Raw genomic sequence first — 57671 nt, 5'->3', positions numbered from 1 at the left:
CCGGTCAGGCGGCACCCCGCAGTCCGAGGTGCACTCCAACGTGATCAGCGTCGCGATGGTCGAGGCCGCCGTCCAGTCCGCCGCCCGCGGCGTACCGGTCCGGATCGCCGACGTCGTCGCGGCCGCGTTCACCGAAGCGCTCGACACGGTTCAGCAGCCGGAACTGCTGGCCGCCCTGAAAGCCTGGGAGGATGACTTGCCGTTTCCCCTTGACCCACCTGGGTGACGTGGGTAACTTTCGCGTGCGGGGGAGATGCGTGTAACTCACTTACTTCAAGGGGCCGGTCATGTCGTCGTTGCGCCGCTCAGCCATTGCCAGTCTTGCCGCCGCGACCGTGGTCGGCCTCGTCCCGGCGGCCGCCGGCGCGGCGCCGCCGCCCGAACCGCGGCAGCCGATCACCAGCCTGCAGCAGGCTGCCCAGGCGATGAAGGGCATGTCGCTGGAGGAGAAGATCGGCCAGCTGTTCGTGCTGTTCGCCTACGGGCCGGACGCGAGCACGCCCGACCCCCGCAACACCGCCCTGTACGGCGTCGCGACGCCGGCCGAAGTCGTCGCGAAGTACAAGCCGGGCGGCTGGATCTACTTCAACGCCCGCGACAACGTGCAGAACCCGACGCAGCTGGCGACGTACTCGAACCAGCTGCAGTCGGCTGCGGTCAGCACCGGCCTGCACGTGCCGCTGACGATCGCGACCGACCAGGAGCAGGGCGTCGTGGTCCGGATCGGCCCGCCCGCCACGCAGTTCGGCGGCAACATGGCCCACGGCGCCAGCCGCAGCACGGCGGACGCCCGGACCGCGGCCGGCATCACCGGTCGTGAGCTGAAGGCGATGGGCATCCGGCAGGACTACGCGCCGGACGCCGACGTGAACGTGAACGCGCTCAACCCGGTGATCGGCGTCCGCTCGTACTCCAGCGACCCGAAGCTCGTCTCCGACATGACCGTCGCCCAGGTCCAGGGCTACCAGCGCGACGCCGGGATCACCGCGACCGCGAAGCACTTCCCGGGGCACGGCGACACCGTCGACGACAGCCACACCGCGCTGCCGACGATCAACCACACCCGGACCGAGTGGAACACCATCGACGCGCCGCCGTTCAAGGCCGCGATCAAGGCCGGCATCGACTCGATCATGACCGCGCACATCTCGGTCCCGTCGCTGGACCCGTCCGGTGACCCGGCGACGCTGAGCAAGCCGATCATGACCGGCGTCCTGCGCAACGAGCTCGGTTTCAAGGGCCTGATCATCACCGACGCGCTGGAGATGGCGGCGGTCCGGGCCAAGTACGGCGACGCCGAGGTGGCGGTCCGCGCGCTCGAGGCCGGCGCCGACCAGCTGCTGCTGCCGCCCGCGCCGGACGTGCAGTTCAAGGCCGTCGTGGACGCGGTGAAGTCGGGCCGGATCAGCGAGCGCCGGATCGACGAGAGCCTGCTGCGGATCCTGCTGCTCAAGCTGAAGAACGGCGGTCTGCTGCGGCCGTTCGTCGACCCGGCCCAGGTCCCCGCCAAGGTCGGTACGCCGCAGAGCCTGGCCACCGCCCAGCAGATCGTCGACAAGTCGATCACGCTGGTCAAGAACGACGCCGGCACCCTTCCGCTGAGCAACACCCCGCGGTCGGTGCTGGTCACCGGCTGGGGCGTCAGCACCACCCAGTCGCTGGCCACCAGCCTCAGCAAGCGCGGCGCGACCACCACGGTCGCCCAGACCGGCGCCGCCCCGACCGACGCCGCGATCGCCGACGCCGTGACGAAGGCCCAGGCCAACGACGTCACCGTCGTCCTGACCCAGAAGGCGTGGGACACCAAGGTCACCGACAAGCTGGCCAAGCAGCAGAAGCTGGTCAAGGACCTGCTCGCCACCGGCAAGACCGTCATCGTCGTGGCCGTTCGCGACCCGTACGACATCGCGTACTTCGACCAGGCGCCGACCTACGTGGCGACCTACGGCTACCAGGCGGTCTCGATGGAGTCGCTGGCCAAGGTCCTGTACGGCGAGATCAAGCCGACCGGCAAGCTCCCGGTCGACATCCCGGTGGCGGGTCAGCCCACCACTCCGCTCTACCCGTTCGGCCACGGCCTGAGCTGGTGACCCGGATGGAGCTCACCCGACGCCAGACCCTCGGCCTCGCGGCGGCGGCCGTCGCCGGTACGACGCTCGGCGGGACCCTCCCCGCCGGGGCGAGCCGGAGTCGCTGGGTCCGGGAGACGCTGCAGGGGATGTCGCTGGAGCAGAAGGTCGGCCAGCTGTTCGTCTGCTACGCCTACGGCCCGACCGCCACCACCGCCGATCCCCGCAACACCGACCTGTACGGCGTCGCGACGCCGGCCGAGGTGGTTCGCAAGTACCACCTCGGCGGGGTCATCTACTTCGCCTGGACCGACTCGGTGAAGGACCCGCAGCAGATCGCCCGGCTGTCCAACGGGCTGCAGTCGGCGGCGATCGGGAGCGGCGGCGTACCGCTGCAGATCAGTACCGACCAGGAGCACGGCGTCGTGTTCCGGGTCGGCCCGCCGGCGACCCAGTTCCCGGGCGCGATGGCGCTCGGGGCGACCAGGTCCGTGCAGTTCGCCCGTCAGGCCGGTGGGATCGGCGGCCGCGAGCTGAAGGCCGTCGGCGTGACGACCGACTTCGCGCCGGTCGCCGACGTGAACGTGAATCCGCTGAACCCGGTGATCGGCGTCCGCTCCTTCTCGTCCGACACCGCACTGGTCTCGGACCTGACCGCGGCGCAGGTCCAGGGGTACCAGCGCGACGGCCGGATCGTGTCGACCGCCAAGCACTTCCCGGGCCACGGCGACACCGCGACCGACAGCCACACCGGCATCCCGGTGATCAGCCACACCCGTGAGCAGTGGAACGCGATCGACCGGCCGCCGTTCGACGCGGCGATCCGGGCCGGGATCGACTCGATCATGACCGCGCACATCGTCGTACCGGCGCTGGACCCGTCCGGTGACCCGGCGACGCTGAGCCGGCCGATCCTGACCGGGATCCTGCGCGAGCAGCTGCGCTTCGACGGCGTCGTGATCACCGATTCGCTCGGTATGCAAGGGGTTCGGGACAAGTACGGCGACGCCGAGATCCCGCTCCGCGCGCTCGAGGCGGGCGTCGACCAGCTGCTGATGCCGGTCGATCTCGACCTCGCGTACCAGTCGGTGCTGAGCGCCGTGCGCAGCGGCCGGATCAGCGAGCAGCGGATCGACCAGAGCGTCGAGCGGGTGCTGAACCTCAAGCTGAAGACCGGTGTCGTCGACCGTCCGTACGTCGACCTCGCGCAGGTCGCGAAGGTCGTCGGTACGCCGGCCAACTACGCCGTCGCGCAGAAGATCGCCGACCACACCACGACCGTGCTGCGCAACGACGCCGGACTGCTGCCACTCTCGCCGGCGCCGCGCACGATCCTGGTCGCCGGGTACACGCCGGCCGTCCTCGGCACGGCGCTGCAGGGCCGCGGCCACACGACGGTCGTCAAGGACACCGGCGCGACGCCGACCGACGCGAAGATCGCCGAAGCGGTGGCAGCGAGCGCCGCGGCCGATCTCACCGTCGTACTGACGATGAAGGCGTGGGACACGGCCGTCACCGACAAGCTGGCCAAGCAGCAGAAGTTGGTCAACGACCTGCTCGCGACCGGTCGTCCCGTGATCGTCGTCGCCGTGCGGGACCCGTACGACGTGTCGCGCTTCCCGGCCGCTTCCACCACGCTCGCGACGTACTCGTACGCCGCGGTGTCGATGGAGGCGCTGGCCAAGGTCCTGACCGGCGAGATCGCGCCGACCGGCAAGCTGCCGGTCGACGTCCCGGCCGTGGACGACCCGGCGAAGACGTTGTACCCGTTCGGTCACGGGCTCACCTGGGACGCGCGCGAGACCCGGCTGACGGTGGCGTCGTACAACATCCACGCGGGTGCCGGCGAGGACAACGTGTTCGATCTCGACCGGACCGCGCTGGCGCTGAAGGCGCTCGACGCGGACGTGATCGGGCTGCAGGAGGTCGACGTGCACTGGGACGCGCGCAGCCAGTGGCTCGACACGCTCGCCGTCCTGGCGGAGAAGCTCGGGATGCACGCGGGCTTCGCGCCGATCTACGACCTCGATCCGCCAACGGCCGGGCAACCTCGGCGCCAGTACGGCGTCGGGCTGCTGTCGCGATTTCCCTTGGTGCGCACGGAGAACCACTCGATCACCCGGCTGTCGACGCAGGACCCGAACCCGGTGCCCGCGCCGGCGCCCGGCTTCCTGGAGGCCGAGCTCGACGTCCGCGGCCGCCGCGTGCACGTGTACGTCACGCACCTGGACTACCGCGCCGATCCCGCCGTACGGCGGGCGCAGGTCGACGACACGGTGAGGATCCTGGCGCGCGACCGGGCGAAGGACCTGCAGATCCTCACCGGCGACTTCAACGCCGAGGCGAGCGCGCCGGAGCTGGCCAAGCTGTGGCGCAAGCTCGACGACAGCTGGACCGCGGCGGCCTCGACCACCGGTGGTCCGTCGACGTACCCGGCCGCGGTCCCGGTGAAGCGGATCGACTTCGTCACCGTCGGCCGCGGCTTCCGCGTCGCGCACGCCGCCGTCCCCGAACAGTCCGAGGCCAGCGACCATCGCCCTGTGGTGGCCGGCCTGTACTTCCGCCCGTAACCTCCCCTGCCTGAAGGAGAACCCGATGAAGCGCCGCAGTCTGCTGGCGGGTGCCGGAGCCCTGGCCGCCGCACCGCTGATCGACGTACCGGCCGCCACCGCGGCCGAGCAGCCCAAGCACGGCGGCAAGGGCGTGCTGACCGGCGCGCAGGCGCTGGCCAAGGACGACTGGCGCGCGCTGGCCGGTCAGAAGGTCGGCGTGATCAGCAACCCGACCGGCATCCTCAACGACCTGAACCACATCGTCGACACCATGCACGCCTCCGGCAAGGTCAACGTGGTCGCGGTCTTCGGGCCCGAGCACGGCTTCCGCGGCAGCGCGCAGGCCGGCGGTTCCGAGGGCGACCACGTCGACCCGCGGACCGGCATCATGGTCTACGACGCGTACGGCGCGAACGCGGCCAAGCTCGTGACGCTGTACCAGAAGTCGGGGGTGGAGACGGTCGTCTTCGACATCCAGGACGTCGGCGCCCGCTTCTACACCTACATCTGGACCATGTACGAGGCGATGCTCGCGGCCGTCCAGACCGGCGCGAAGTTCGTCGTCCTGGACCGGCCGAACCCGGTCGGCGGGTACGCGCGCGGGCCGATGCTGAAGCCCGGCTTCACCTCCGGCGTCGGCAAGGAGGAGATCATCCAGCAGCACGGCATGACAGTGGGCGAGCTGGCCCGGCTGTTCAACGCCGAGTACCTGCCGCTGGACGCGAACGGCGCCCGACTCAAGGAGCTGCAGGTGATCAAGGTCGAGGGCTGGAAGCGCGACCAGCTGTACGCCGACACCGGGCTGACCTGGGTGATGCCGAGCCCGAACATGCCGACGCCGGACACCGCGCTGCTCTACCCGGGCACCTGCCTGTTCGAGGCGACCAACATGTCCGAGGGCCGCGGCACCACCCGGCCGTTCGAGCTGATCGGTGCGCCGTACGTGGACTACCGCTGGGCGCAGGCGCTGCAGGCCAAGAACATCCCGGGCGTCGACTTCCGCGAGGCGTACTTCACGCCGTTCATCTCCAAGAACGCCAACGTGTTGTGCGGCGGCGTCCAGGTGCAGATCACCGACCCGCACAAGGTCGAGGCGATCGTCGCGGCCACGCACATGATCGTCGAGGCGAAGAAGCTGTACCCGGGCTTCGCCTGGCGGACCGGTGACAACCCGCCCGGCCGGTGGATCGACCTGCTGACCGGCTCGGACCGGTTCCGCACGATGCTGGACGGTGGCGCGAGCGCCGAGCAGATCGTCGCGGCCTGGAAGTCCGAGACCGACGCGTGGACCGCGCGCCGGGCCAAGTACCTGCTCTACAAGGGAGCCCACCGGTGAGAACGCGAGTACTCGGCGTAGCGGTAGTGTCGACCCTGATGCTCACCATGGCCGCCCCTGCAGTTGCTGGGGGCAACAAATCCGGACGTTTCGACGAGCCGTTCTCCGGCTACGCGCCGAAGGGAACGCTGCTGCGCGACTCGACTCCCGCCAAGGCCGGCCTCGACCCGGCGCCGATCGATGCCGCGCTCGCCCAGGTCGCGGGCTGGACGCAGCCGAACGGCACGGTCAAACCCCTGTACGCCGGCGCGGTCACGCTGCTCGGCCACGACGGCAAGATCGTCACCCGCACGGCGACCGGTCTCGCGCTGAAGTACGCCGACGGCAGCGGCACCGAGCTGCCGGCCGACCAGCAGATCCCGATGCGCACCGACACGATCTTCGACATGGCCTCGGTCTCGAAGCTGTTCACGTCGATCGTCGTCCTGCAGCTGGTGGAGAAGAACAAGGTCTCGCTGGACGAGCCGATCGCGACGTACGTGCCGGAGTTCGCCGAGAACGGCAAGGCGGCGATCACCGTCCGGCAGGCGCTCACGCACACCACCGGGCTGCCCGCGTTCCTGCCGCTGTGGAGCGCGCAGCCCGACCCGGCCTCGCGGATGAACATGGCGCTGACCGCCAAGCTGGTCAATCCGCCGGGCAGCACCTACCTCTACAGCGACCTGAACCTGATCTCGCTGGGTGAGGTGGCGCACCGGGTGACCGGCAAGACGCTGGACAAGCTGGTCGCCGAGGGCATCACCAAGCCGCTGCAGATGAAGGACACCGGCTACAACCCGGACCCGAAGAAGAAGCCGCGGATCGCCGCGACGGAGTTCCAGGTCTCGCCGAACCGCGGCATGGTGTGGGGCTCGGTGCACGACGAGAACGCCTGGTCGCTCGGCGGCGTCGCCGGTCACGCCGGCGTCTTCAGCACCGCGGACGACCTCGCCGTCCTGGCGCAGGCCTTCCTGAACGGCGGCAGCTACCGGCACGCGCGGATCCTGAAGGAAAGCTCCGTCACCGCGATGATCACCAACTTCAACCAGGGCTTCCCGGGCTACGACCACGGCCTCGGCTTCGAGCTGAACCAGCGCTGGTACATGGGCGGCCTGTCCGGTCCCCGCACGGCCGGCCACACCGGCTACACCGGGACCTCGCTGGTGATCGACTTCGACTCCCGCTCGTTCGCGATCCTGCTCACCAACCGGGTGCACCCGAGCCGCAACTGGGGCAGCAACAACCCGGCCCGGCGCGCGGTCGCCCAGGGCCTCGCGCTGTCGCTCGGCGTCGGACCGCGGCACGGCAAGGACGCCTGGTTCTCCGGGACCACGGACGCGGCGACGACCACGCTCGCGCTGCCGGTCGCCGTACCGGCGGCGGGGGCGAAGCTGGCCTTCGACCTGTTCGTCGACACCGAGGACACCGACCTGCTGTACCTGGAGAACTCGACGGACGGGACGACGTGGACCAAGGTCCCGTTCACCATCCGCGACCGGGGGACGGTGATCGACACCGACGGCTCGACCAGCGGGTCCGGTGACCGGCACTGGCACCAGGTCTCGGCGAACATCTCCGGTGGCGATCAGACCCTGCGCTGGCGCTACACGTCCGACCCGCTGTACCAGGGTCGTGGCGTCTACGTGGACGGTGTGAAGCTCACCGACGGCCGCGAGGTGCTGTTCGACGGCGAGCGCAGCCCGGAGGCGTTCACCGCGACAGGTTGGAGACTTTCGCGTCGGTGACCCCAACCGGAGACCATTCGCCGTACCGTGGCGTCATGACTTCCACGACCTCTCCAGAACCCACGGGGCCGTTGCTGGTCCGGGTCCGCGCGGTGATGCCCGCGCTGGCCCCGGCCGAGCAGCGGGTGGCGAACGCGGTCCTCGCGGACCCGGGCGGAGTGGCCGCGATGACGATCTCCGAACTGGCCGAGGTGGCCTCCACCTCGGAGACCACGGTCATCCGGTTCTGCAAGCAGATCGGCGTACCCGGCTACCCCCAGCTTCGCCTGCAGCTGGCGGCCCAGTCGGCGCGGGAGATGGTCCGGCCCGAGGTCGGCGGTGACATCGAACCGGGTGACTCGCTCGACGACGTGGTCGGCAAGGTCGCGTTCGCCGACGAGCGGGCGGTCCGCGAGACCGCCCAGCAGTTGGATGTGGACGCGCTGAGCAAGGTCGTCGCCGCGGTCGCCAAGGCGCCGCGGGTCGACCTGTACGGCGCGGCCGCGAGCGCGTTCGTCGCGCTCGACCTGCAGCAGAAGCTGCACCGCATCCGCCGGGTCGCGTTCGCCTGGTCGGACGTGCACGTGATGCTGACCAGCGCGGCCCTGCTCGGCGACGGCGACGTCGCGATCGGGATCTCGCACACCGGCACCACGGTCGAGGTGATCGAGGCGCTGGAGGAGGCCAAGCGGCACGGCGCCACCACGGTCGCGGTGACCAACTTCCCGCGCTCGCCGCTGGCGCAGACGGCCGACCTGGTGCTGACCACCGCCGCGCGCGAGACGACGTACCGGTCCGGCGCGATGTCGAGCCGGATCGCGCAGCTGATGGTGATCGACTGCCTGTTCATCGGCGTCGCCCAGTCGGTGCTGCCGGACGCCCGCAAGGCGCTCGAGGAGACCGCGACCGCGGTCCGCGGGCACCGCGTGAAGAGTTCCGTCAACGATCAACAGAATTGAAAAACCTTCAGTAGAAAACTAACATCGAGGGTGTGATGACACCCACGGAAGCGCGCAACCCCCGGACGCTCGCGATCGATGCGGTGGGGACCGTCGAGATCCTGCGGATGATGAACGCCGAGGACGCCCGCGTCGCCGACGCGGTGAGCGCCGTCCTGCCGCAGCTGGCCAGGATCGTGGACGCGGCCGTGGAGGCCGTGCGCGCCGGTGGACGGGTGCACTACTTCGGTGCCGGTACGTCGGGCCGCCTGGCGGTGCTGGACGCGGCCGAGCTGCTGCCGACGTTCCACGCCCCCGACGACCTGGTGATCGCCCATCACGCCGGCGGGATGCCCGCGCTGCTGCGCGCGGTCGAGAACGTCGAGGACTCCGAGGAGGGCGGCGCCGCCGACGCCTCCGAGGTCACCGGGCGGGACGTGGTGATCGGGCTCGCGGCGTCCGGCAGTACGCCGTACGTGGCGGGAGCGCTGCGGCACGCGCGGTCCGTGGGCGCGACGACGGCGCTGATCACGTCGAACCCGCAGGCGCCGCTCGCGCCGCTGGCCGACGTACTGATCGCTGCCGACACCGGGCCCGAGGTCATCGCCGGCTCGACGCGGCTGAAGGCCGGGACCGCGCAGAAGATGGTGCTGAACGCGTTCTCCACCACGCTGATGATCAAGCTCGGCCGGACCTGGTCGAACCTGATGGTCGACATGGTTGCCACCAACAACAAGCTGCGCGGCCGGATGCTGCGGATCCTGGCCGAGGCCACCGGTGCCGACGCCGACGCGTGCGCGGCAGCGCTGGTCGAGGCGGATGGTGAGCTCAAGCCGGCACTTGTGCACCTGCTGACCGGAAGCCCCGTCGCGGCGGCGCGCGAGGCGCTGGCCGAGGCGGACGGCCGCGTGGCCGTCGCGCTCGGCAAGCTCGGCGCGCCCGCCTAAAAGGGTTGGCTGGCCGCTCGCGCTCGTCCCTACAGTGAGTCGGTGAACACACCCGAGCAAGTGGACCCGCACGACGCAGCCGCCTTCGACGCCTGGTACGACGTCTTCAGCGTGGCTGACGACGACGGCCGGCCCTACGCGGTCGGGTGGACCCGCGAGGAGCTGCGCGTCGGTCTCACCGAGCCCGACCCGTACCGGGACCGGGAGCTGTGGGCACTGCGGGACGACTCCGGGGCGATCGCCGGGACCATGGTGCTGGACATCCCGTTGACCGACAACACGTTCCGGCTGGGCGCGGGCATCGCCGTACGGGCCGATGCCCGGCGACGCGGCTACGGACGCACGTTGGGGCGGGTGCTCGACGAGCGCGCCGCGGAGTTGGACCGATCGGTCGTGGCGACGCAGCTCGAGGTGCCCCTCGCCCCACCCGGCATTGCGGGGGTTGACCCACAGGGGGTGGAGGGGCCGACCGCGGGGCAGGCCTTCGCGACGGCGCTGGGGTTCAGCGTCGCGAACTTCGAGGTGCACCGGATCCTGGAGCTGCCGCTGGCGGACGCCGTACTGGACGAGCTGGCCGCGGAGGCCGCCGAGCGGCACCAGGGCTACGAGCTGCGCAGCTGGCGGAATCGTTGCCCCGACGACCTGGTCGACGCGTTCGCGGCCCTGCTGAGCACCTTCCTGGACGAAGCGCCGACCGGGGACCTCGAGCTCGAGGCCGAGCACTGGGACGCCGCGCGGATCCGGCAGGTCGAGCAGCAGAACGTGACCCAGGGCCGGAGCTCGTGGACGACGGTCGCGATCGCACCGGACGGGACGCTGGCCGGGCACACCGAGCTGGTGGTGGGCAGGCACGACCCCGGCAAGGTGCTCCAGTGGGGAACGCTGGTCTCGCCGGCGCACCGCGGGCACCGGCTGGGGTTGGGGCTCAAGGCCCGCAACCACCGCGAGCTGCAGCGGACGCACGACGAACCGCTGGTCGCGCACACCTGGAACGGCGAGGAGAACACCGCGATGAACGCCGTCAACGCCAAGCTCGGCTTCCGGCCGGTGGAGCGGCACGAGGAGTGGCAGAAATTTGTGGGTGCAAGGACCCTTGCAGGCCACTGAAGACCGTGCAAAACCTAACCGGTACGGCTGAATTCCATGGTTTGTTTTACGATCCAATGTTTGGTTTCTGAGGCCTTTTGCAGGGTGGTTGCTGCAGGTCGCTTTAGGTAGTAGGCCCATCACTTTCGGTCCGTAGCGCACGCTCCGTTCCGTGTCGTATCGTCACGTCATCGCCAGGCCTTGGTGGGGGTGCTGGTGCTTCGAATCCTTTGTGTTCAAGGCGAACTCGGAGCCCTGATGACCATGGACGGTGCTGTCGTGGTGCCCGGAACCACCGTGGGTGCCCAGTGGGTCGACGACGTGCTGCTGGCTGGACCGGCGGGCGACGTCTGCTTTTCGTTGCCTGCCCCGATCGACCGCGGAATGCTGCGGCGGTTGGTCCGGGACCGGCAGATGGAATTGGCCCAGTCCGGTTTACGTGCCGGCGGGGCCGCCGCATTGCGTTTACCGCCGTCAATGGCATTTGTGACGCATTTGCTGGCGGTCTGGCGCAGCGGTGGGCAGGCGATCCTGCTCGACCACCGGCTGACCGACTACGAGGTCCGGCGCGCGATCGAGCGGCTGGTGCCGCAGGTCGTGGTGTCGCCGCAGCGGCCGGTCGCCTCCGGGCTGCGGACGTTCGTCGACATCGACACCGACGTCGCGTCGTACTGCGGGCATCCGGCGGGGACCTCGCACGCCGTCGTCCAGCTGAGCTCGGGGTCGACCGGGCCGTCGAAGGTGATCGGGCGGACCGCTGAGGACCTGGTCGAGGAGGTCCTGCGGTACACGCAGATCGAGGGTGTGCCGGAGCCCGGCGAGCGGATCATCCTGCTGCCGTCGATGGTGCACGTGCTCGGGCTCGTCGGTGGACTGCTGTACGGGTTGCACGCGGGCGTCGAGCTGGTGCCGCCGGCGCGGCTGACCGGCGACGCGATCCTGCAGGCGATCGCCGGTGGATCGAAGCCGGCGACGGTGCTCGGGGTGCCGTTCCACATTGGTCTGTTGGCGTCGGTGGAGGAGCCGCCGTCGTTGCCGCAGTTCAAGCGGATGACGACGGGTGGTGAGCTGGTCCCTGCGTCGGTGTCGTCGGCGTTCGAGGAGAAGTACGGCGTACCGCTGGGCAACATGTACGGGATGACCGAGGTCGGTGTCATCGGCACCGATCTGTTCGGTGCCCACCGCCCGGAGATCCTTCCCGCCCCTGGCATCGAGGTCCGCGCCGTCGACGGCGAGCTCCAGGTCCGCCGGCCGGAGTCGCCGTACCTGGGCCTGGTCGACCCGGCCCGCTGGTCGGACGGCTGGCTGCACACGAAGGACGCCGGGGTCGTCGATCCTTCGTCAGGCTTGGTCTCGATCCGAGGCCGTCTGGACTCGCAGGTCTCCGTCGGCGGACTGAAGGTGGACCTCACCGAGGTGGAGTACACAGTGGGCACACTGCGCGGCGTCGAGGCCGCGGTCGTCGTCTTCGACAACGCGATCACGGCGTACGTCCAGCTGAACCAGCCCCGAGAAATCCCTTCCCTGGAAGCGGAACTGGCGCAACAGTTGGCGCCGTACAAGCGTCCTCGCACGCTGCGCCTGCTCAGTCAACTGCCTCGCACAACCACCGGAAAACTCGTCCGAGACCTCACCGTGCTCCGCAAGGCGGTCCCGTGATGCAGAACGACCTCAGCTACGGACGCAGGAAAAGCCAGAGCGAGTACGACATCCAAGGGCAGGTGCACGACCGCGAGCGCGGGCTCGGATGGAACTACGTGGGCGGTCAGACAAGTGCCGTCGGTCGGCTGGTGCGTGACTTCAGGTGGCATCAGGCGGGCGAGGCCGCTGCCTCTGAGGCCTCGGGTGAGGGCTTTGCCTACGGCTTCTTTCGCCGTCCAGAGGTGGAGGAAGGCCTCGGGCGAGGTCGTGGTCTCGGTGGGGGCGAACCAGCGGCGGGACAGGGACTCGACGGGGAAGGTTCGGCGGACTTCTGCGTCGATGCCGACCGGGCCCGCGTGGGTGGCGGTTACGGCTGCGACGCCGGTGGTGTGGGTGAGGGAGATGTGGAGGCCCTCGATGAGCGGCTGGCCGGTGGGGGTGTGGGTCAGGGGGCCCTCGTGGCCGAGGGACGTGGCGAGTTCGCGGAGCAGGTGGTGGGCGGTTTCGCGGGGGGTGTCGGTGCTGGTGCTCACCCAGACGTGCACGGGTTCCGGTGTGGGGCCCGCGGGTTCATTCACAGGGAGAAGGTAACGCGATGAGGGACGAGGTTCGCGAGTTCGTGCTCGCGCAGCTGGTGGACATGAACTACGACGTCGAGGGGATCGAGGACTCGACCACGCTCGGGCCGGCCGGGGTCGACCTGGAGTCGCTGGCGCTGGCGGACCTGTCGGTGCGGGTGGAGGACAAGTTCGGCGTCCGGTTCTCCGACGACGAGTCCGAGCAGCTGGCGTTGATGACCGTCGGGGAGTTCACCTCCGAGGTGGCCGGCCGGGTTGCGCAGCAGGTCTGATGAGCCAGATCGTCCCGCCTCCCGCCGCACCGCCCCCGCCCGGGCGGGCGGAGATCGTCGACTGGCTCGCCGGCCTCGGTGAACGCCCGCCGGGCAGCGAGCGGATCGACTCGATGGAGCTCGCCTGGCTCGTCCACCAGGTCGAGCAGCGCTACGCCGTCGAGCTCACCGACGACCAGCTGGAGCAGATCCACACCATCGACGACGCCGTCACCGTCCTCGCGAAGGCACTGGCCGCCCATGTCTGAGCGCCGTGCTGTTGCGGTCACCGGCGTCTCCGTGATGAGTGCGTTGGGGCGGGGCGTCGAGGCTCAGTTGGCGGGGGCGTTGACGGGGGCGGCCGCGTTCAACGAGGTGCTGCGGTTCGACACCGGGCAGCGGCGGGTGCGGGTGGCGGCTACTGCTGCCGACGCGGGGGCGTTGGAAGAAGAGTTGCTGGAAGCAGTGACGACGGCTTGCGCCAACGCTGGGTTGACTCCCGGGCAGCGGGCCAGTGCGCCGTTGATGTTGGCGGTGCATGGGCGGTCCGAGGTGCGAGGGCTGGCGAGCAGAGCGGCGCGGATCTACACGAGCGCGTGTGTTTCGGCCAGTACGGCGGTTGCCGACGCGGCGACGCTGATCAGCAGAGGTGCTGTCGATCGCGTGGTGGTTGCCGCCGGCTACTTGGTCGAGGTCGACCAGTTCGCGCTGTTCGACGCCGGCCGGGCGCTGGCGGACGACGGCGTGGTCCGGCCGTTCAGCCTCGACCGTCGGGGGCTGCTACTGGGCGACGGCGTGGCAGCGGTCGTGCTCGAAGCCGGCGAAGGAATCGCCGAGATCGCCGGCTGGGGCCGCGCAGGCGACGCGTACCACCCCTGCCGACCCGATCCCGACGGCCGCGGGCTCGCCCGCGCCATCGAGTCGGCCCTGAGCAAAGCCGGTCTTCCGCCCGAGGTCGTCGGCTACATCAACGCCAACGCGACCGGCACCACCTACAGCGACGCGTCCGAAGCCGCCGCGATCAACCGGGTCTTCGCGACCGGCGTACCGATCAGCTCCACCAAGGCCGTGCACGGGCACGCGCTCGAAGCGTCCGGCCTGCTCGAGCTGATCCTCACCATCCAGGCCCTGCGCGAGGGCAAGCTCCCGGTCAACGCCGGGTTCACCACCGCAGATCCCGACTGCCGGCTCGACGTCATCGCCGACGCGCCGCGTCCGGCGGGTTCGGCGTACGGGTTGACGTTGAACGCCGCCTTCGGTGGCGCCAACACCGCCCTCCTGGTGCGTGCTGGATGATCCCCACGCTCGGAATCCCGGACCCTGTCGTGGTCACCGTCAGTCACTGGCCGCAGCCGGGCGACGACGCGGTGGCAGGGCCGCCCGCGCTGCCGGGCTTCGTCGGCTCGACGTTCAGCCCGATGGTCGCCGTCGTCGCGGAGCGTTGCTTCGAGCAAGCGACTCCGCTGGAGCGCACCGGGGTGGTCCTGGTCAGCCGCACCGGTGACCTCGACAGCACGCTGCACGTCCGTGAATCGGTGGCCAACGGCAAGCGAATCGGTCCGCTCTACTTCTTCCAGTCCGTCCCGAACTCGGTGGCCGGGTACGTCGCCAGCCGGTTCGGTCTGCACGGGCCGGTGGTCTGCGTCAGTCCGTCGACCGACCCGCACCGCGCCGGACTCGACGAGGCCGCGCTGCTGCTGGCCGACGGGGAAGCCGATCAGGTCCTGGTCGTCCTGGTCGAACAAGCAAGTACCGGCGACACCGCAGTCGCCCTGTTGGTGAGTGGGGGAGAACAGTGAAGAGAAGCCTCCGGGCCCAGCTGGCCGCGGACCCGTCCGTCGGTACCGGCAACGTCCTGGCCACGGTGATCGCACTCGGCGCCGACCTCGACGGTCCCGGCCTGACGTTCGACACCGCGGTCGACCACTTCCCGGCCGAGCACCCGCTCACGCTGGGCGAGCTCGACGACCGCGTCCAGGCCCGTACGGCGTGGTTGCACGCGCGCGGGATCGGCCGGCGCGACGTCGTCGCGATCTGGGCGACCGACGCCGCCGACATCGTGCTCAGCTTCCTCGCACTCACCCGCGTCGGCGCGATCCCCGCCCTGCTGAACGGCAAGATGGCGCCGGAGATCGCGTCGGAGTACATCCGCCGCCTGCGGGTGAACGGGATCCTGGCCGACAGCACACACCGCGAACTGCTCGACGGCCAGACGGACCAGCCGGGCTCGTTGCACGGAGCACCGATCCTGGGGACGCCGAAGGATCTGGGGACCGGCGATCCGGTGAAGGCTCCTGAGCACTACAAGCATCATCGGGACGATCCGGTGGTGATCACTCACACCAGCGGGACGACCGGTGTGCCGAAGGCTGTGTTGCACACTCATACGACGTTGTATGCCGCGCTCAAGCACTTGCTGACGATGCCGCAGGCGCAGGGGACCGACAGGATTCTGAACGCGCTGCCGATTCCGCACACCGCGACGATTCTGATGGTCAACCAGGTGCTCGGGAACCGCGCCGAGATGCTGCTGCTGTCGAGTCAGGACGCGCCGGTGGTGCTGGCCGCGATCGAGCGGTGGAAACCGCACGGTGTCTACGGGTTCGCGGTGACGTGGGCCGGGCTGGCTCGCGAGGACCTCAGCCGGTACGCCGTGGACTCGGTGCGGATGTGGTTCAACACCGGGGACTGCGCGCACGAACCGCACATTCGCAAGCTGGTCGCGGCCGGGTCGCGGGAGACCGTGACGCGGGAGGGCCGGGTGACGGTGCCGGGGTCGCACTTCATCGACGGGCTCGGGTCGAGCGAGATGGGGCACAACGGGTTCCACGTCACGCACACGCCGGACAGCACGCACTACGGACGGTGCATCGGGAAGCCGTACGAGTTCGCGCAGGCCGCCGTACTCGATGCCGATGGCAACGAACTGCCGGACGGTACGCCGGGCATGCTCGGCTTCCGGTCGCCGTCGGTGTCGCCGGGGTACTGGAACGACTCGGTGAACACCTACCGGTTCCGGCTGAACGGGTGGTTCCTGACCGGCGACCTGGCGTACCGGGATGCCGGTGGGCATTTCTTCCACCTTGACCGGGTTCCTGACGCCGTGGCCGGGTTCGACGGGCCGCAGCTGTACACGTCGCTGTCGGAGGAGCGGATCCTCGCCGCGCTGCCGGAGGTGCTCGACTGCACGGTGATCGTGGTGCCCGAGGGCGACGGTTACGTGACCGATGTGCTGCTGGAGCTGAAGCCCGGCGTACAAGCCGAGCTGGAGAGCGAGGTCCGGGCGGCCGTCGGTGACGAGGTCGCCGCGACGATCCGCCGGGTCAGCGTGGTCGGTGCCGACGACGTACCGGTGACGGTGACGGGCAAGGTCCGCAAGGTGGCGCTGCGGCAGGACCGGTTGGTGCCGTCATGAGCGCGGTGACGATCACCGGGATGGGCCTGCTCACGCCGGTCGGGCGTGGGGTCGAAGAGATCTTCGACGCCTTGCTGCACGGACGGTCCGGGATCAGCCGGCCGCCCGAAGGACACCCCGTAGAGAACTCGATCGAGCTGGGTGGGTTCCTGGGAGAGGTCGACGCCGGGCAGATCACCAAGGGCCCGGACGGCAAGGTGATGGACCGGACGGTGATCCTCGCGCAACTGGCCGCCGAGGATGCGCTGAAAGACGCGGGGCTGGTCGTGGGGGAGAACGTCGATCCCGAGCGGATCGGCGTGATCATCGGGGGCGTGGGTGGCATGGCCACCCTCGAGAACCAGGTCCTGGCGCGGGCCGAGCGGGGGCGGGCTGCTGTCAGTCCTTACCTGCTGACCGGAATCCTGCCCAACATGCCGGCCGCTCGGGTCGCCATCCGGTTCGGCTTTCGCGGCTACACCAGCTCGGTCGGTACGGCGTGCGCCTCCGGCGCGCAGGCGATCGCCGACGCGGTACGGCTGATCCGCTCGGGCGAGGCGGACGTCGTCCTGGCGGGTGCAAGTGAGGCGCCGCTGTTCCCGACCTTCGCGGAGACCTTCGGCAACGCGCGAGCGCTGGCGCGCGGATGGGACGACCCGACCCAGGCAAGCCGTCCGTTCGACTTGCGCAGGAACGGGTTCGTGCTCTCGGAAGGCGCCGGTCTCCTCGTCCTGGAGAGCGCCGAGCACGCCAAGGCCCGCAACGCGAAAGGCTACGCGGACCTCGCCGGGTACGGCGTCAACGCCGACGCCCACCACCCGACGGCGCCGAGGCCCGACGGCACCGGCGCGGCCGCCTGCATGCGCAGGGCGTTTGCCAACGGCAACGTCCAGCCCGAGCAGGTCGGCTACGTGAACGCCCACGGCACCAGCACCAAGCTCGGTGACGTCGCCGAAGCCACAGCGATCGGGCTGGCCTTTCAAGACACGACCCCCGCGGTCAGCTCCACCAAGGCGCTGACCGGCCACCTGCTCGGCACCTCCGGCGTCGTCGAGGCCGCCGCGAGCGCACTCGCCGTGCAGCGGGGGCTGCTGCCCCCGACGTACAACCTCGACGACCCGGACCCGGCATGCCCGCTGGACCACGTCCGGAAGGAGCCGCGCGCCGCGCGGTTGGAGTACGCGCTGTCGAACTCGTTCGGGTTCGGCGGCCAGAACGTGAGCCTGCTGCTCGGACCGTCGAGCACGCCGCGCACAGAGAACAACCAGTGAGGGGATGGGATGGAGATCTACGGGATCGACCATGTGGAGCTGTACGTCGGTGACGCGAAGCAGGCGGCGTTCTACCTGACGCACGCCTTCGGTCTGCAGGTGCACGGCCACGGGGGGCCGGAGACCGGGCTGGCCGATCAACGGTCGCTGCTGCTGCGAGAGAGCGCGGTGCAGATCGTGCTCACCTCGGGGCTGTCCTCGGACCACCCGGCGGCCGGGTACGTGCAGCGGCACGGGGACGGTGTCGCGGTGGTCGGCCTGGAGGTCGACAACGCCGCCGTCGCCTACACCGAGCTGCTGGGCCGCGGCGCCGAGTCGGTCGCCGAGCCCACGACGTACACCGACGAGCAGGAGACGACCGTCGTGGTCGCGGAGGTCGCGGGCTTCGGCGACGTGATCCACCGGCTGGTCGAGCGGCACGGGCCGCGGCGGGAGTTCCTGCCCGGCGCGTTCCAGATCAGCGAGCCGTCGACCGGGCCGGACGAGAAGCTGTTCAGCGAGATCGACCACATGGCCATCTGCGTGCCGTCGGGGCAGCTGAAGCCGACCGTCGACTTCTACGAGAACGTCTTCGGGTTCCTGCCGATCTTCGACGAGTACATCGAGGTGGCCGGTCAGGGGATGGAGTCGACGGTCGTGCAGAGCCCGTCGAAGCACGTCACGTTCACGCTGATCGAGCCGGACCCGAACCGCCGGCCGGGCCAGATCAACGACTTCCTGACCTGGCACGCCGGGGCCGGCGTCCAGCACATCGCGTTGCGCACCAGCGACATCGTCGAGGCGGTCGGCACGCTCGCCGGGCGCGGGGTCAACTTCCTCGCCTCGCCGTCGGCGTACTACCAGGCGCTGCCCGAGCGGGTCGGTGAGGTGGAGACGCCGATCGAGGACCTGGAGAAGCTCGGCATCCTGGTCGACCGCGACCACTGGGGCCAGCTGCTGCAGATCTTCACCGAGTCGATGCACGTCCGGCGGACGCTGTTCCTGGAGATCATCGAGCGGCGCGGCGCGATGACGTTCGGCAGCGGCAACATCAAGGCGCTGTACGAGGCCAAGGAGCGCGAGCTGCAGGGGGTCGAGGTATGACCGCGCTGGAGTTCCGGCTCTCCGAGGAAGAGGTCGAGCTGCTGCCGAGCGACGAGGACGTCGCGTTCTACGCCGAGCACGGCTGGTACCTGTCCAAGAAGCTGCTCACCGACGACGAGACCGACGAGCTGGTCAACGCCAGCGAGCGGTACTACGCCGGCGAGCGGGACCGGACGCTGCCGGCCCGGCCGCCGAAGCTGGCCTACTGGGACCCGTCGAAGGGCGACGTCCAGCGGCACAACGACTACGTGCACTACGAGCACGACGGGCTGGCCAAGATCCTGCGCAAGCCGCTGATCGGCGCGGTCGCGGCCCGGCTGGCGCAGGTGGACGAGATCCGGATCTTCCAGTCCACGCTGATCTACAAGCCGCCGATCTCCGGCGAGCCGTCGAACATCGTGCCCTGGCACTTCGACAAGCACTACTGGTCGTCGTCGTCCTCGGAGCGGATGCTGACCGCGTTCATCCCGTTCCACGACTGCCCGCCCGAGATGGGCACGATCACGATGGTCGACGGCAGCCACCGCTGGCAGGAGATCGGGTCCGACGACACCGTGGTGCGGCACTTCGCCGAGCGGGACCGCTCGCAGCTGGACCAGATGCTGACCGAGAACGCCGAGCACAACGGCGTCGAGGTGGTGAAGGTCCCGGTCACCATCCCGCGCGGCCACATGAACTTCCACCACTGCCGGACCTACCACGGCTCGGGCGCGAACGTCAGCGACCACCCGCGCCGCGCGGTCTCCCTGCACCTGCAGGACGGCGGCAACTCCTACCGGGAGTTCCCGCTGTCCGACGGATCCCTGGCGGCGTACAACCACGACGCCGTCGTACGCCGTACTGCCGACGGGCGGCCGGACTACGCCGATCCCGAGTTCTGCCCCACCCTCTGGGCCGACCGCTAACAAGGAGCACTGTCATGTCACGTTACGACTGGGGTCAGACCCACCCGGGGATCGAGCGGCTGGAGAAGGCCGTCGGCGAGGCCCGCGAGACGGTGGTGCAGCACCCGCTGTACGCCAACCTGGACACCCACGAGTCGCTCGTCACCTTCATGGAGCACCACGTCTTCGCGGTGTGGGACTTCATGTCGCTGCTCAAGTCGCTGCAGCGCGAGCTGACCTGCGTCACGGTGCCGTGGATCCCGACGGCGCACACCGGCAGCCGCCGGTTGATCAACGACATCGTGATGGTCGAGGAGAGCGACGAGCTCGGCAACGGGTTCATCAGCCACTTCGAGCTGTACGTCAACGGGATGAAGGAAGCCGGCGCCGACACGGCGGCGATCGCGAAGCTGATCGACCTGCTGCGCGACGGCGGCACGGTGGTCGAGTCGCTGCGGGCGGCCGGCGTACCGGCGGCCTCGATCGACTTCGCCGGGACGACCTGGCAGATCATCGAGCAGGCGCCGGTGCACTGCCAGGCGGCGGCGTTCGCGTTCGGCCGGGAGGACCTGATCCCGGACATGTTCACCCAGGTGGTCGCGGTGAACGAGCGGTCGAAGAAGCTGAACACGTTCGTCGACTACCTGGAGCGGCACATCGAGGTGGACGGCGAGTTCCACACCCCGATGGCGATGCAGATGGTCGCCGACCTGTGCGGTGACGACGACACCAAGTGGGACCAGTGCGCGGACACCATCAACACCGCCCTGGCCGCCCGCGCCCGCCTCTGGGACGCGATCCTCGCGGCGATCAAGGCCTGACATGACGAGCACCGTCGACCTCTACCGGACCGTGCGACTGATCCGGCGCTTCGAGGAGCGGGCGATCTTCTTCGTCCGGTCCGGGGAGATCGTCGGTGGCATCCACCCGTACGTCGGGCAGGAGGCGATCGCGGCCGGCGTGTGCGCGGCGCTGCGCCCCGACGACGTGATCACCAGCACCCATCGCGGGCACGGTCACGTGCTCGCGAAGGGCGCCGACCCGGCCCGGATGCTGGCCGAGCTGATGGGCCGGGAGAGCGGACTGAACAAGGGCCGCGGCGGCTCCATGCACGCGGCCGACTTCGGCCTGGGCATCCTCGGCGCGAACGCGATCGTCGGCGCGGCCGGCTCGATCGCGACCGGCGCCGCCTGGGCGTACCAGCGCCAGGGCAAGAACCGCGTGGCCGCCACGTTCTTCGGCGACGGCGCGATGAACGAGGGGATGTTGCTGGAGGCCTTCAACCTGGCCGCGCTCTGGCGGGTCCCGGTGGTGTTCGTCTGCGAGAACAACGGCTACGCCACCACGATGCCGGTGGAGTCGGCGGTCGCGGGCAGCATCACCGGCCGGGCCCGGGCGTTCGGGATGCCGGCCTTCACGATCGACGGCCAGGATCCGGAGAAGGTGCTGGCGGCAACCACTGCCGCGGTCGGCCGGGCCCGGTCGGGCAAGGGGCCGACGTTCCTGGAGTGCACGACGTACCGGTTCGACGCGCACCACACGTTCGAGCACCGGGCCCGGCTGAACTACCGCAGTACCGAAGAGCTCTCGACTGGGCGGTCGCGGGACCCAGTGGAGATCCAGGGCGCACGGCTGGCTGCCGAGGAACGGGCAGCCGTGGATGCCGAGATCGAGGCCCTGCTCGATGCGGCGGCCGGGTTCGCGATGGGTTCCGCCCATCCTGACCCGGCTGCCGCTCTCGAGTTCTTGTACGCCTCACCGGAGGTGATGCGCTGATGCCCAAACTGTCGTACCTGAAGGCGTTGAACCGCGCGCTCGGTGACGAGCTGGCCGCCGACGAGTCGGTGTTCGTGCTCGGCGAGGACGTCCGGGTGGCGGCCTCGAACCTGACCGCCGGGCTGTTCGACCGGTTCGGACCGGAGCGCGTGCTGGACACGCCGCTGTCGGAGCAGGCGTTCACGAACTTCGCGACCGGCGCCGCGCTGGCCGGGCTGCGGCCGGTGATCGAGTTCCAGATCCCGTCGCTGCTGTTCCTGGTGTTCGAGCAGATCGCGAACCAGGCACACAAGTTCTCGTTGATGACCGGCGGGCAGTGCGAGGTGCCGGTGACGTACGTCGTCCCGGGGTCGGGATCGCGCACGGGATGGGCGGGGCAGCACTCCGATCATCCGTACAGCCTGTTCGCGCACGTGGGCGTCAAGACGGTGGTGCCGTCGTGCCCGGCCGACGCGTACGGGCTGCTGCTGTCGGCGATCCGGGACAACGACCCCGTGGTGCTCTTCGCGCCGGCGGGTGCGTTGGCGATCCGGGACGACGTCGAGTACGCCGACCTGAAGCCGGTGCCGCTGGGCGTCGGGCAGGTCGTGCGCGAAGGCGCCGACGTGACTGTCGTTGCCCTCGGCCACCTGGTGCAGGAGGCGGTGGCTGTTGCCGACGAGCTGCCGGGGCAGGTGGAGGTCTTCGACCCGCGGACGGTCTACCCGCTGGACGTCGACGGGCTCGCCGCGTCGGTGGCGAAGACCCGGCGGCTGGTGGTGATCGACGACTCGAACCGGACCAGCGGGTTCGCCGCGGAGGTGCTCGCCGTCGCGGCGGAGCGCTTCGACCTGGTCGCGCCGCCGCGCCGGGTGACTCGGCCGGACGGCGCGGTGCTGCCCTTCGCGCTGGCGCTCGACCGCGCGGTGCAGCCGGGACGCGATCATCTGGTCGCCGCGATTCATGCCGTACTGAAGGGGGAGCAGTGACTCAACGACCGTCGGCCGCCGAGTTGTGGCCGGTGCTGCCGGAGCCCGTGCGGGCCAAATTGCTTGCCTACGGCCACAAATACTGGGCGCAGGTGTACCACGACGTCGCGCTGCAGAACCAGAACTGGATCCCGCTGCGGTCTCCGGTCGGCACCCACGCGGCGTACGACGAGATGAACCGCGTCACCCAGCAGGTGTCGCGGCTCGTCCTGGAGTGCTGCCGGCGACGGGCCCGTACGGCGGGGGAGCTGCGCGAGCTGCTCGGCGTACCGGACGGCCGGATCCAGTTGCTCGACGACAGTGAACCGCTGACCGGGCGGCTGATCAACGCGATCCGCTCCGACCTGCTGCTCGAACGCGGCGTCCCGCGGATGGTCGAGTGCAACGTGGAGAGCGCGCTCGGCGGGGTGCTGGACGCGGACGGCGTGATCAAGCGGTGGATGGACGTGTACGTCGAGGAGCCGATGTTCCGCGACCTCAAGGCGGCCGCGCCGCCGTCGGCGGTCGACGCGCGCTTCGACGCGATCCGGGCCGACGTCGGGCCGGGCAAGGTGACGGCGATGCTGTTCACCGCGGGCGGCGGCTACCCGGGCGCGGACCGGCCGAACTACATGATCAACCGGCTGCAGCCCTTCGCCGACCGGGGCCGTGAGCTCGGGGTCGATCTCATCGTCTATCCGATCGAGTGGCTCGTGCAAGACGGCGAGGGACGGCTCCTTGCCGGTGAGCGGACGCTGGACGCGGTCTGGCGGATGTACGTCCCGACCTACGTGAGCGACAGCCCGGGGATGGACGCCGTCCGGGCCGCGCACGAGGCCGGGACGTTCCGGACGTACCTGCCGAGCGCGGTCTGGCTGCTGAGCAACAAGACGATCTTCGCCTGGCTGTGGGACGACGTCGACGACCTGCCGGACGAGGACGCCGAGGTGATCCGGGCGCACATCCCGCGGACGTGGGTGTACGGGCCCGAGCTGCGGCAGCGGGCGATCGACGACCGGGAACGGCTCGTGCTCAAGCCGACCGACGACTACGGCGGGCACGGCGTGTTCATCGGCCCGCTGACCTCGGACGAGGACTGGGTGGCCGCGCTCGACGCGGCCGCCGGGCCGCACATCCTCCAGGAACTGATCGAGGCGGACCCGCTGACCATGCAGTTCCTCCAGCCGTCGACCGGTGACGTCGTCGAGGCCGAGGTCTCGTACTGCGTCTCGACGTACCTGTTCGACCGGATCCCCGCGGGTGTCTTCACCCGCTTCTCGCCGCCCGGAGCCGGCGGCGTCGTGAACCTCACCCAGGGCGCGCTGACCGGTGGTCTGCTGCTCGTGGACGAAACGGAGCTGAAGCGATGGACCTGAGCTACGACTGGCGGGCCGAGCCCTTCGACGCCTGGGAGAAGGTGCCGGAGTCGTCCCGGGAGAAGGTGATCGCCGCCGGCCACGAGGACTGGAAGCGGGTCTTCGACCGGGTGCTCACCTTCAACCGGTCCTGGCGGCCGCTGCGCCCGGTCCTGATCGACCGCGCCCGGTACGACGAGCTGGGGCGCGTCATGGACCGGCTGCTCGGACTCGTCCTGGAGACCGCGTTGCGCCGGGCAACGACTGCCGGTGAGCTGCGGAAGTTGCTCGGGACACCGGACGGGCTGATCGAGTACCTGGACGACGACGAGGTGCTCGGCGAGCACCTGCTGCAGTCCGGGCGGCCCGACGTACTGATCAGTGGGGGGATCCCGAAGTTCGTCGAGTTCAACATCGGGAGCGAGGTCGGGTGCGTCTGGGACACCGAGGGAGTGTCGACGCGTTTCCTGGAGATGTTCCGGTCGCACGGGCTCGACTCGCTGATCCCGGTGGACGCACCGCCGTCGCCGGTCGACCAGCGCTACCGCGCGATCGTCGACCTGCTCGGGCTGGAGCCCGGGAGCCGGCTGACGATGGTGCTGCGGACCGAGGGGGAGTACCCGGGCAGCGACAACATCCCGGCGATCCTCAAGCTGCTCGACCCGTTCATCGAGCGCGGCAAGGCGTTCGGGCTCGACGTCGACGTGGCACCCGTGCACTGGCTGTCGAGCGACTCGGAAGGCCGGCTGGTCAACCAGGGCCGGTTGGTGGAGTCGGTGTTCCGGCTCTTCGTCTGCACGGACATGCCGCAGAACGAGGGGCAGGCGGCGCTGAAGGCCGCGGTCGCGTCCGGACAGTCGCGGCTGTTCACCTCGTCGGCGGGCTGGCTGCTCGCGAACAAGCTGCTGCTGGCCTGGCTGTGGGACGACCTCGAGCTGATGAGCGCCGACGACCAGGAGTTGGTCCGGCGACACGTCCCGTGGAGCCGGGTGATGACGCCCGAGCTGGTCGAGGCCGCGACCGAGCGGCAGACCGAGCTCGTGCTCAAGCCGGCGGACGAGTACGGCGGCTCCGGCGTACTGGTCGGGCACGAGTGCCCGGTCGACGAGTGGCGGGCCGGGCTGGCGGAGGCTGTCGCCGGGAACGGGTCGTTCCTGCTGCAGGACTACGTGCGGCCGGACCGGCTGACGATGGACTTCGTCCACGTGGAGACCGGCGAGCAGCTGCAGGCCGAGGTGCCGTACTCGGTCGGTCAGTACACGTTCGGGCGGCAGGCGGCCGGGTGCTTCCTCCGGGTCGGCTCGCACGAGCACGGCGAGGTCCTGAACCTGAAGCGGGCCGTGCACGTGACCGGCCCGCTGCTGGTCGAATGACGTGGTCAGGCGGTGTACTCGAGGGCGCGTGGTCCCGCCGGTGGGGTGTGGATGCCGGCGCGGCGCAGGCCGGCCGCGGCGGCCAGTTCGTCGTACTGGGCGAGCGTGCGCTCGCGGCCGTGTCCGAGCACCAGGACGATCAGGTCCATCGCGGTGAAGGCCGCCTGATGGGTGTCGGCCGCCTCGGCGACGAAGACCGAGCCGCCGGGACGCAGCGCCCGGCGGCACCGGGTCAGCACGTCGACCGCCTGGTCGTCCTCGAACGAGTGCAGCAGCATCCGGAGCAGGAACGCGTCGGCGCTCGGCAGCTCCAGCTCCAGCACGTTGCCGGCGAGGATGTCGCAGCGGCCGGTCAGTCCGGCCTGCTCGAACCGCTGCCGGGCGCTGTCGACGCTGGTCGGCAGCTCGACGAGCGTGCCGCGCATCTGCGGGGTGGCCGCCAGGATCGCCGCCAGCTGGACGCCGGTGCCGCCGCCGACGTCGACCAGGTGCTCGAACCGGCTCCAGCCGATCGCGCGGACCAGCAGCACGGCCTCGTTGCGGGTGTTGGCCTCCATCAGCTGGTCGTACGACGCGGCGGCTGCCGCGTCGAGGCTGGTCTTGTTGGCCGCGATCTGGGGTCCGCCACGCCGTACGACGTCGAGCAGGTCCAGGTGCGCTCGGTCCATCGTCGCGCCGTACCCGGTCTGGTCGAGCCAGCGGCGGGCGGCGCTCGGGTCGTCGTCGAGCAGCCAGCGCGCGGTCTCGCCGAGCGCGAAGCGGTCGTCTTCGAGAGCCTCGAACACGCCGCGGGCCGCCAGGTAGCGCAGGACGCGGCCGAGGGCGTCGGCGTCGGCGTGCGTGGCGAGGGCCAGGTCCTTGAGGTCGAGCGGTCCTTCCGCGAGGTGGTCGGCAATGCGCAGGGTCGCGACGGTCCGTAAAGCCATCGGGGTGACCAGATCGGTCATCGCCCAGAATTCGAGCAGTCCGAGCGTCGTCATTCAGCGGCCTCTCTGCGGGATATTTGTGGATTTCTTCAATTGACGCTTTCGCGCGCCCAGAATGCGAATTGTCTCGGCCGCCGCGACGGCGTCGCTGCGTGCATTTCCGTGCCGTCCGTCGCTGGAATACAACCCGGGGTCGGTGGACAGCGGGTGCGTGGTCAGGTGCACGTGGATCGTGCCGTGCGACTCGGCCAGTGCGCGGGTGCGCTCGGACAGCAGCCGCATGCGCTGGTGCAGGCCCGGGCGGAGCCAGCTCTGAATCGCCGGGCTGGCCGAGACGTCGAACATGCCGAGCGTGACGACGTCGGCTCCTGCTGCCTGGAGGGCGGTGATCATGGCTGTCAGTTCGGCGTCCACGCGGTCGGCGTCGTACCGGGCGCTGAAGGCGTCGTTGCCGCCGCCGACCACGAGCGCCAGGTCGGGCTGGAAGGCCAGCGCCGCGTCCAGTTGGGTCTGACGGATCTCGTGGGCGCGGAGGCCGCTGACGCCGAGGTTGAGGTACTTCAGCTCGGGCGCTGCCGCGGTGAGCTCGGCGGCGAGGCGGTCCGCCCACTGGAGGTCGCTGTAACCCTCGAGGGGCTCGCAGAGGCCTTCGGCGACGCTGTCACCCAGTACGACGAAGCGGCGCCAGGGGTGGTCGGCGAGAAGCTCGGCGCTCTCGCCGGGGCGGAGGCAGTAGGGGTCGGTGTCCTCGGTCATCGGGCCTCCCGGCCTGGGGTCGGGGAGCGCGCTCAAGCGGGCTCCTCCTCGGGCTTGCGGCCGCCGCTGAACTGCGGGCTGGAGTCGGGCCGGCGGTAGAGCTGGACGACGGGGATCAGGGTGGCGAGCAGGAAGAGGCTGCCGGACAGGAGGAGGGCCGGGCGCAGTCCGAGCGCGGAGGCGCTCCAGCCGCCGAGCAGGCTGCCCACCGGGATGCCGGCGAAGGTCATCGCGCCGATCACGCCGAACACCCGGGTCTGGAGGGCCGGCGGGACCCGCCCGAAGAGCGTGGCGCCGATGACCGGATTGAGCGAGGCGTTGGCGATGCCGCAGAGGAAGCTGACCGACACGACAAGCCAGACCGTGTCCGACAGCCCCATGGTCAGCAGGCGCGGCGCCCCACCGATGAGGGCCCCGATGACGAACGCCCGGTACGGCGGGATGCGGTCGGCATACACGGTGAAGATGACGTTGCCGAGCAGGGCGCCACCGGCGAACCCACCGAACAGCAGCCCCAGCACCACCGGCGACCCGACGACCTCCTCGACCCACAGCGGCGTGTAGACAGCCGCGCTGGCCTGCCCGAACACGTTGATCGCGAACGTCATCAGCATCATGCCGATCAGCACCTGGTCCCCGCGCAGGAACGAGAACCCACCCCGCAGAGCGGTCCAGTACGGCTCGCTGGACGGCTTCTCCTCGGTAGTGGTCTCGGCCGGCAGTTGCACCAAGGTGGCCACCAGAACCGCGCAGGCGAGGAAGCTGAACGCGTCGGCCCAGAGGGCTCCGTGGGTGCCCAGGGCGGCGATCAGGAGGCCTCCCAGCGGGGCTCCTACCAGCGTGGCTGATCGGCTGAGGCCCTCGTACAGGGAGGTGATGCGAAGCATGGGGACTTCGCACTGCTCCGCCAGTGGGCGGAGCATGACGTGCTTGACGCGGTCGCCGATGCCTCGCAGCGAGCCGCCGACGGCGACCAGCAGGGCGAGCTGCAGGAACGTCGTCCCGGGGATCACGATGATCGCGATCAGCGCGAGGGCGCTGCCGACGTCGGCGACGATCGACGTCCGGCGGTGGCCGAAGCGGTCGGCGAGCGGTGCGGCGAGAACTCCGGTGAGCGCGTACGGGAGCATCTCGGCGGCGGCGATCACGCCCATCTTCGCGGCGCTGCCGGTGGTCGTGAGGACGAGCCAGGGGATCGCGACGGCCGAGACCCTGCTGCCCAGCGCGGACAGGATGTCCGCGGTGAAGAGGCTGATCAGCGCCGTACGGGGGGACGTCTTCATGTCGCGTGCCGGGCGCGCAGGGCGACCTTGTCGACCTTGTGGGCCGACGTCAGCGGGAGCTCGTCGAGCCACTCGATCGACCGCGGCACCCACATGTCGTTGAACTCGTCCCGCACCGCCGCCCGCAGCTCGGCCGCGTCGACCGCGGCGCCGGCGTACCGGACGACGTACGCGTGCGGCACCTCACCGAACTCCTCGTCCGGTACGCCGACCACCGCCGCGGCGCGGACCCCCGGCTGCGCCTGCAGCAGGTCCTCGATCGGGCGGCAGTAGACGTTCCAGTTGCTCGCTCCGGTGACGATCGTGTCCTGCACCCGGTCGACGACGTACAGGTACCCGTCGGCGTCCAGGTAGCCCAGGTCGCCGGTCCGGACCCAGCCGTCGACGATGGCCCGCTCGGTCAGGTCCGGCCGCCCCCAGTAGCCCGCGAACCGCAGCTTGCTGGTCGCGTAGATCTCGCCGGTCTCGCCGGCAGGCAGTGCCTTGCCGGAGGCGTCCCGGATCTCCACCCGCACGTCCCCGTACGGCGTACCGGACGACCGCAGCCGCTCGGGGTGCTCCGGGTCCTCGGTGAGCCCCGGCTGGGCCGTGACGACGATGACCTCGCTCAGCCCGTACACGATCCGTAGCACCGGCCCGAACCGCGCGATGGCCTGCCGCAGCCGTGACGGCGCGGCCGGTCCGGCTCCGACGTTCAGCATGAACAGGCTGCTCACGTCGGTCGTCGCCAGGTCCGGGTGGTCGAGCAGCTGGTACAGCAGTGGCGGTGACACGTACGTCGAGTTGATCCGCTCGCGCTGGATCGTGGCCAGCGCGCGGCCGGCGTCCCACTGGTCCTCGACGTACAGGACGCCGCCTTGGAACAGGTTGAAGAAGCTGGTGATCTGCCCGCTCGCGAACGCCATCGGCGAGTGCGACAGGTGCCGCAGCACCGGCAGCCCGGCGGCCAGGTAGTCCGCGGCCAGCGTCAGGATCTGCTCGTAGAACGCTTGCCGGTGATGCACCAGCTTCGGCTCGCCGGTCGTGCCGCTGGTCTGCAGGCAGGTGGCCGGTTCGGCGTCGTCGTACTCGGCGGTGAAGGTCCCCGACGGCGGCCGCAGCAGGTCGGGCCCGAGTCCGCCAGGGCCCAGGCAGTGCACCGGTACGCCGAGCTGCACGGCCAGGCGCTCGCCCAGCACGGCTTTGCTCGTCGCGTCGTACACGAACACGTCCGGCCTGGACAGCCGCGCGAACGCCTCGATCTCCCGGCGCCCGGCGATCGGCGCGATCCACATGCTCCGCGCACCGACCAGGTGCAGCGCCAGCTGGAGAGCGGGCAGCTCCAAGGTGTTCCCGGCCAGCACCAGCACGCCGGTGCCCGGACCGACGCCGCGCTCCTGCAGCGTCGCGGCCAGATCGAGCACCTGAGCGCGGAGCTCGGTGTAGCTGAGCCGGCGGTCCCCGGCGACGATCGCGGGCCGGTCGCCGTAGCCGGCGAACAGGCCGAGCGCGGTCACCACGTAGGAATCGGAATGCTCCAGGTTTTCGCCCACCACGAGATCGACCGACATGGCACCCCACCCTTCTCGATCCGGGCAGGACTGTACTCGGGGAATTACCCGGCGACCAGATTTCGGGTGAATTCAAGTGGCCGATTAAAAGTATCCGTTGACGTTACAGCTTTCCGGAACTAGGTTGCCGACACCGCCACTCGCGCCGGGTATTTCTTGCCCCGCGCGCTTCAACCCAATGGGGGGTTGTTCCATGCGCATTCCCAGTACCGTCCGAACGGCCGCGCTCGCCGCCGCCGTCTCGCTGGCCGGATCAGCACTGGTCTTCACCGGATCCGAGGCCCGGAGCACCGACACGTCGTCGTCCGGCGTCCAGGGGGGCAGGTCCACGTGGGTCGGCAGTTGGTCGGCCGGCATCACCAAGCCCGAGGCCGCCGGCTTCAGTGCCACCGGGCTGACCGACCAGAGCGCCCGGTACGTCGTCCGCCCGTCGGTCGGCGGCGACAAGGTCCGGATCCGGTTCACCAACATCTACGGCGACCGGCCGGTCCAGATCGGCGCCGCGACCGTTGCCAAGGCGGACGCCGCCACTCCGGCGATGTCCGACCTCGACCCGGCCTCGAAGCGCACGCTGACCTTCGGCGGCAAGACCACCGCCACGATGAACAAGGGCGCCGAGCTGCTCAGCGACCCGGTCAACCTGCGCGTCCCGGACCTGGCCACGCTGGTGATCAGCGTCTACTACCCGACCGCGACCGGGCCGACCACCTGGCACGCGCAGTCGTTCCAGGAGAACTACTACGGGCCGGGCAACCTGACCGACGAGACCACCGGTACGGCGTACACGACCACCCGGCCGTGCTGCTGGACGTTCCTGGCCGGCGTCGACGTGCAGACCTCCGACGCCGACGGCTCGGTCGTCGTGCTCGGCGACTCGATCGCGGAGGGCGTCGGCAGCACGGCGAACGCGAACAACCGCTGGCCCGACCAGCTCGCCGAGCGGCTGGCCGCCGACCCGCGCCGCGGCAGCGCCGGCGTCCTGAACGTCGGCCTGTCCGGCAGCCGGCTGACCCGTGACGGCACCGACCCGATCCTGGGCTCGCCCGGGTTCGAGCAGCTCGGCCTGAACGCACTGGCCCGGCTGAACGAGGACGTCCTGGCCCAGACCCGTCCGGAGACGGTGATCACCCACCTCGGGATCAACGACCTGTGGATGGACGGCGTCTCCGCCGACAAGATCATCGCGGCGCTGCAGCAGATCGACGCGCAGCTGGAGGAGCGCGGGATCCGCAGCCTGGGTGCCACCATCACGCCGTACGAGGGCTTCACCACGCCCGGCGGCTGGACCGCGGAGAAGGAGGCGAACCGGCAGGCGGTCAACTCCTGGCTGCGCAACTCGCACACCTTCGACGGGGTGATCGACTTCGACAAGGTGGTCCGCGACCCGGCCGCGCCGAGCAAGCTGAACGCCGCCTACGACTCCGGCGACCACATCCACCCGAACGAGGCGGGCTACCAGGCGATGGCGAACTCGATCCCGTTGCAGCTGGTCCGGTGAGTTGAGATGACCACCGCCGCCCAGGTGCTGCAAGGACTGTTCAGCGCAGAAGGTCTCGAGGACCCTTATCGGTACTACACCGAGCTGCGAAGGCACGGTCCCGTCTCCCTCATCGGGGGCAGCGGCCCCTACGCGGCGGTGGTCACCGGGTACGACGCGGTGAACCAGGTGCTGCGGGACCCGCGGGTGCGCGTCACCGACGACGCCTTCACCGACTCGCACGGCGGAGCGGCCTGGCGAGAGCATCCGCTGCTTGCGGCGCTCAACAACTCGATGATGTACAGCAACGGCGAGCGGCACGTGCGGGCTCGGCGGCTGTTCCAGCAGGTGTTCACGCCACGGCGTGTGCAGGAGCTGGAGCCGGCGATGGTCGCGCAGATCTCGGCGCTGATCGACGGGCTGGAAGCCCGGCTCGCGGCGGAGGGGGAGGTGGACTTCATGGCGGAGTTCGCCTATCTGCTGCCGAGCTCGGTGGTCGCGGCGTTGCTCGGGATTCCCGCGGAGGACCTGGTCTGGTTCCGGCCGCGGGTGCAGCGGATCAACGAGTTCCTGGACGTGACGGGCAAGACCGCGGAGGTCCTGCGGCGGGCGGACGAGGCGACGGTTGAGCTGAGCAACTACTACCGGCGGTTGATCGCCGTACGGCGTGCTGAGCCTGCGGACGATCTGATCAGCCGGTTGGTTGCCGAGGACTCCGATGTGTCGGACGAGGAGCTGGTGTGCAACCTGCTGGTCCTGTTCAACGCCAGCTTCGTGACGACGATCCACCTGCTGGGCAACGGCTTGTCGCTACTGCTGGCCCATCCGGAGCTGCGCTCGTGCCCGGTGGAGCCGTTCGTCGAGGAAGTGCTCCGGTACGAGTCGCCGGTGCAGTTCGTGGCTCGGTACGCCGAGGACGTGATCGAGGTCGCCGGGACGACGATCCCGCCGAAGGAGGTGGTCCTGGTGATGCTCGGGGCCGCCAACCGGGACCCGGAGAGCTTCTCGGACGCCGACCGCTTCGAACCGGCCCGCTTCTTGCCGGATCCGAAGACCCACACCGCGGAACGCAGAGCGGCCGTGGGTGTTGCACGCGGCGCCGGAGGCGACGCGGATCGGGGGCGCGCCGCCTCACCCCCCATCCCCACGGGTGCGCGACCTCTGAGTTTCGGAGCGGGACCACACTTCTGCCTGGGTGCCGCGCTCGCCCGGGCTGAGGCGCAGTTGGCGTTTCCGTTGTTGATGGAGCGGCTGCCGGGGCTCCGGGCGGCGCGGGCGCCGGTGCGGTACCCGCAGCAGTTCCTTCGGGGGTACGAGTCGATGCCAGTGGAGGTGTGCGATGCCCCTTGACCCGCAGGTGGAAGCGATGCGTGCTCAGCGCGCGGCGGACGGCGTACCGCAGCTCTACACCCAGACCCTCGCCGAGGCGCGCGCCGCGGACCTCGCGTCCATCCAGGCCGCCGGCGGCGAGGTCGAGCACGTGCACTCCGTCGAGGACGCGTTCGTCGACGAACTCGGTCTGCCGCTGCGGATCTACCGCCCGGAGGGCGACGGCCCGATGCCGACGCTCGTCTACTTCTTCGGCGGCGGCTGGACGCTCGGCAGCATCGAGACCGCCGACGGCATCTGCCGCCGGCTCGTCAACGCCGCCGGCTGCCAGGTCATCACCGTCGGCTACCACCTGGCGCCCGAGCACCCGTTCCCGACGGCCGTCCATGATTGCCACCGCGCAACGGCCTGGATCGCCAAAGCCCCGTTCGTCGACCCCGAACGGATCGTCGTCGGCGGAGACAGCGCCGGCGGCAACCTCACCGCGGCCACCACTTTGCTTGCCCGAGACAACGGTCCCGCGCTCGCCGGGCAGCTCCTGGTCTACCCCAACACGCTGTACGGCTCGGACACCCCGTCGATGCGTGCCGGCGTCGATCCGCACCTCTTCAACCAAACGTCGGTCAACTGGTACTGGAAGCACTACCTCACCGACCCCGCCCAGGGCCGCGACCCACTGGCATCCCCGCTGCTCGCCGAGTCCCACGCCGGCCTCCCACCGGCCTTGGTGATCACCGCCGAGTACGACCCGCTGCGCGACGAGGGCGAGTTCTACGCCGAGAAGCTGTACGCCGCGGGAGTCCCGACCACGTTGACCCGGTACGACGGCATGGTCCACGGCTTCTTCGCGATGGCAGGCACGCTCGACGGCGGCCGCCGAGCAATCGCCGAGGCGGCGACGTGGCTGAGGGAGATCTTCAGTGGGGATTGAGCCGGTCGCCCCCGAAGCCGAGCGCGCTCCGCGCGCCGACGCGCCGGTCGCGCCGCGCACCCCCGCCTCCGAGCTCGACGCTGCGCCCGCGCCCGCCTTCGCGCTCGACGTTGCGCCCGCGCCCGCCTCCGCGCTCGACGCTGCGCCCGCGCCCGCCTCCGCGCTCGACGCTGCGCCCGCGCCCGCCTCCGCGCTCGCGCCCGCCTCCGACCCCCCGCCCACTTCCGTTTCCGACCGGGCTCCCACCTCCGCCCCCGACGGCGTGCCCCGCCCCTTCCCTGCCCAACTCCAGGTGGGCAGCCCGGTGGGGCCGACGGCTGCGGCGGTGATGGAGCCTGTGCGGGCGGCGTGTCTGGCCGAGTACGAGGCGCTCGCCACCGGAGTGCTTTCTGGGGCGGTCAGCGACTTCATCTCTGGTGGGAGCGGTGCCGAGCTGACCTTGCGGGCCAATCGGTCTGCGCTTGATCGGGTCCGGATCACCCCTCGGGTGATGGCTGGAGCCGAGCGCGCTGATCCGGCGAGCCGGCTGGTGGGGACGGCGGCGGCGATGCCGGTTGCGGTAGCGCCGATGGCCTACCAGCGGTTGGTGCATCCCGAAGGCGAGCTGGAGCTGGCTCGGGCTGCAGCCGCAGCGGGTGTGCCGTACGTGGTCTCGACCTTGAGCAGCTATCCGTTGGAGAAGATCCCGGGGGAGTGCTGGTTCCAGCTGTACTGGTTGCGGGACCGGCGGCAGGTCGAAGCGCTCGTCGATCGGGCGGCCGGATGTTCGGCGTTGGTGGTGACGGTGGACGTGCCGGTGATGGGCCGCCGGTTGCGCGACGTACGGAACGGGTTCGCGCTGCCCGATGACGTCGTGGCGGCGAACCTCGAGACCACGCGAGAAGCGCATGCCGCAGTGCCGGGGCTGTCGGCAGTAGCGGCGCACACGGCGTCCGCGTTCTCGCCGACGGTGTCCTGGGAAGACCTGGAGTGGCTGAAGAACAGAACCGAGTTTCCCCTGGTGGTGAAGGGGATCCTGGACCCGCGAGACGCGAAGCGGGCGGTGGACGTCGGCGCGAGTGCGGTGGTGGTGTCCAACCACGGCGGGCGTCAGCTGGACGGCGCCATCGCCTCGATCGACGCGTTGCCGGGCGTGGTCGATGCGGTGGGCAACGAGATCGACGTGCTGATGGACTCCGGCATCCGGAGCGGTACCGACGTGCTCAAGGCACTCGCCGTCGGCGCGAGCGGCGTACTGGTCGGACGACCGTTGCTGTGGGCCTTGGCCGTCGATGCCTGCGACGAGGCGTTAGGACTGCTGAGGACCGAGCTGACCGACGCGATGCTGCTGGCCGGCTGCGCGGACCTCGCGGCCGTCAAGGAACTGAGTTGGAGGAACGATGGCTGACCTCGACGTCGCGGACCTGCACGGCGCCCTCACCGACAAGGCGCTGAACTCGATGAACTTCCTCAACGAGGTCGCACAGCACTACCCGGACGCGATCTCGCTCGCCGCCGGCCGCCCCGCGGAGGAGTTCTACGCGATCGAGGACCTGCACTCCTACCTCGACACCTTCTGCGAGTACCTGCGCGACGAGCTCGGGTACGACGAAGCGGCGGTGCGCCGGACCGTCTTCCAGTACGGCCGGACCAAGGGCATCGTGCACCGCCTGGTCGCGCGGAACCTGCTCGCCGACGAAGGCGTCACCGTCGACCCCGAGGCGCTCGTGGTCACGGTCGGCTGCCAGGAGGCGATGGTGCTCGCGCTGAGGGCCCTGCGCAAGGATTCCGGCGACGTGCTGCTCGCGGTCGAACCGGCGTACGTCGGCATCACCGGCGCGGCCCGCCTGCTCGACCTGCCGGTCCTACCGGTTGCCGGAGGCAACGATGGGATCGACCTGGAGGACCTGGTTGCCGTGGTCAAGGCCGCCAGGGCCGACGGGCTGCGACCGCGGGCGTGCTACGTGATGCCGGACTTCGCGAACCCGTCCGGGCTGAGCCTCGACCTGGAGACGCGGCAACGACTGCTCGACGTCGCGGCCGAGCAGGACCTGCTGCTGCTCGAGGACAACCCGTACGGGCTGTTCCCCGCCGAAGGCGTCGATCGCGTGCCGACGCTGAAGGCGCTCGACACCGACCGGCGGGTGATCTACCTCGGCTCGTTCGCCAAGACCGCGCTGCCCGGCGCCCGCGTCGGGTACGTCGTCGCCGACCAACTCGTCGCGCACCCGGACGGCACGACCAGCCTGCTCGCCGACGAGCTGTCGAAGATCAAGAGCATGGTCACCGTCAACACCTCCGCGATCGGTCAGGCGATGATCGGTGGCAAGCTGCTCCAGCACGACTGCAGCCTGGTCGCGGCGAACCAGCGCGAGCGTTCGACGTACGCCGCGAACCTCCGCGCGCTGACCGAGGGCCTCGCTGCTCGATTTCCTGACGGCGAGGTCACCTGGAACGTCCCGTCCGGCGGCTTCTTCCTGGTCGTCACGGTCCCGTTCGTGGTCGACGACGCGCTGCTGGCGAAATCGGCGCAGGAGTACGGCGTGCTGTGGACGCCGATGGGCCACTTCTACGACGGCGACGCTCCGATCCGCGCGCTGCGGCTGTCCTGCAGTTCGGTTACCCCGGCCGAGATCGAGCCGGCCCTGGACCGGTTGGCCGCGCTGATCCGCGACCAGCTCTGACCAACTGGTCCTCTACTCGGTCGGCCAACTGGATCTGTCTGCGAGACCGGTTCGTTCCTAGCGTGGTCGTATGACCAGCCTCGCTTGTGAACCCACCGTCGCGCCGCGGCCCGACCGCCTCGTCACCGCGCAGTTCGTGCGGCTGCTGCTGGTGACCTTCGGCTCCGGCCTGAGCATGTACCTGCTGACCTCGGTCGTCCCGCTCTACCTGGCGGCGTCGGGGTCCGGCGGGATCGGCGCCGGCCTGTCGACCGGCGCGATGATGTTCGCCGCGGTCGCCGTCGAACTCGTCGTACCGGCGACGCTGCGCCGCCTCGGCTACCGCGCGACGCTGGCGATCGGGCTGGTCCTGCTCGGAGCGCCGAGCCTGCTGCTGATCCTCACCTCGTCGCTGCCGCTGGTCCTGGCCGTCTGCGTGATCCGCGGCGCCGGTCTGGCGATCATGGTCGTCGGCGCCGTCGCGCTGGTCGCCGAGCTCACTCCGCCCGGCCGCCGCGGCGAAGCACTTGGCGTGTACGGCGTGGTGGTGGGCCTCCCGGCCGCACTCGGTCTGCCGCTCGGCGTCTACCTGACCGGCGTGGTCGGCTTCGAGACCTTGTTCGTGCTGGCCGCGGTCTGCTCGCTCGCCGGGCTCGCCGTACTGCCTGGTGGGCCGGCGCGTGCGACCGACGACGAGCACCACGTGAAGGTGCTCGGCGGTCTCCGGGGCAGCGGCCTGCTGATGCCGGCCGGAGTCTTCGCCGCGGTAACCCTTGCCGCAGGCATCAGCGTCACCTTCCTCCCGCTGGCCTCGCACAACCACACCCTGATCGCGACCGCCCTGCTGATCCAGGCCGTGGCCGCGCCCGCCGCCCGCTGGCTCGCAGGCTGGTTCGGCGACCGCATCGGCCCGCGCCGCCTGCTAGTACCGGCCCTCGTCCTGGCGGCCGCAGGAGCAGGAGCCCTAGCATTCGTCGGTACGCCGGCAGCAGTGCTCGCAGGAGCAGCACTCTTCGGCACCGGCTTCGGCGCAGCCCAGAACCTGACCCTCGCGATCATGTACGACCGCTCACCCCGCTCCCGCTACGGCCAGGTCAGCGCCCTCTGGAACCTCGCGTACGACGGCGGCTGGGGCGCCGGCGCCATCCTCTTCGGCTTCGTCGTAGCCGGCACCGGCTACCCCACAGCCTTCGCGCTCACCTCCGCAATCGTCGCGCTGGCGGTCCTCCCCGCAGCCAAGAGGCCGACTTTGTGCACCGGCCAGCCGTCGAACGACCGAAATCATGGCTGAACGGTGCTCAAAGTGGCGGGAGAGAGGAGGGGAGGGGAGGGGGCGTTGGGTTAGAGCTTGCGGAGGCGGACCCAGCGGACGGCGTGGTCGGCGCCCTTGCGGAGGACCAGGGTGGCTCGGGAGCGGGTGGGGAGGATGTTCTCGCGCAGGTTCGGGCCGTTGATGCCGTCCCAGAGGGACTCGGCCTTGGCGATCGCCTCGCCGCGGCTGAGCTCGCCGTAGCGGACGAAGTAGGACTCGGGGTTGCGGAACGCGGTCTCCCACAGCTTCAGGAAGCGGTGGACGTACCAGGAGCGGATGTCGTCGGCGGCGGCGTCGACGTACACGGAGAAGTCGAAGAAGTCGCTGACCGCCAGCCCGCTCTTGCCGTCGGCGTGACGGGGGGCCGGTTGCAGGACGTTCAGGCCCTCGAGCAGCAGGATGTCGGGCTGCTCGACGGTCGTCCGGACGCCCTCCAGCCGGTCGTAGTGCAGGTGCGAGTAGACCGGTGCGCCGACGTTGTCCATCCCGGACTTCACCTCGACCACGAAGCGCAGCAGCGCCTTGCGGTCGTAGGACTCCGGGAAGCCCTTGCGCAGCATCAGTCCGCGGCGCTCGAGCTCGGCGTTCGGCCAGAGGAAGCCGTCGGTGGTGACGAGCGCGACGCGGGGGTGCTCGGGCCAGCGGGCCAGCAATTCGCGGAGCAGTCGCGCGGTGGTCGACTTGCCGACGGCAACCGAGCCGCCGATGCCGATCACGAACGGGGTCCGGGTCGCGGTGTGGCCGAGGAAGCTCTCGGTGTCGGTGTGCAGCGCACGGGCGTGCCGGACGTACAGCGACAGGATCCGCGACAGCGGCAGGTAGACCTCGCGCACCTCGTCGATGTCGATCTCGTCGCCGAGGCCGCGCAACCGCTCGATCTCCTCGGCGGTCAGCGGCGACTCGGTGGTCTCGGCCAGTTGCGCCCAGGCGGCCCGGTCCAGCTCGGTGTAGGGAGTCACCTCCCGCGGCGGCTGCAGCATGGGCCCCATTGTTCCCACACCGGCGAGGGCTACGCTGACCGGCATGTGCGGCACTGACTCTGCGGGTGTGGTAGTTGTCACATCAGGAACCCTGTCCGGACCCCTCGCGTGATCGTCGGCGTGGGGATCGACGTCGTCGACGTCGAGCGCTTCATGAAGACGCTGGAGCGGACGCCGGGGCTGCGCGACCGGGTGTTCACCCCGGCCGAGGCGGTCCGGCCGCCGGCGTCGCTCGCGGCCCGGTTCGCGGCCAAGGAGGCGCTCGCCAAGGCGCTGGGCGCCCCGGGCGGGATGCACTGGCACGACGCGGAGGTCCGCAGCGACGAGACCGGCCGGCCGTGGCTGGAGGTCACCGGGACGGTCGCGGCGAAGGCCTCCGAGCTGGGCGTGCAGAGCCTGCACCTGTCGCTGAGTCACGACGCGGGGATCGCGTCGGCGGTCGTCGTACTGGAGGGCTGAGATGCGTCGGGCACACACGGTCGAACAGGTCCGGGCCGCCGAGGCCGAGCTGATGGCGAAGCTGCCGGAGGGCACGCTGATGCAGCGCGCCGCCACCGGGCTTGCTGTTGCCATTGGCAACTTCATGGGCCGGACGTACGGCGTCCGCGTGGTGCTGCTGGTCGGCTCCGGAGACAACGGCGGCGATGCCCTGTACGCCGGGGAGAAGCTGGCGCGCCGCGGCGCCCACGTGATCGCGGTGCTGCTGTCGGACAAGGTTCACGCGGAAGGACTGGCCGCGCTGCGCCTCGCGGGCGGGCGCGTCGGTGCGGTCGAGGAGATCGCCGGCGCGGACGTGGTGGTCGACGGGATCGTCGGGATCGGCGGGCGGCCGGGGTTGAAGCCGTCGGCGCTGGAGGCGGTTCGGCTGGCCGGGCAGCACGGGGTGCCGGTCGTCGCCGTCGACGTGCCGTCGGGTGTCGACGTGGACTCGGGCGAGACGCCGGACGAGCACGTCAGGGCCGCGTTGACGGTGACGTTCGGGACGCACAAGATCTGCCACTTCGTGGATCCGGCCGCGGCGGCGTGCGGGCCGGTGCACCTGGTCGACATCGGACTGGACCTGCCGCCGTCGCCGGTGGAGGCGCTGCAGGCGTCCGACGTACAGGCGCTGTACCCGGTGCCGCGCGGGGAGTCGGACAAGTACTCGCGGGGCGTGCTCGGGCTGATGGCCGGGTCGAAGCAGTATCCGGGCGCCGCTGTCATCGCGACGTCGGGCGCGCTCGCGGGACCGCTCGGGATGCTCCGGTACGTCGGGCCGGACGCGGTCGCGGAGGCGGTTCGCGCGGCCCATCCGGAGATCGTGGCGGGCGAGGGCCGCGTGCAAGCCTGGGCCATCGGCTCGGGGCTGGGCGAAGAGCTGGACGTCCCGAAGGTCCGCGAACTGCTCGACTCCGAGGAGCCGGTCGTGCTGGACGCCGACGGGCTCAAGGCCCTCGACGACTCCGGCGACCACGCGAACGTACTGATCACGCCGCACGCCGGTGAGCTGAGCCGGTTGCTGGACGTCGATCGGTCGACGGTCGAGGCCGAGCGGCTGAAGCACGCGCGGCTGGCGGCTGAGCAGTACGACGTAACCGTGCTGCTCAAGGGATCGACCACCGTGGTCACCAGCCCGGACGGCCGGACGCGGGTCAACACCAACGCGACGCCGTGGCTCGCGACCGCCGGCTCGGGCGACGTCCTGGCCGGCTTGTGCGGGTCGCTGCTGGCGGCCGGTCTGGATCCTTTGGACGCGGGAAGTGTGGGCGCCTACCTGCATGCCGCGGCGGCGCAGCTGGCTTCGGAGGCAGGGCCTATCACGGCGATGGCAATCGCGCGCGCTCTGCCCGTGGCGACCAGTCAGATCTTGTACTGACGAACTCCTCGGGATAGGACGGACCCTGTTGGTGTCCCCGCCGCCCTCGGAGTTCGCCCGTGAAGCGTCTTGGTGTGCTGCTGTCCGTTGTCGCTCTGCTGATCGCCGGTCTTCCGGCCACGGCCCAAGCCCGGCCGGCGCCGTACCAGGCGGACCGGGCAACGAAGATCGACGTGATGGGCGAGTGGGCCCACCCCGACGACGACACCAGCATCATCGGGCCGTGCGGCGTGTGGCACCAGCGGTACGGCGTGAAGTGCGGCGTGATCATGGTGACCCGCGGTGAGGGCGGCGGCAACGCGGTCGGCACCGAGCTCGGCCCCGATCTCGGGCTGCGCCGCGAGAACGAGGACCGGGTCGCGCACTACCGCTCGGGCACGGTCGACATCTTCAACCTCGACCGGATCGACTTCTTCTACAACCAGAGCGCGCCGCTGACGCAGTACTTCTGGGACGAGGAGGAGACGCTGCGACGCGTCACCCGCGTGATCCGGACGACCCAGCCGGAGATCTACATCGGCTTCACGCCGACGCTCGCCGCGGGCCACGGCAACCACCAGCAGGCCGGGCGCCTGATCTGGGAAGGCGTGCTCGCCGCGGCCGACCCGACGCGCTTCCCCGAGCAGCTGCGGGGGAAGAACGCGTTGAGCACCTGGCAGGTGAAGAAGGTGTTCTCCGGCGGCAGCACGGCGGGCACCGGCGGTACGACGACCGCCGCCAACTGCGCGACCGGATTCGTCCCGACCAGCCAGGACACGGTGGCCGGCATCTGGACCGGCTACGACTCGCCGTACAAGTGGCCGGCCGGCAACGTCCAGGGCCAGCCGGCCGGTACGCCGAAGATCTGGCAGCAGGTCGCCGACGAGGGCCGCGCGGCGTACCCGACGCAGAGCCGCGTGATGTACAAGGGCACGTCGGCGCCGGCCTGCCCGAAGTTCGCGATGACGCAGGCGTTCGTCCCGTTCCAGCCGAACAGCAGTCCGGCCGCCGGGCGCGACGACGCGATCCTGTTCGGCGCGACGAAACCCGATTCCGGCGGATTGCCGGTCGGCACGCTCGAGTACCTGACGTTCTCCCGCTTCGCCAACGTCGCCGATGAGCCCTTCCAGGCGACTGTGCACCTCCGCGCCCCGCGCGGAAAACTTGCCAAGGGCAACGTCACCCTCACGGTTCCGCAGGGTTGGACGACCGACGGACCCAAGCCGGTCCCGCGGCGCGCCGACGCCGCGATCACCTTCACGGTGACGCCGTCGGCGACCGCCCCGGTGAACCAGCTTGCCAAGATCTCCGCGCTCTACAGCACCGGCGAGGCCACCGGCTACACCGACAACGTGGTCCGGATCGTCTCGGCGGCCGAGGGCCGGTTCCAGCGCTGGGGCAACTGGCAGGAGTACGACGAGTGGCTGGCGCGGACCGCGCCGCAGGCCACGCGGCTCGGCCGTTCGGCCGCGATCCAGTCGATCGGCGTCGGCCGCACGCTCGACGTACCGGTCGTCGTGCACAACTGGTCGGCCGAGCCCCAGAGCGGCAGCGTCAGCCTGGGGCTCCCGCCGAACTTCACCGCCGACGCGACGACCAAGGCGTATCCGGCCGTTGCCCCGGGCACCGAGACCACGGTGACCTTCAAGGTCACCAACACCGACACGACCCTGCCCGCCACGCAGAACGTCGATGTCCCGATCACCACCACGTACGCCGGGGGCACCGGCAGCGAGACGCTCACGCTGTCCGTCGTACCGACCACCGCGATCGCACAGACCACGACCGCGCCGACCATCGACGGCAAGGCGTCGGCCGGCGAGTACCCGGGACAGACGCTCGACCTCGGCCGGATCTGGCAGGGCGCGTCCACCTGCACCGGCGTCGACGACTGCGGCGTCTCACCGACCGGCGAGGGCAGTACGGCGAAGGTCAGCTGGTCCGACGACGCGCTGTACTTCTTCGTGCACGTCCGCGACGACTTCCAGTCGTACGCCGTCACGCCGGCAGAGTGCGTCGGCCACTGGCAGGCCGACTCGGTCGAGATTCTGCTCGACCCGCGCGGTACGGCGTCGCAGGCGCTGATGGACACGGCGAACACGTTCAAGCTCGGCATCTTCCCGTTCAGCAACGACCCCGCCCACGGCAACGGCCCGTGCTGGTCGCGCGACGCCGACAACCACCAGGGCTACTCCAGCGGCGCGCTCGACACCGGCAACGCTCCCGGCGTCGAGGTCGCGTCGACGGCGACCTGGGTCGGCAGCAACGAGACGACCGTCCCGCACACCTACACCGGCTACGACCTCGAGGTGAAGATCCCGCTCGCCACCCTCCCGGCCGCCGTCGACCCGGCGAACCTCGGGCTCAACATCACGCCGTACGACAACGACGACACATCGGCGGCCGGAACGACGACGCTGCGGCACATCGACCAGAGCACGCGGCTCGGCTGGTCGGCGCTCGGCTCGGTGCAGTCCGACCCGTACCGCTGGGGCCGCGCGACGATGCCCGGCTACACGCCGCCCGCGGACCGGCCGACCACGCCGGCGCCGCCGGACGTGTCGAACCCGAACCTGAACGGCGCGCTCTCGCCGCAGACGATCGCGCAGTCGGCGCGCAACCACGTGCCGATCTCGGGACGGGTGCCGACCGACGACCTGAAGCTCCTGTACGCCGGTCTGCGCCCCGCGCGGCCGGGCGTCTCGCCGGCGCTGGACCTGATCACGTCGGCGAGCGGGCCCGGGACTGCCCGGCTCTTCCTCACCACCGGTGAGCTCGGCGCGATCCCGGTCTACACGACCAGCTGCACGACGGACCCGCCGCCGGACTACGGACTCACTCCCTGCGCGGTGACCGACGGTGGCATCCCGCCGTGGGCGCCGGACATGAGCGGGCACGTGGTCAAGCAGGCGTCCAAGCAGCTGACTCCCGGCGTACGGCACTGGTCGGTCCCGCTGACGGCGGCTCAGCTGGCGAAGCTGAAGACCGACGGCCACCTGCTGCTGTCGTACGAGACTCCGGACAACAAGGTGCAGGCCTTCGACGTGCGGCTCAGCCGGCGGCGTTGAAGTCGAGGCCGTCCTGCGCCGGTGTCCGGAGCCGAAGCTTGTCGGCGTCGACGGTGTACGTGACCTCGCCGTTCAGCGTGGCCAGGACCGTCTTCTCCAGTTCGGCCGCCGGGCCGGTGCAGGCCCGGCGGGTGGTGCCGATCTCGCCGAAGGTCAGCTGGTCGCCGGTCCGGGCGACGACGCCCTGGAGCTCGTTGCAGCTGGTCGATCCGGTGACCCGATCGCCGTTGATGGTCAGGTGAACGCCACCGTTGCTCGGGCTGGACACGGACTCGCCGGCGACGACGCTGTCCAGCACCCACTTGGTGCCGTCGAGCGCGACGTCGGGCTGCGCGATCTCCCGGTCCTGCAGCTGAAGGACCTTGCCGCCGGAGGTGATCGTCAGCTTGTCCGCGTCGGTCTTCCAGGTCGGCTCGCTCTCCAGCAGCGCGAGCAGCCACTCCTCCTGCCCTTGCCGCGGCTCGTCGCAGGCCATCTGGGTCATGTTCAGGTCGCCGACCTTCAGCTTGTCGCCTCTGGTCGAGGCCTTGCCGCCGATGTGGTTGCATCCGGCGTTCGCGAACAGCGACCCGTCGTCCTTGAACTGCAGCGAGATCGTGGTGCCCGGCGCGATCTTCTTCGGCACACCGTTCTCACTCAGCCCGGTGGCCAGATAGGTCTTGCCGCCCAGCCCGCTCGCGGCCAGGTCCTGCCCGCACCCGGTCAGCACGACGAGCCCTGCCACTGCCAGCACCGCGAAAGATGTCCTCACACCCCAGGGACGCCGGCGAGCGCGACGGCGTTGCGGTTCAGGCGGTGTTTCGGGTGAAGGCTTGGTCAAGAAAGGCCCCCGGATTGGCGCAATTGATCACAGTTCGATAACGTCACGACGTACGCGAGAGCGATCGAGACGGAGACGACCGGTTCGCCGGTCTGCCGGATCGGCGCGGCGCACTGCAGACGCCCGCCGGACCTGGCCCACTGGAGACCCCCGACGAACAGTTGCCGGGTCATACCGGAGCACTGGGGCGATGCGGTGTGGCCCGTCGAACAGACGAGGAACGTTTCGCATGCCCCTCATCCGAACTGCCCGGACCCGCAAGCTCGTCCCGGCGGTGATCCTTGCCGTCGGCGCACTCGTCGCCGCGCCGATCGTCGTGCACGCGACGAAGGACTCACCGGTGGCGACCGCGAACGCCGCGGACAGCACGGTGACCGACCTCCCGAGCGCCGGCCGCGTCGAGACCTGTGTCCTGGACGCCTACTCGGGCTGCACGGTCGCGCACGGCTTCGGCCAGAAGCCGGTCGCGATCGTCGCGACCGCGTCCGGCGCCGCGATCCTGTCGATCGATCCGGCCCGGACCACCGACGAGAGCTACCGGCTGCGCGCCACGCGGTCCGACGGCCGGCGGTACGCCGCCGGCACCAAGCTGACCTACACCGCGCACTACGACTTCGTCGCCGCGCCGACCCAGCCGACCACGCCGACCCCGAGCCAGACGCCGACCGAACCGCCGGCCAGTACGCCGACGCCGCGGCCGACTCCGACGCCGACGCAGACCCCGACGCAGACCCCGACCACGACGCCGTCGGACCCGCCGACCACGACACCGACCACCACGCCGTCGGATCCCGACCCGACCGCGACGGGCAGCCCGGTCAAGAGCTGCACGACCCCGTCGTTCCGGACCACGTCGACCAACAACCAGGGCGACGGCCGGTCGTTCGGCGCCTACTACGTCCACAACAACATGTGGAACAACGAGAACGGCACCTACACCCTCGGCGCGTGCGACTACGACAACTGGTACCTCGACGTCACGCAGCCGCTCCCTGGTGACCGTGGCGTGCAGGCGTACCCGAACGTCCACAAGGACTACGACGACATCGCCCTGTCGAAGATCAAGTCGGCCACCTTCGCGGCGACGACGCCCGCCTCCTGCGCGGCCTGCATCTACAACGTCGCGTTCGACGCGTGGATCGGCGACAACCTCGACAACGAGCTGATGATCTGGACCGACAACAAGGGTCAGGTGCCGGCCGGTGACAAGGTCGGGACGGTGACCTTCGGCGGCTTCACCTACGACGTGTGGCACGAGCAGGGCTACACCGCCTACGTGTCGCAGAAGACGCAGAAGTCTGGAACCATGCCGCTGGCCAGCTTCTTCGCCGACATGGTCGGCCGCGGCTGGGCGCCGAAGGCCACGACCTGGCAGATCGACTACGGGGTCGAGGTCGTGTCCACCGGCAACACCCAGCAGCACTTCGCGTTCACCGACTTCTCCATCCAGGAGAACTGACCAGCAGGTGCGCTCCCGCGGCCGCCGCGACGTGTCACGTCGCGGCGGCCGCATAGGGTTCGGGGTGTGACCGGTCTGGTGATCTTCGACAACGACGGCGTGCTGGTGGACTCCGAGCGGCTGGCCAACACGATCCTGGCCGAGCTGCTGACGGAGGCCGGGCTGCCGTACACCTTCGAGGAGGCGGTCCGCGACTTCATGGGCGGCAGCATGGTCTCGATGCGGCAGAAGACCGAGGCCCAGCTCGGCCGGCCGCTGCCCGCCGACCTGGAGGACCGTTACCACCAGCGACTGTTCGACGGCTTTGCCAACCTGCAGGCGGTCGAGGGCGTGGGCGCCGTACTGGACCACCTCGACGGCATCGGTACGCCGTACTGCCTGGCCTCGTCGGGCACCCACCAGCGGATCCATACCGCGCTCACCGCGGTCGGGTTCTGGGACCGGTTCGAGGGCCGGATCTTCAGCTCCGAGGACGTCGAGCACGGCAAGCCCGCGCCCGACCTCTTCCTGTACGCCGCGAGCACGCTCGGCGTGAAACCGGCCGACTGCGTCGTCGTCGAGGACAGCCCGCTCGGGGTCGCCGCGGCCAACGCCGCGGGGATGAAGGTGTTCGGGTACGCCGCCATGACCGACCCGGCGAAACTGGGCTCCGCGGACGCGATCTTCCACCAGATGACCGCCCTCCCGGCCCTCATCGAGGCTGCCTGAGACACTGGTAGGGCTATGTCTGAGTCTCTGGTGCCCTCGCTGCTCCGTGCCGAGGCGGTGGTCGATCTCGCCGCCGTGCGGCACAACGTCGCCACGCTCCGTGCCCGACTGACCTCGGCCGAGCTGATGACCGTGGTCAAGGCCGATGCCTACGGCCACGGCATGGTGCCGGTCGCCCGGGCCGCCCGGCAGGCCGGCGCGGACTGGATCGGCGCGGCCGTCCTCGAGGAGGCGCTGCAGCTGCGCGCCGCGGGGGACAACGGCCCGATCTTCTGCTGGCTGACCACGCCGGGTGAGCCGCTGGCCCAGGCGATCGCCAACGACATCGACCTGTCCGCCGGTGCGCCCTGGGAGATCGACGAGATCGCCGCGGGCGTCACCGAGCGGCCGGCGCGGGTGCACCTGAAGATCGACACCGGGATGAGCCGCGGCGGCGCCGTACCGGAGGAATGGCCCGCCCTGATCAAGGCGGCGCTCGAGGAGCAGAAGTCCGGCCGGGTGGTGATCACCGGCATCTGGTCGCACCTGGCGTCCGCCGACGAGCCGAAGAGCCCGGCCAACGAGGCCCAGCTGGAGACCTTCACCGCGGCCGTCGACGTCGCCGAGTCGTTCGGCATCGACCCGGGCTTCAAGCACCTGGCCAACTCGGCCGCCACACTCGCGCTGCCCGAGACGCACTTCGACCTGGTCCGGCCCGGCATCGCGACGTACGGGCTGTCGCCGTTCGGGCACGCGCTCCCCTCCGCGGAGCTCGGCCTGCGGCCGGCGATGACGCTGAAGGCGCGGCTGGCGATGGTCAAGCGGGTCCCGGCCGGCGCCGGCGTCTCGTACGGCCTGACCTGGACGGCGCCGCGGCCGTCGACGCTCGGACTGATTCCGATCGGGTACGGCGACGGCCTGCCGCGGCACGCGTCGAACGGCGGCCCGGTGCAGGCGCGCGGTCACCGGCGGACGGTCGTCGGCCGGATCTGCATGGACCAGTGCGTGGTGAACCTCGAGGACGACGAGGCCGCGGCCGGTGACGAGGTCGTGCTGTTCGGCCCGGGGACCGGTGGCGAGCCGACCGCGGACGACTGGGCCGACGCCGCCGGCACGATCAACTACGAGATCGTCACCCGCCTCGGCCCGCGGATCCCGCGCCGGTACGTGAACGAGGAGCTTGACTGATGGCGAAGGTGGGGCGCACCGCCGGCCTGATCGGCGCGGCGGTCGGAGTGCTGGCCGCCGGCGCGGCCGCCGGGGTCGCGGTCGAACGGCAGGTGATCGGCCGCCGGTCCGGTCAGCGCGCGCAGCTGGAGGCCGAGCCGTTCGGGTCGCTGCGCGGGACGCCGCACGTGTTCACCGCCGACGACGGCGTCGAGCTGTACGTCGAGGTCGACGAGCTGAAGCGGTCCCGCCGGCCCGCGCCGCAGCGCCGCCGGCTGCGCAAGCAGGCCGTGCCCGAGGACCTGACGCTGATCTTCGCGCACGGCTACGGGCTGAACATGGACTGCTGGCACTTCGAGCGCCGCGACCTGGCCGGGATCGGGACGATGGTCTTCTACGACCAGCGCTCGCACGGCCGGTCCGGACGGTCGCCGAAGGAGAACGTCAGCATCGACCAGCTCGGGCGCGACCTGTACGGGATCCTCGAGGAGTACGCACCCACGGGCCCCGTGGTCCTGATCGGGCACTCGATGGGCGGCATGGCGATCATGGCGCTGGCCGAGCAGCACCCGGAGCTGTTCGGCGACCGGGTGATCGGCGTCGGTCTGTGCTCGACCAGCGCGGCCGGGCTGGACGCCGTACCGATCGTGTTCCCCGGCAAGGTCGGCATGCTGGCCCGCGCGCTCGCGACGCCGACCGTCGCGGCGCTGGCGCGGATCCCCGACGTGGTCGAGCGCAGCCGCAAGGCCGGGACCGACATCAGCTACCTGCTGACCCGCAAGTACTCGTTCGGCTCCGAGGTGCCGCCGGCCTTCACCGAGTTCGTCAACGAGATGATCGCCGCGACCCCGATCTCGGTGATCGCGGAGTTCTACCCGATCTTCGCGCTGCACGACAAGACCGGGTCGCTGGAACCGCTGCAGAAGGTGGAGTGCGTGGTGATCGGCGGCGACGCCGACCACCTGACGCCGTTCGAGCACAGCGAGGAGATCGTCCGGCACGTGCCCGGCGCGGAGCTGGTCGAGGTGCGCAACTGCGGGCACCTCGGGCTGATCGAGCACCACCGCGAGTTCACCGCCGCCCTGCTCGGGATGATCGAGCGGGCCGAACAATCCTTGGGACACAGATGACCGACCTGCACGTGGTGGACGCCACGGCCGAGCACGTGGACGAGATCGTCGGCGTGATCCATCACGCCTTCGCGAACCGGCGGACCCTCGACCCGCCGTCGACCGCGCTGTCGGAGAACGCGACGACGGTCGGCGAGGCGGTCGCGGCGTACGGCGGGCTGCTGGCCCGGATCGGCGGCGAGCCGGCCGGCGCGATGCTGTTCCACGTGAACGGCGACGTGCTCGAACTGCGCCGGGTGTCGGTGAACCCGCGCTTCCAGGCGCGCGGCGTCGCGTCGGCGATGGTCGGCTGCGCGGAGGAGGCGGCGCGCCGGCGTGGGCTGACGCGGGTACGGCTGGTCGCGCGGGTCGAGCTGCCGGAGACGGTCGAGTTCTGGCGGCGGCGGGGGTACTCGATCGTCACGCAGGAAGGGCAGAACCTGATCTACGCGAAGGCGATGCCGATCGAGCTGACGGTGCCGACCGCGGAGGAAATGCGGGCGCTGGCCGAGGAGCTGGCCGGGCAGCTGCGGGCGGGCGACGTACTGGTGCTGTCGGGCGATCTCGGCGCCGGGAAGACGACTTTCACGCAGGGGCTCGGGGCCGGGCTGAAGGTTCGCGGGGACATCACGTCGCCGACGTTCGTGATCTCGCGGGTGCATCCGTCGCTGGTCGGTGGACCGGCGTTGGTGCACGTCGACGCGTACCGGCTGGGCGGGATCGCCGAGCTGGACGACCTGGATCTGGATGCCTCGCTCGACGAGGCCGTGACCGTGGTCGAGTGGGGGCACGGGCTGGCGGAGTCGCTGGCCGGGGACCGGCTCGACCTCACCATCACCCGGGGAGACGACGATTCGGATGAGACTCGGTCCCTCCGGATCGCACCGGCTGGGGCTCGCTGGGCTGCTGTCGGGGTTCGTTTGACTGCTACTGCTGAGGTGAACTGATCGTGCTGCTTGCTTTTGACACCTCCAGCGCGGCGGTGACGGTGGCCCTGGCCGACCCGGTCTCCGGGGCGATCGCCGCCTCGTCGACGACCGTGGACGCGTTGCGCCACGGCGAGCTGCTGGCCCCCGCGATCGCCGAGGTGCTGGCGACCGCGGGCTGCGGCGTCAAGGACCTCTCGCGGATCGCCGTCGGGACCGGACCTGGGCCGTTCACCGGTCTGCGGGTCGGTCTGGTGACAGCGCGGACGATGGCCGACGTGCTCGGCATCGAGGTCGTCGGCGTCTGCAGCCTGGACGTCCTCGCCAAGCAGTCGAACCTCGCGCTCCCGGTCGCCGTCGCCACGGACGCCCGCCGCAAGGAGATCTACTGGGCCCTGTACGACGGCCCTGCCGCGGACGGAAGTCGGCGCCGCCTGGAGGGGCCGGCGGTGGACAAGCCGGCCGATGTAGCCCACGTGCTCGCGGGTCTGCCGGTGATCGGCCGGGGTGCCGTGCTGTACGGCGAGGTGCTCGGTGCCGAGGCTGTGGATGTCGTCGAGTACCCGTCGGCCGAGGTGCTGGCTTCGGGGGTTGCCACCGGCACCCTTCAGGTGACCGCTCCGGATCCGTTGTACCTGCGGCGGCCGGACGTGACCATGTCGGGCGGGCCGAAGAGCGTGCTGCCCAAGTGAGCATTCGTCCGGCTCTTCCGTCCGATCAGCCCGCCGTCGTTGCCCTCGACACCGCGTGCTTCCCCAAAGACGCCTGGAATCCCGAGTCCTGGTCCGACGAGTTCACCCGCGCGGACCGCCGGATCCTGGTCGCTGACGAAAGCACTCTCGCGGGCTACGTCGTACTGCTTGTTCCACCAGTTGTGGAAGATCCCGTCGACCTGCTGCGGATTGCTGTCGACCCGGCGTACCGGCGTACTGGTCTGGGCAGGCGGCTGCTGGCAGCTGCTCTGGACTCGCAGCGGGCCCGGACCGTCCTGCTGGAGGTTGCCGCTGGCAACGACGCGGCGATCGGGCTGTACGCCGGGTTCGGGTTTCGCGAGATCAGCCGGCGGCGGGGGTACTACACCGGCGGCGAGGACGCCGTCGTCATGCAACGCGCAGGAGACAATTCATGAGTGAGAACGAGCCGCTGATCCTCGGCATCGAGACGTCCTGCGACGAGACCGGGGTCGGTCTGGTCCGCGGGCACACGCTGCTGGCCGACGCGATCGCGTCCAGCGTCGACGAGCACGCCCGCTTCGGCGGCGTCGTGCCCGAGGTCGCCAGCCGCGCGCACCTGGAGGCGATGGTCCCGACCATCCGCCGCGCCTGCGAGACCGCCGGCGTCAAACCGTCCGACGTCGACGCGATCGCCGTCACCAGCGGACCCGGTCTGGCCGGCGCGCTCCTGGTCGGCGTCGCCGCGGCGAAGGGCCTCGCGCTCTCGCTCGACAAGCCGCTGTACGGCGTGAACCACCTCGCCGCGCACGTCGCCGTCGACACCCTCGAGCACGGTGAGCTCCCCAAGGGCGCGATCGCGATGCTCGTCTCCGGCGGGCACTCGTCGCTGCTCGCGGTCGAGGACATCACCGACGGCGTCGAACCGATGGGCAGCACGATCGACGACGCCGCGGGGGAGGCCTTCGACAAGGTCGCCCGGGTGCTCGGCCTGCCGTTCCCCGGCGGCCCGTATGTCGACAAAGCGGCACGCGACGGTGGGGACCGGGCGTACGTGACGTTCCCGCGTGGATTGACCAGTCAGCGCGATCTGGAGCGGCACCGGTTCGACTTCTCGTTCTCCGGTCTGAAGACGGCGGTCGCGCGCTGGGTCGAGGCGAAGCGGCGCGACGGGGAGGACGTCCCGGTCAACCACGTCGCGGCGGCGTTCCAGGAAGCGGTCTGCGACGTGCTGACCCGCAAGGCGATCGACGCCTGCAAGGACCGGGGCTACGAGCACCTGCTGATCGGCGGTGGCGTCGCGGCGAACTCGCGGCTGCGGCAGATGGCGGAGGAGCGGTGCTCGGCGGCGGGCATCGCCGTACGGGTTCCGCGGCCCGGGCTGTGCACTGACAACGGCGCGATGGTCGCGGCGCTCGGGTCGGAGCTGGTGCGCGCGGGCAAGACGCCGTCGCCGCTCGGCCTGCCCGCGGACTCGTCGATGCCGATCACGACCGTGCTGAACTGATGCCGGATCGCCGGTGGACCGCTGGGCCCGGCCGCCGGTTGGCAGCTGGCGCCGGCCGCCGGTGGGCCGCGGTGCTGGATTGCTGGTGAGGACGGTGGCCGGGTGGGTACCGTCGGTGGGACGCGCGGGCGGGGCCTTCCCGCCGGCCCTCCGCCTGCTCGGTCGGCTGGGACGTCGCTCGCGCCATCCCGCGGTGCCGGCGATGAACGAGCTGGCCGGCGACGAGTTGCAGCTGACGACGACGATGGGGGATTGCTGATGCAGTGGACGTCCGGGGAGTTCGTCGCGGATGACGACCGGGAGCGGATCGACGTCGACGTGGTGCACGGGTTCCTGCGGACGACGTACTGGTCGCCGGGGATCTCGCGCGAGCTGGTGCAGAAGGCGATCGACGGGAGTCTGTGCGTCGGCGTCTACGCGGCCGACGGCGCGCAGGTCGCGTTCGCGCGGGCGGTGACGGACCGGGCGACCTTCGCCTGGATCGCGGACGTGTTCGTGCTCGACTCCGCGCGGGGGAACGGGCTCGGCCGGTTCGTCGTGTCGACGCTGCTGGAGCACCCGGAGCTGCAGGGGCTGCGGCGCACGATGCTCGCCACCGCGGACGCACACACCTTGTACGAGTCGTACGGCTTCCGGCCGCTGGAGAAGCCGGACGTGTTCCTGCACATCTCCCACGACCCCACGGTCCTCTACCAGTGAGTGCTCCCGGCATCGATCTGGTCGCCGCGCCGGCCGGTGCCCGCGACCTGGTCCTGCTCGCGCACGGCGGCATGGAGAACTCGACCGCGGCGACCTCCAGCTGGAAGGCGCCGATCCTCCGCATGTGGCCCTTCGCGGCGGTCGCCCGCAAGGCCGCCCCCGGCGCCGCAGTCGGCCTGATGCGCTTCCGCTACCGCGGCTGGAACGGCCAGTCCGCCGACCCCGCCGCCGACCTCCGCACGATGCTCGACCGCGTGAGCTCACGCTTCGACCGAGTCGTCCTCATCGGCCACTCCATGGGCGGCCGAGCAGTAGTTGCCGCAGGCAATCACCCCCTGGTCGCCGGCGTCCTCGGCCTGGCCCCGTGGCTCCCCACCGGCGAACCACTCGTCCACCTCCGCGGCCCGGTCGCCTTCGCCCACGGCACGGCCGACCGCATCACCTCCCCAGCCGCCACCGCGTCGTACGCCACCCGCCTCCGCGCCGCCGGCATCCCCGTCGCCCTCCTCACCCTCGACGGCGAGAAGCACGCGATGCTCCACCGAGCCCCCGACTGGAACACCATCGTCCGCCGCTTCGTCACCCACGCCCTGACGCCGGGCGAATGCCCCCTCCTCACCACCACCGCCCGCACCGACCGCGTCCCCCGCAGCAACCCAGGCGACGCAGCGCCCACGGCCATCGCCGACATCGCCCGCACCCGCCTCACCCTCCGAGTCGTAGCCAGCCTCTAGGGGCGAAGCTTGACGAAGAGCTCCCGCACTCGGTCGTAGTACTCGTCGGTCCCGTCGCCACCGAACGCGGTCAACTCGGCCCGCAACCGGTGCCTGATCAACTGCACCAGCGTCTCGTCGTCCATCGCCCCGGCGGTCCCGCCCTCGTCGTGGTACCAGGCAACGAACTCCTTCGCCCGCCCGAGATCCGTCGACCAGTGATTCCCGAACTCGCGCGCCGCACCGGCCAGCTCCACCTCCGGAGCGCCCACCCAGGCCTCGTCCCAGTCGATCAACCCGGCGATCCGCCCGTCGTCGACCAGCAGGTTGCCGCGGTAGTAGTCGCCGTGCAGCGGTTGCTTCCGGCGAGTGAAGCCCGCCAGCCACCGGTCCAGTTCACCGCTGCCTCCGGCAAGCTCCAGAAACGACCGCTCCGGCCGGGCGGGCATCACCACATCGCGCAGGCCCCGGTGCACTCTCGCAAGCAAACGTGCGGCCTGCTCGGCCTCAGCAGGGTTGCCCGCATCGAGCCAGCGCCCTTGAACGAGCGGCCACACGCTCACCGGCCGCCCACCAACCCGTACGACGCTGGCGCCGGCCGAGGTCCGGAGCGGCGCCACCACCTCGGCGAGCCGGACAGAGTCGGCGACCTGGTGACACCACTCCATCACCGCGGTCCCACGGGTAACCGGCCCGATCCGAACCACGACGGTGCCGACGCGGTACGCAGCAGACTCTTCACCGCCCGTCAGTCGCTCGGCCGAAGTGCCACTCACGCCCCATTCGGAGTCGACAGCTTCAGCAACATCTGGAGTGAACGCAAACGTCATCGGTTGGCGAGGGCAAGTACGTGCTCGAGTTGCGGCAGGCCGTGCTCGACCTCCGGGTCCGGGAACAGGCCTACGTGGTGGACGCCGGCCGCTTCCAGTGCGTCCAAGTGGGTGGCGGCGTCGTCGAGGGTGCCGATCGGGCCCAGCTCCAACCACCAGTCGGTCGGCATCGTCACCAGCCCGGGGACGCCGAGCTCGTCGTACCGGCGGACCAGGTCGTCGTAGAACGGCAGCGCGGGCAGCGCCGGGTTCTTCTCCTCGAGCAGCCCGGCCAGCCAGGGCGCGGTCCACTCGTACGCCGTCTTGCGGTCGGCTCGCACACAGAAGGCACTGAACGCAGCGACCACGAACCCGTCCGGCGACCCCGCGTTCTCCACCGAAGCCCGCACGTACGACGGCGACGCCGGCTCGGCCAGCACGACGCCTCCGCCGACGCGCCCCGCGAGCGCCAGCGACTTCGGGCCGCGGACGCCGAGCAGGATCGGCGGGGCAGCGGCCGGGGGAGCGTCGAGCTTCACGTTGTCGAGGTAGACGGTCCGGCCGTCCATCGAAACGGTCTCGCCGGCCAGCAGACGGGTGACGGCGACCGTGACCTCGTCGAGCGCGGTCAGCGGCGACTTCGGCCGGACGCCCATCTGGCCCATCCACTCCTGCACGCCGTGGCCGATGCCCGGCAGGAAGCGCCCCGGCGCGAGCGCGCACAGCGTCGCGATCTCCATCGCCGTGACGGCCGCCGTACGGGCCACCGCGGGCAGGATGCCGAGCCCGACGGTCAGCCGCTCGGTGACGCTCAGCGCCGCCGCGGACAGCGTCGGCCCGGCGGTGTAGAAGCAGTCCTCGATGACCCACAGCTCGTCGGCCCCACCGGCCTCCAGCCGCCGCGCCACGTCCGTCACCAGGGCAGCGGGCCAGGTCCGCGGGAAGCACATTCCGATCGATGTCATACCGAGAACGTAAAGGTCTGGACCGACAGTCGCCTCGACAGGCGTACGGGACCTGTGGGCGGGTAGGTTCGGGACATGGCCCGTCCGCACTACTCCTCCCGGCTGGAGGACTGGTTCAACCTCGGGATCGGTGCGCTCCTGCGCCGGCGCGGCTGGCGGGAGCGGATCATCCCGCACGTCGGCTACGGCAACTCCGAGTACGTCCGCGTCCTCGCGCGGGTCGTGCTCAGTCGCGACCCCCGCAACCAGCCCCGGTACGACGAGGACCAGGTGGTGCGCGGCTGGAAGATGTTCGTCACCGCGCCGGCCACCAAGGTGAAGGTGTCGGTCACCGTTGCCGGCGAGAGCTTCGACGCGCTGACCGACCGCGGCGGCTTCATCGACCTCGCCGTACCGGTGGTGCTGCCGCCGGGCTGGCACGAGATCAGCCTCGGCGTGCACGGCGAGCGGCAGGCCCGCGGCAAGGTGTACGTGCCCGACCCGGCCGCGACCTTCGGCCTGGTCAGCGACATCGACGACACGGTGATGCTGACGATGCTGCCGCGACCGCTGATCGCCGCGTGGAACACGTTCGTCCGCGACGAGCAGGCGCGCCGCGTCGTACCGGGCATGGCCGAGATGTACGCCGAGCTGCTGGCCGACCAGCCCGGTGCGCCGATCTTCTACCTGTCGACCGGTGCCTGGAACACGGCGCCCACGCTGACCCGCTTCCTGGCCCGCCACGGGTACCCGGCAGGTCCGCTGCTGATGACCGACTGGGGGCCGACCAACACGGGCTGGTTCCGCAGCGGGCAGGAGCACAAGCGCACCGCGCTGCGCCGGCTGGCCAAGGAGTTCCCGACGGTCCGCTGGGTCCTGATCGGGGACGACGGCCAGCACGACCCGCAGCTGTACGGCGACTTCGCGCAGACCCACCCGGACCACGTCCGGGCGATCGGCATCCGCCAGCTGACCCCGGCCGAGCAGGTGCTGTCCCACGGTCTCCCCGTGCCCAACCCGGACCCGGGTGCCCACGACCCGCAGCGCCCGACCGCTGCCACGGTGCACGGGCCGGACGGCCACGCTCTGGTGGCCCAGCTGCGCGCCGTACTGTCGCGGCCGGAGGCCATGTAGGCGGTCCGCTCGTGCTGGGCGCGGGGCCGCCTGGCAGGCTTGGGGTGTTCCGACGTACCCGAGGAGAGAACCGACAGTGACCGACAGCGCAAGCCGCACGCAGGTGCTCGACGACCTGGACAGCCGCGGCCTGATCGCGCACTCGACCGATCCCGACGCCCTGCGCGCCTCGATGGCCGAGGGACCGATCACCTCGTACGTCGGTTTCGACCCGACCGCGCCCAGCCTGCACATGGGGAACCTGCTGCAGCTGCTGACGCTGCGCCGGCTGCAGCTGGCCGGCCACAACCCGATCGGCCTGGTCGGGGGAGCCACCGGACTGATCGGTGACCCCAAGGAGACCTCCGAGCGGGTGCTGAACCCGAAGGACGTCGTCCAGCAGTGGGTGGAGCGGGTGCGGAGCCAGGTGGAGCGGTTCCTGGACTTCGACACCTCGCTGCCGAACCCGGCGCGGATGGTGAACAACTACGACTGGACCAAGGACCTCAACACGCTCGACTTCCTCCGAGACATCGGCAAGCACTTCCCGGTGAACCGGATGCTCGGCCGCGAGGTGGTGAAGGCCCGGCTCGAGCAGGGGATCAGCTACACCGAGTTCAGCTACGTCCTGCTGCAGTCGCTGGACTACCTGGAGCTCTACCGGCGGTACGGGTGCACCCTGCAGACCGGTGGCAGCGACCAGTGGGGAAACCTGACGGCCGGGGTCGAGCTGATCCGGCGTACGGAGTCGGGCAAGGCGCACGCGCTGGCGACTCCGCTGGTGACGAAGGCGGACGGGACCAAGTTCGGCAAGACCGAGTCGGGGACCGTGTGGCTGGACCGGGAGCTGACGTCGCCGTACGCGTTCTACCAGTTCTGGTTCAACACCGACGACCGCGACGTGATGCAGCTGGTCCGGTACTACACGTTCCGTACGGCGGACGAGATCGCCGAGCTGGAGAAGGCGACTGCCGATCGACCGCACGCCCGGGAGGCGCAGCGGGTGCTGGCGGAGGACGTGACGACGCTGGTGCACGGTGCGGAGGACACGGCGCACGTGCAGCTGGCCGCGAAGGCGCTGTTCGGGCAGTCGGATCTCCGGGAGCTCGACGGGGAGACCCTGGTCGCGGCGCTTCGCGAGGCGCCACACACCGAGGTGTCTGCCGCGGCGATGCCCACGGTGGCGGACCTACTGGTGCAGACCGGCCTGGTGGCGAGCAAGTCGGCCGCGCGCAGGACCGTGTCCGAAGGTGGCGCGTACCTGAACAACGAGAAGGTCAGCGACGCCGAGTACGTGCCGACGACCGAGGACCTGCTGCCGGGTGGCGCGCTGGTGCTGCGGCGCGGGAAGCGTTCGTTCGCAGGGGTTCTGGCCGGCTGACGTATCCCACGGAGTCGATGCCGGAGGCAAATTACACCGTTGTGATGCTGCCCACCGGACGCCGATTTGACCGGCCACCTCGCCGCCACGTACTGTTCTTCTTGTTGGAGCGAGGCGCGGGACGCGAAAGCGGCCGGTCGCTCCGAACCCCCCAAAGCTAACGCAGTCGATACAAGTCTTCGGACTCGGGTCGGCGGATCTGGCGCGGGAGGCGGTCAGAAAAATCGGGTCTTGACTCGGTGGATCTGGTCCGGTAGAGTAACGCAGGTTGCCCCGGAGTCCTGGCTGAGAAGTCACGGACGCGGTGTGCGCCCGATTCTTGAGAACTCAACAGCGTGCCGAAAGTCAATGCCGAAATTTAGCATTAACCCCCATTCACGGGTCATCTTTTTGA

The 57671-nt window shown here is 70.4% G+C and carries 52 protein-coding genes (1 of these 52 running past the window's edge); 43 read left to right on the top strand and 9 right to left on the bottom strand.

Annotated features, from left to right (window positions below; all coding sequences use genetic code 11):
• The 9 genes from ABD235_RS33220 to ABD235_RS33180 all read left to right on the top strand — a co-directional run.
• Positions 1-226, top strand: the 3' end of a protein-coding gene (locus ABD235_RS33220) for a Gfo/Idh/MocA family protein (RefSeq protein ID WP_344181459.1). Its footprint begins 854 nt before the window's first position; 226 of the gene's 1080 nt are visible here — the last part of the coding sequence; its start codon lies beyond the left edge, outside the window; it ends in the stop codon at positions 224-226.
• 61 nt (positions 227-287) lie between these two features.
• A complete protein-coding gene (locus ABD235_RS33215) occupies positions 288-2090 on the top strand; it encodes a glycoside hydrolase family 3 protein (RefSeq protein ID WP_344181457.1) in 1803 nt (600 codons plus the stop codon).
• A gap of 5 nt (positions 2091-2095) precedes the next feature.
• Positions 2096-4639 (top strand): glycoside hydrolase family 3 N-terminal domain-containing protein, encoded by a 2544-nt coding sequence (locus tag ABD235_RS33210; protein ID WP_344181456.1) that lies wholly within the window; start codon positions 2096-2098, stop codon positions 4637-4639.
• Between the two features lie 25 nt (positions 4640-4664).
• Positions 4665-5957 carry an exo-beta-N-acetylmuramidase NamZ family protein gene (locus tag ABD235_RS33205; protein ID WP_344181455.1) on the top strand — a complete coding sequence of 431 codons (1293 nt, stop codon included), beginning with the start codon at positions 4665-4667 and terminating at the stop codon, positions 5955-5957.
• Positions 5954-7681 carry a serine hydrolase domain-containing protein gene (locus ABD235_RS33200; RefSeq protein WP_344181453.1) on the top strand — a complete coding sequence of 576 codons (1728 nt, stop codon included), beginning with the start codon at positions 5954-5956 and terminating at the stop codon, positions 7679-7681. The genes ABD235_RS33205 and ABD235_RS33200 overlap by 4 nt, the downstream gene beginning before the upstream one ends.
• Before the next feature lie 35 nt (positions 7682-7716).
• Positions 7717-8619 (top strand): MurR/RpiR family transcriptional regulator, encoded by a 903-nt coding sequence (locus ABD235_RS33195; protein ID WP_344181451.1) that lies wholly within the window; start codon positions 7717-7719, stop codon positions 8617-8619.
• Positions 8620-8654: 35 nt separating this feature from the next.
• Entirely contained in the window at positions 8655-9545 is an 891-nt protein-coding gene (gene murQ, locus ABD235_RS33190) for an N-acetylmuramic acid 6-phosphate etherase (RefSeq protein ID WP_344182691.1), read from the top strand.
• Positions 9546-9587: 42 nt separating this feature from the next.
• Positions 9588-10652 carry a GNAT family N-acetyltransferase gene (locus tag ABD235_RS33185; protein WP_344181450.1) on the top strand — a complete coding sequence of 355 codons (1065 nt, stop codon included), beginning with the start codon at positions 9588-9590 and terminating at the stop codon, positions 10650-10652.
• Positions 10653-10889: 237 nt separating this feature from the next.
• Positions 10890-12290, top strand: coding sequence for a class I adenylate-forming enzyme family protein (locus ABD235_RS33180; protein WP_344181449.1), 1401 nt, complete (start codon positions 10890-10892; stop codon positions 12288-12290).
• On the opposite strand, the gene ABD235_RS39970 is transcribed toward ABD235_RS33180, so the two are convergent.
• Positions 12221-12805 (bottom strand): 4'-phosphopantetheinyl transferase family protein, encoded by a 585-nt coding sequence (locus tag ABD235_RS39970; protein ID WP_425553217.1) that lies wholly within the window; start codon positions 12803-12805, stop codon positions 12221-12223. The two genes, ABD235_RS33180 and ABD235_RS39970, sit on opposite strands and share 70 nt — an antisense overlap.
• Positions 12806-12867: 62 nt before the next feature.
• Between ABD235_RS39970 and ABD235_RS33170 the strand changes: the two genes are divergently transcribed.
• Genes ABD235_RS33170 through ABD235_RS33110 form a run of 13 tightly spaced genes read left to right on the top strand, consistent with a single transcriptional unit; the run spans position 12868 to position 25184 of the window.
• Positions 12868-13122: an acyl carrier protein gene (locus ABD235_RS33170; protein WP_344181445.1), complete on the top strand. Its 255-nt coding sequence runs from the start codon at positions 12868-12870 to the stop codon at positions 13120-13122.
• Complete coding sequence (locus tag ABD235_RS33165; protein WP_344181443.1) at positions 13122-13370, top strand: acyl carrier protein; 249 nt, start codon at positions 13122-13124, stop codon at positions 13368-13370. The genes ABD235_RS33170 and ABD235_RS33165 overlap by 1 nt, the downstream gene beginning before the upstream one ends.
• A complete protein-coding gene (locus ABD235_RS33160; protein WP_344181441.1) occupies positions 13363-14397 on the top strand; it encodes a beta-ketoacyl synthase N-terminal-like domain-containing protein in 1035 nt (344 codons plus the stop codon). Before ABD235_RS33165 ends, ABD235_RS33160 begins: the two co-directional genes overlap by 8 nt.
• Positions 14394-14900 (top strand): beta-ketoacyl synthase chain length factor, encoded by a 507-nt coding sequence (locus ABD235_RS33155; protein WP_344181440.1) that lies wholly within the window; start codon positions 14394-14396, stop codon positions 14898-14900. Before ABD235_RS33160 ends, ABD235_RS33155 begins: the two co-directional genes overlap by 4 nt.
• Complete coding sequence (locus ABD235_RS33150) at positions 14897-16516, top strand: class I adenylate-forming enzyme family protein (RefSeq protein ID WP_344181438.1); 1620 nt, start codon at positions 14897-14899, stop codon at positions 16514-16516. The genes ABD235_RS33155 and ABD235_RS33150 overlap by 4 nt, the downstream gene beginning before the upstream one ends.
• The gene (locus ABD235_RS33145; protein WP_344181436.1) at positions 16513-17766 is read left to right on the top strand and encodes a beta-ketoacyl-[acyl-carrier-protein] synthase family protein; all 1254 of its coding nucleotides are present in this window, start codon (positions 16513-16515) and stop codon (positions 17764-17766) included. The genes ABD235_RS33150 and ABD235_RS33145 overlap by 4 nt, the downstream gene beginning before the upstream one ends.
• Before the next feature lie 9 nt (positions 17767-17775).
• Positions 17776-18849 carry a 4-hydroxyphenylpyruvate dioxygenase gene (hppD, locus tag ABD235_RS33140; protein WP_344181434.1) on the top strand — a complete coding sequence of 358 codons (1074 nt, stop codon included), beginning with the start codon at positions 17776-17778 and terminating at the stop codon, positions 18847-18849.
• A complete protein-coding gene (locus ABD235_RS33135) occupies positions 18846-19754 on the top strand; it encodes a phytanoyl-CoA dioxygenase family protein (RefSeq protein WP_344181433.1) in 909 nt (302 codons plus the stop codon). The genes hppD and ABD235_RS33135 overlap by 4 nt, the downstream gene beginning before the upstream one ends.
• A 14-nt stretch (positions 19755-19768) precedes the next feature.
• Positions 19769-20554, top strand: coding sequence for a DUF3050 domain-containing protein (locus ABD235_RS33130; protein WP_344181431.1), 786 nt, complete (start codon positions 19769-19771; stop codon positions 20552-20554).
• A gap of 1 nt (position 20555) precedes the next feature.
• Positions 20556-21509: a thiamine pyrophosphate-dependent dehydrogenase E1 component subunit alpha gene (locus tag ABD235_RS33125; RefSeq protein ID WP_344181429.1), complete on the top strand. Its 954-nt coding sequence runs from the start codon at positions 20556-20558 to the stop codon at positions 21507-21509.
• Entirely contained in the window at positions 21509-22477 is a 969-nt protein-coding gene (locus ABD235_RS33120; protein WP_344181427.1) for an alpha-ketoacid dehydrogenase subunit beta, read from the top strand. Before ABD235_RS33125 ends, ABD235_RS33120 begins: the two co-directional genes overlap by 1 nt.
• Positions 22474-23832, top strand: a complete 1359-nt coding sequence (locus ABD235_RS33115) for an ATP-grasp domain-containing protein (protein WP_344181426.1) — start codon at positions 22474-22476, stop codon at positions 23830-23832. Before ABD235_RS33120 ends, ABD235_RS33115 begins: the two co-directional genes overlap by 4 nt.
• Positions 23823-25184 (top strand): hypothetical protein, encoded by a 1362-nt coding sequence (locus ABD235_RS33110; protein WP_344181424.1) that lies wholly within the window; start codon positions 23823-23825, stop codon positions 25182-25184. Before ABD235_RS33115 ends, ABD235_RS33110 begins: the two co-directional genes overlap by 10 nt.
• Before the next feature lie 5 nt (positions 25185-25189).
• On the opposite strand, the gene ABD235_RS33105 is transcribed toward ABD235_RS33110, so the two are convergent.
• From ABD235_RS33105 to ABD235_RS33090, 4 genes are read right to left on the bottom strand one after another with little or no spacing between them, the layout of a single operon-like run.
• The gene (locus ABD235_RS33105) at positions 25190-26164 is read right to left on the bottom strand and encodes a methyltransferase (RefSeq protein ID WP_344181422.1); all 975 of its coding nucleotides are present in this window, start codon (positions 26162-26164) and stop codon (positions 25190-25192) included.
• Complete coding sequence (locus ABD235_RS33100; protein ID WP_344181420.1) at positions 26165-26866, bottom strand: SGNH/GDSL hydrolase family protein; 702 nt, start codon at positions 26864-26866, stop codon at positions 26165-26167.
• Positions 26867-26898: 32 nt separating this feature from the next.
• The gene (locus tag ABD235_RS33095; protein WP_344181418.1) at positions 26899-28149 is read right to left on the bottom strand and encodes an MFS transporter; all 1251 of its coding nucleotides are present in this window, start codon (positions 28147-28149) and stop codon (positions 26899-26901) included.
• Positions 28146-29699, bottom strand: a complete 1554-nt coding sequence (locus ABD235_RS33090; protein ID WP_344181417.1) for a class I adenylate-forming enzyme family protein — start codon at positions 29697-29699, stop codon at positions 28146-28148. Before ABD235_RS33090 ends, ABD235_RS33095 begins: the two co-directional genes overlap by 4 nt.
• Before the next feature lie 193 nt (positions 29700-29892).
• Between ABD235_RS33090 and ABD235_RS33085 the strand changes: the two genes are divergently transcribed.
• The 6 genes from ABD235_RS33085 (at position 29893) to ABD235_RS33060 (ending at position 37369) form a co-directional block, all read left to right on the top strand.
• Complete coding sequence (locus ABD235_RS33085; protein ID WP_344181416.1) at positions 29893-31197, top strand: SGNH/GDSL hydrolase family protein; 1305 nt, start codon at positions 29893-29895, stop codon at positions 31195-31197.
• A 6-nt stretch (positions 31198-31203) separates the two neighbouring features.
• A complete protein-coding gene (locus ABD235_RS33080; RefSeq protein WP_344181415.1) occupies positions 31204-32526 on the top strand; it encodes a cytochrome P450 in 1323 nt (440 codons plus the stop codon).
• A gap of 16 nt (positions 32527-32542) precedes the next feature.
• Positions 32543-33436 (top strand): alpha/beta hydrolase, encoded by an 894-nt coding sequence (locus ABD235_RS33075; protein WP_344181414.1) that lies wholly within the window; start codon positions 32543-32545, stop codon positions 33434-33436.
• Positions 33426-34823, top strand: a complete 1398-nt coding sequence (locus tag ABD235_RS33070) for an alpha-hydroxy acid oxidase (RefSeq protein ID WP_344181412.1) — start codon at positions 33426-33428, stop codon at positions 34821-34823. Before ABD235_RS33075 ends, ABD235_RS33070 begins: the two co-directional genes overlap by 11 nt.
• On the top strand, positions 34816-36099 hold the full coding sequence (locus tag ABD235_RS33065; protein WP_344181410.1) for an aminotransferase-like domain-containing protein: 1284 nt from the start codon (positions 34816-34818) through the stop codon (positions 36097-36099). Before ABD235_RS33070 ends, ABD235_RS33065 begins: the two co-directional genes overlap by 8 nt.
• A gap of 70 nt (positions 36100-36169) precedes the next feature.
• Positions 36170-37369 carry an MFS transporter gene (locus ABD235_RS33060; protein WP_344181408.1) on the top strand — a complete coding sequence of 400 codons (1200 nt, stop codon included), beginning with the start codon at positions 36170-36172 and terminating at the stop codon, positions 37367-37369.
• A gap of 50 nt (positions 37370-37419) precedes the next feature.
• Here ABD235_RS33060 and coaA read toward each other — a convergent pair whose 3' ends face one another.
• The gene (gene coaA / locus ABD235_RS33055; protein WP_344181406.1) at positions 37420-38370 is read right to left on the bottom strand and encodes a type I pantothenate kinase; all 951 of its coding nucleotides are present in this window, start codon (positions 38368-38370) and stop codon (positions 37420-37422) included.
• 108 nt (positions 38371-38478) lie between these two features.
• Between coaA and ABD235_RS33050 the strand changes: the two genes are divergently transcribed.
• From ABD235_RS33050 to ABD235_RS33040, 3 genes are read left to right on the top strand one after another with little or no spacing between them, the layout of a single operon-like run.
• Complete coding sequence (locus tag ABD235_RS33050) at positions 38479-38829, top strand: holo-ACP synthase (RefSeq protein WP_344181404.1); 351 nt, start codon at positions 38479-38481, stop codon at positions 38827-38829.
• Position 38830: 1 nt separating this feature from the next.
• Positions 38831-40225 (top strand): NAD(P)H-hydrate dehydratase, encoded by a 1395-nt coding sequence (locus tag ABD235_RS33045; RefSeq protein ID WP_344181402.1) that lies wholly within the window; start codon positions 38831-38833, stop codon positions 40223-40225.
• A gap of 59 nt (positions 40226-40284) precedes the next feature.
• Positions 40285-43272 (top strand): sugar-binding protein, encoded by a 2988-nt coding sequence (locus tag ABD235_RS33040; protein WP_344181400.1) that lies wholly within the window; start codon positions 40285-40287, stop codon positions 43270-43272.
• Here ABD235_RS33040 and ABD235_RS33035 read toward each other — a convergent pair.
• A complete protein-coding gene (locus ABD235_RS33035; protein ID WP_344181398.1) occupies positions 43256-43996 on the bottom strand; it encodes an META domain-containing protein in 741 nt (246 codons plus the stop codon). The two genes, ABD235_RS33040 and ABD235_RS33035, sit on opposite strands and share 17 nt — an antisense overlap.
• 325 nt (positions 43997-44321) lie before the next feature.
• Here ABD235_RS33035 and ABD235_RS33030 point away from each other — a divergent pair, with 325 nt between their 5' ends.
• The 10 genes from ABD235_RS33030 to ABD235_RS32985 all read left to right on the top strand — a co-directional run bounded on the left by ABD235_RS33030 (position 44322) and on the right by ABD235_RS32985 (position 53051).
• Positions 44322-45551: a GH12 family glycosyl hydrolase domain-containing protein gene (locus tag ABD235_RS33030; RefSeq protein WP_344181396.1), complete on the top strand. Its 1230-nt coding sequence runs from the start codon at positions 44322-44324 to the stop codon at positions 45549-45551.
• A gap of 66 nt (positions 45552-45617) precedes the next feature.
• On the top strand, positions 45618-46259 hold the full coding sequence (locus tag ABD235_RS33025) for an HAD family hydrolase (protein ID WP_344181394.1): 642 nt from the start codon (positions 45618-45620) through the stop codon (positions 46257-46259).
• A 15-nt stretch (positions 46260-46274) separates the two neighbouring features.
• Positions 46275-47426, top strand: coding sequence for an alanine racemase (alr, locus tag ABD235_RS33020; RefSeq protein ID WP_344181392.1), 1152 nt, complete (start codon positions 46275-46277; stop codon positions 47424-47426).
• Positions 47426-48535, top strand: coding sequence for an alpha/beta fold hydrolase (locus ABD235_RS33015; RefSeq protein ID WP_344181390.1), 1110 nt, complete (start codon positions 47426-47428; stop codon positions 48533-48535). The genes alr and ABD235_RS33015 overlap by 1 nt, the downstream gene beginning before the upstream one ends.
• The gene (gene tsaE, locus ABD235_RS33010; RefSeq protein WP_344181388.1) at positions 48532-49461 is read left to right on the top strand and encodes a tRNA (adenosine(37)-N6)-threonylcarbamoyltransferase complex ATPase subunit type 1 TsaE; all 930 of its coding nucleotides are present in this window, start codon (positions 48532-48534) and stop codon (positions 49459-49461) included. Before ABD235_RS33015 ends, tsaE begins: the two co-directional genes overlap by 4 nt.
• A 2-nt stretch (positions 49462-49463) precedes the next feature.
• Entirely contained in the window at positions 49464-50132 is a 669-nt protein-coding gene (tsaB, locus tag ABD235_RS33005; RefSeq protein WP_344181386.1) for a tRNA (adenosine(37)-N6)-threonylcarbamoyltransferase complex dimerization subunit type 1 TsaB, read from the top strand.
• Positions 50129-50569, top strand: coding sequence for a ribosomal protein S18-alanine N-acetyltransferase (rimI, locus tag ABD235_RS33000; RefSeq protein ID WP_344181384.1), 441 nt, complete (start codon positions 50129-50131; stop codon positions 50567-50569). Before tsaB ends, rimI begins: the two co-directional genes overlap by 4 nt.
• Positions 50566-51618 (top strand): tRNA (adenosine(37)-N6)-threonylcarbamoyltransferase complex transferase subunit TsaD, encoded by a 1053-nt coding sequence (gene tsaD / locus ABD235_RS32995; protein WP_344181382.1) that lies wholly within the window; start codon positions 50566-50568, stop codon positions 51616-51618. Before rimI ends, tsaD begins: the two co-directional genes overlap by 4 nt.
• 258 nt (positions 51619-51876) lie before the next feature.
• Entirely contained in the window at positions 51877-52317 is a 441-nt protein-coding gene (locus tag ABD235_RS32990; protein WP_344181380.1) for a GNAT family N-acetyltransferase, read from the top strand.
• Complete coding sequence (locus tag ABD235_RS32985) at positions 52314-53051, top strand: alpha/beta hydrolase family protein (protein ID WP_344181378.1); 738 nt, start codon at positions 52314-52316, stop codon at positions 53049-53051. Before ABD235_RS32990 ends, ABD235_RS32985 begins: the two co-directional genes overlap by 4 nt.
• Here the strand turns inward: ABD235_RS32985 and ABD235_RS32980 are convergent.
• Together ABD235_RS32980 and ABD235_RS32975 are read right to left on the bottom strand one after the other, a co-directional pair.
• A complete protein-coding gene (locus ABD235_RS32980; protein WP_486336034.1) occupies positions 53048-53698 on the bottom strand; it encodes a phosphotransferase enzyme family protein in 651 nt (216 codons plus the stop codon). The two genes, ABD235_RS32985 and ABD235_RS32980, sit on opposite strands and share 4 nt — an antisense overlap.
• Before the next feature lie 158 nt (positions 53699-53856).
• Complete coding sequence (locus tag ABD235_RS32975) at positions 53857-54804, bottom strand: LLM class flavin-dependent oxidoreductase (RefSeq protein WP_344181374.1); 948 nt, start codon at positions 54802-54804, stop codon at positions 53857-53859.
• A gap of 75 nt (positions 54805-54879) precedes the next feature.
• Between ABD235_RS32975 and ABD235_RS32970 the strand changes: the two genes are divergently transcribed.
• Positions 54880-55917: an App1 family protein phosphatidate phosphatase gene (locus ABD235_RS32970; RefSeq protein WP_344181372.1), complete on the top strand. Its 1038-nt coding sequence runs from the start codon at positions 54880-54882 to the stop codon at positions 55915-55917.
• Positions 55918-55993: 76 nt separating this feature from the next.
• Positions 55994-57277 carry a tyrosine--tRNA ligase gene (gene tyrS / locus ABD235_RS32965; protein ID WP_344181370.1) on the top strand — a complete coding sequence of 428 codons (1284 nt, stop codon included), beginning with the start codon at positions 55994-55996 and terminating at the stop codon, positions 57275-57277.
• Positions 57278-57671: the final 394 nt, after the last annotated feature.

This window comes from Kribbella lupini (assembly GCF_039529595.1).
GTDB lineage: Bacteria > Actinomycetota > Actinomycetes > Propionibacteriales > Kribbellaceae > Kribbella > Kribbella lupini.
Note: the sequence above shows the minus strand (reverse complement) of the source record. Positions and strands in the feature narration are given on the sequence as shown.

Excerpts from the sequence above, each read along its gene's own strand:
- ABD235_RS33090 (WP_344181417.1), bottom strand. The coding sequence starts at position 29,699 with ATGTCGGTCGATCTCGTGGTGGGCGAAAACCTGGAGCATTCCGATTCC.
- ABD235_RS33075 (WP_344181414.1), top strand. The coding sequence starts at position 32,543 with ATGCGTGCTCAGCGCGCGGCGGACGGCGTACCGCAGCTCTACACCCAG.
- ABD235_RS33125 (WP_344181429.1), top strand. The coding sequence starts at position 20,556 with ATGACGAGCACCGTCGACCTCTACCGGACCGTGCGACTGATCCGGCGC.
- ABD235_RS33060 (WP_344181408.1), top strand. The coding sequence starts at position 36,170 with ATGACCAGCCTCGCTTGTGAACCCACCGTCGCGCCGCGGCCCGACCGC.
- ABD235_RS33110 (WP_344181424.1), top strand. The coding sequence starts at position 23,823 with ATGGACCTGAGCTACGACTGGCGGGCCGAGCCCTTCGACGCCTGGGAG.
- ABD235_RS33130 (WP_344181431.1), top strand. The coding sequence starts at position 19,769 with ATGTCACGTTACGACTGGGGTCAGACCCACCCGGGGATCGAGCGGCTG.
- ABD235_RS33065 (WP_344181410.1), top strand. The coding sequence starts at position 34,816 with ATGGCTGACCTCGACGTCGCGGACCTGCACGGCGCCCTCACCGACAAG.
- tsaD (WP_344181382.1), top strand. The coding sequence starts at position 50,566 with ATGAGTGAGAACGAGCCGCTGATCCTCGGCATCGAGACGTCCTGCGAC.
- ABD235_RS33180 (WP_344181449.1), top strand. The coding sequence starts at position 10,890 with ATGACCATGGACGGTGCTGTCGTGGTGCCCGGAACCACCGTGGGTGCC.
- ABD235_RS33095 (WP_344181418.1), bottom strand. The coding sequence starts at position 28,149 with ATGAAGACGTCCCCCCGTACGGCGCTGATCAGCCTCTTCACCGCGGAC.
- ABD235_RS33170 (WP_344181445.1), top strand. The coding sequence starts at position 12,868 with ATGAGGGACGAGGTTCGCGAGTTCGTGCTCGCGCAGCTGGTGGACATG.
- hppD (WP_344181434.1), top strand. The coding sequence starts at position 17,776 with ATGGAGATCTACGGGATCGACCATGTGGAGCTGTACGTCGGTGACGCG.
- ABD235_RS32980 (WP_486336034.1), bottom strand. The coding sequence starts at position 53,698 with ATGGAGTGGTGTCACCAGGTCGCCGACTCTGTCCGGCTCGCCGAGGTG.
- ABD235_RS32990 (WP_344181380.1), top strand. The coding sequence starts at position 51,877 with ATGCAGTGGACGTCCGGGGAGTTCGTCGCGGATGACGACCGGGAGCGG.
- ABD235_RS33205 (WP_344181455.1), top strand. The coding sequence starts at position 4,665 with ATGAAGCGCCGCAGTCTGCTGGCGGGTGCCGGAGCCCTGGCCGCCGCA.
- ABD235_RS33030 (WP_344181396.1), top strand. The coding sequence starts at position 44,322 with ATGCCCCTCATCCGAACTGCCCGGACCCGCAAGCTCGTCCCGGCGGTG.
- alr (WP_344181392.1), top strand. The coding sequence starts at position 46,275 with ATGTCTGAGTCTCTGGTGCCCTCGCTGCTCCGTGCCGAGGCGGTGGTC.
- ABD235_RS33085 (WP_344181416.1), top strand. The coding sequence starts at position 29,893 with ATGCGCATTCCCAGTACCGTCCGAACGGCCGCGCTCGCCGCCGCCGTC.
- ABD235_RS33015 (WP_344181390.1), top strand. The coding sequence starts at position 47,426 with ATGGCGAAGGTGGGGCGCACCGCCGGCCTGATCGGCGCGGCGGTCGGA.
- ABD235_RS33100 (WP_344181420.1), bottom strand. The coding sequence starts at position 26,866 with ATGACCGAGGACACCGACCCCTACTGCCTCCGCCCCGGCGAGAGCGCC.
- ABD235_RS33045 (WP_344181402.1), top strand. The coding sequence starts at position 38,831 with ATGCGTCGGGCACACACGGTCGAACAGGTCCGGGCCGCCGAGGCCGAG.
- ABD235_RS33145 (WP_344181436.1), top strand. The coding sequence starts at position 16,513 with ATGAGCGCGGTGACGATCACCGGGATGGGCCTGCTCACGCCGGTCGGG.
- tsaE (WP_344181388.1), top strand. The coding sequence starts at position 48,532 with ATGACCGACCTGCACGTGGTGGACGCCACGGCCGAGCACGTGGACGAG.
- coaA (WP_344181406.1), bottom strand. The coding sequence starts at position 38,370 with ATGCTGCAGCCGCCGCGGGAGGTGACTCCCTACACCGAGCTGGACCGG.
- ABD235_RS33165 (WP_344181443.1), top strand. The coding sequence starts at position 13,122 with ATGAGCCAGATCGTCCCGCCTCCCGCCGCACCGCCCCCGCCCGGGCGG.
- ABD235_RS33135 (WP_344181433.1), top strand. The coding sequence starts at position 18,846 with ATGACCGCGCTGGAGTTCCGGCTCTCCGAGGAAGAGGTCGAGCTGCTG.
- ABD235_RS33120 (WP_344181427.1), top strand. The coding sequence starts at position 21,509 with ATGCCCAAACTGTCGTACCTGAAGGCGTTGAACCGCGCGCTCGGTGAC.
- ABD235_RS32970 (WP_344181372.1), top strand. The coding sequence starts at position 54,880 with ATGGCCCGTCCGCACTACTCCTCCCGGCTGGAGGACTGGTTCAACCTC.
- ABD235_RS33195 (WP_344181451.1), top strand. The coding sequence starts at position 7,717 with ATGACTTCCACGACCTCTCCAGAACCCACGGGGCCGTTGCTGGTCCGG.
- ABD235_RS33160 (WP_344181441.1), top strand. The coding sequence starts at position 13,363 with ATGTCTGAGCGCCGTGCTGTTGCGGTCACCGGCGTCTCCGTGATGAGT.
- ABD235_RS33210 (WP_344181456.1), top strand. The coding sequence starts at position 2,096 with ATGGAGCTCACCCGACGCCAGACCCTCGGCCTCGCGGCGGCGGCCGTC.
- ABD235_RS33080 (WP_344181415.1), top strand. The coding sequence starts at position 31,204 with ATGACCACCGCCGCCCAGGTGCTGCAAGGACTGTTCAGCGCAGAAGGT.
- ABD235_RS33105 (WP_344181422.1), bottom strand. The coding sequence starts at position 26,164 with ATGACGACGCTCGGACTGCTCGAATTCTGGGCGATGACCGATCTGGTC.
- ABD235_RS33155 (WP_344181440.1), top strand. The coding sequence starts at position 14,394 with ATGATCCCCACGCTCGGAATCCCGGACCCTGTCGTGGTCACCGTCAGT.
- ABD235_RS33215 (WP_344181457.1), top strand. The coding sequence starts at position 288 with ATGTCGTCGTTGCGCCGCTCAGCCATTGCCAGTCTTGCCGCCGCGACC.
- ABD235_RS32975 (WP_344181374.1), bottom strand. The coding sequence starts at position 54,804 with ATGACATCGATCGGAATGTGCTTCCCGCGGACCTGGCCCGCTGCCCTG.
- murQ (WP_344182691.1), top strand. The coding sequence starts at position 8,655 with ATGACACCCACGGAAGCGCGCAACCCCCGGACGCTCGCGATCGATGCG.